53 protein-coding genes and 1 riboswitch (2 of these 54 only partly in view) are annotated in these 57,671 nt (G+C 47.8%); of the genes, 6 read left to right on the top strand and 47 right to left on the bottom strand.

Going from position 1 to position 57,671, the window contains the following annotated elements; translation table 11 throughout:
- From HP568_RS00980 to HP568_RS00990, 3 genes are all read right to left on the bottom strand, one after another.
- Positions 1-735: the 5' portion of a hypothetical protein gene (locus HP568_RS00980; protein WP_048035210.1), read on the bottom strand. The gene continues 84 nt to the left of window position 1, outside the view; only the first 735 of its 819 coding nucleotides appear in the window; it begins with the start codon at positions 733-735; the stop codon falls past the left edge of the window.
- The gene (locus HP568_RS00985; RefSeq protein ID WP_173628069.1) at positions 711-1,172 is read right to left on the bottom strand and encodes a hypothetical protein; all 462 of its coding nucleotides are present in this window, start codon (positions 1,170-1,172) and stop codon (positions 711-713) included. The genes HP568_RS00980 and HP568_RS00985 overlap by 25 nt, the downstream gene beginning before the upstream one ends.
- Positions 1,173-1,269: 97 nt before the next feature.
- Positions 1,270-1,482 (bottom strand): hypothetical protein, encoded by a 213-nt coding sequence (locus HP568_RS00990; protein WP_235617572.1) that lies wholly within the window; start codon positions 1,480-1,482, stop codon positions 1,270-1,272.
- 525 nt (positions 1,483-2,007) lie between these two features.
- Here HP568_RS00990 and HP568_RS00995 point away from each other — a divergent pair.
- Positions 2,008-2,961, top strand: coding sequence for a hypothetical protein (locus HP568_RS00995; RefSeq protein WP_173628070.1), 954 nt, complete (start codon positions 2,008-2,010; stop codon positions 2,959-2,961).
- 280 nt (positions 2,962-3,241) lie between these two features.
- Here HP568_RS00995 and HP568_RS01000 read toward each other — a convergent pair whose 3' ends face one another.
- From HP568_RS01000 to eutL, 24 genes are all read right to left on the bottom strand, one after another.
- Positions 3,242-3,745 carry an SMI1/KNR4 family protein gene (locus tag HP568_RS01000; protein WP_172139349.1) on the bottom strand — a complete coding sequence of 168 codons (504 nt, stop codon included), beginning with the start codon at positions 3,743-3,745 and terminating at the stop codon, positions 3,242-3,244.
- A gap of 901 nt (positions 3,746-4,646) precedes the next feature.
- On the bottom strand, positions 4,647-5,150 hold the full coding sequence (locus tag HP568_RS01005) for an SMI1/KNR4 family protein (RefSeq protein WP_173628071.1): 504 nt from the start codon (positions 5,148-5,150) through the stop codon (positions 4,647-4,649).
- A 62-nt stretch (positions 5,151-5,212) separates the two neighbouring features.
- Entirely contained in the window at positions 5,213-6,331 is a 1,119-nt protein-coding gene (locus HP568_RS01010; RefSeq protein ID WP_173628072.1) for an HNH endonuclease, read from the bottom strand.
- Between the two features lie 41 nt (positions 6,332-6,372).
- The gene (locus HP568_RS30125) at positions 6,373-6,705 is read right to left on the bottom strand and encodes an aspartyl-phosphate phosphatase Spo0E family protein (RefSeq protein WP_173628073.1); all 333 of its coding nucleotides are present in this window, start codon (positions 6,703-6,705) and stop codon (positions 6,373-6,375) included.
- A gap of 256 nt (positions 6,706-6,961) precedes the next feature.
- Entirely contained in the window at positions 6,962-8,293 is a 1,332-nt protein-coding gene (locus HP568_RS01020) for a helix-turn-helix domain-containing protein (RefSeq protein WP_254550987.1), read from the bottom strand.
- Between the two features lie 191 nt (positions 8,294-8,484).
- Complete coding sequence (locus HP568_RS01025) at positions 8,485-9,846, bottom strand: helix-turn-helix domain-containing protein (RefSeq protein ID WP_173628075.1); 1,362 nt, start codon at positions 9,844-9,846, stop codon at positions 8,485-8,487.
- A 169-nt stretch (positions 9,847-10,015) separates the two neighbouring features.
- Positions 10,016-10,192, bottom strand: a complete 177-nt coding sequence (locus tag HP568_RS29590; RefSeq protein WP_254550988.1) for an aspartyl-phosphate phosphatase Spo0E family protein — start codon at positions 10,190-10,192, stop codon at positions 10,016-10,018.
- 459 nt (positions 10,193-10,651) lie between these two features.
- Positions 10,652-12,046, bottom strand: a complete 1,395-nt coding sequence (locus HP568_RS01035) for a helix-turn-helix domain-containing protein (RefSeq protein WP_173628077.1) — start codon at positions 12,044-12,046, stop codon at positions 10,652-10,654.
- Between the two features lie 195 nt (positions 12,047-12,241).
- On the bottom strand, positions 12,242-13,159 hold the full coding sequence (locus HP568_RS01040) for an acetamidase/formamidase family protein (protein ID WP_173628130.1): 918 nt from the start codon (positions 13,157-13,159) through the stop codon (positions 12,242-12,244).
- Between the two features lie 164 nt (positions 13,160-13,323).
- Positions 13,324-14,265, bottom strand: a complete 942-nt coding sequence (mdh, locus tag HP568_RS01045) for a malate dehydrogenase (protein WP_015893779.1) — start codon at positions 14,263-14,265, stop codon at positions 13,324-13,326.
- Between the two features lie 30 nt (positions 14,266-14,295).
- Positions 14,296-15,231 carry an ethanolamine ammonia-lyase subunit EutC gene (gene eutC / locus HP568_RS01050; protein ID WP_048035218.1) on the bottom strand — a complete coding sequence of 312 codons (936 nt, stop codon included), beginning with the start codon at positions 15,229-15,231 and terminating at the stop codon, positions 14,296-14,298.
- Positions 15,232-15,251: 20 nt separating this feature from the next.
- The gene (locus tag HP568_RS01055) at positions 15,252-16,613 is read right to left on the bottom strand and encodes an ethanolamine ammonia-lyase subunit EutB (protein WP_048035219.1); all 1,362 of its coding nucleotides are present in this window, start codon (positions 16,611-16,613) and stop codon (positions 15,252-15,254) included.
- 20 nt (positions 16,614-16,633) lie between these two features.
- The gene (locus tag HP568_RS01060) at positions 16,634-18,094 is read right to left on the bottom strand and encodes an ethanolamine ammonia-lyase reactivating factor EutA (RefSeq protein WP_173628078.1); all 1,461 of its coding nucleotides are present in this window, start codon (positions 18,092-18,094) and stop codon (positions 16,634-16,636) included.
- A gap of 142 nt (positions 18,095-18,236) precedes the next feature.
- On the bottom strand, positions 18,237-18,833 hold the full coding sequence (locus HP568_RS01065; protein ID WP_429780242.1) for an ANTAR domain-containing response regulator: 597 nt from the start codon (positions 18,831-18,833) through the stop codon (positions 18,237-18,239).
- A complete protein-coding gene (locus HP568_RS01070; RefSeq protein WP_048035221.1) occupies positions 18,799-20,259 on the bottom strand; it encodes a sensor histidine kinase in 1,461 nt (486 codons plus the stop codon). The genes HP568_RS01065 and HP568_RS01070 overlap by 35 nt, the downstream gene beginning before the upstream one ends.
- Before the next feature lie 93 nt (positions 20,260-20,352).
- Entirely contained in the window at positions 20,353-20,796 is a 444-nt protein-coding gene (locus HP568_RS01075) for a EutP/PduV family microcompartment system protein (RefSeq protein ID WP_173628079.1), read from the bottom strand.
- A complete protein-coding gene (eutS, locus tag HP568_RS01080; protein ID WP_007720097.1) occupies positions 20,793-21,134 on the bottom strand; it encodes an ethanolamine utilization microcompartment protein EutS in 342 nt (113 codons plus the stop codon). Before eutS ends, HP568_RS01075 begins: the two co-directional genes overlap by 4 nt.
- A 2-nt stretch (positions 21,135-21,136) precedes the next feature.
- Positions 21,137-21,424, bottom strand: a complete 288-nt coding sequence (locus tag HP568_RS01085; RefSeq protein WP_007720099.1) for a EutN/CcmL family microcompartment protein — start codon at positions 21,422-21,424, stop codon at positions 21,137-21,139.
- Positions 21,425-21,428: 4 nt separating this feature from the next.
- Positions 21,429-22,253, bottom strand: coding sequence for a hypothetical protein (locus HP568_RS01090; protein WP_048035223.1), 825 nt, complete (start codon positions 22,251-22,253; stop codon positions 21,429-21,431).
- A gap of 15 nt (positions 22,254-22,268) precedes the next feature.
- Positions 22,269-23,045 (bottom strand): phosphate propanoyltransferase, encoded by a 777-nt coding sequence (pduL, locus tag HP568_RS01095; RefSeq protein ID WP_048035224.1) that lies wholly within the window; start codon positions 23,043-23,045, stop codon positions 22,269-22,271.
- 9 nt (positions 23,046-23,054) lie between these two features.
- Entirely contained in the window at positions 23,055-23,342 is a 288-nt protein-coding gene (gene eutM / locus HP568_RS01100; protein ID WP_047069988.1) for an ethanolamine utilization microcompartment protein EutM, read from the bottom strand.
- 49 nt (positions 23,343-23,391) lie between these two features.
- Positions 23,392-24,885, bottom strand: a complete 1,494-nt coding sequence (locus HP568_RS01105) for an acetaldehyde dehydrogenase (acetylating) (protein WP_048035225.1) — start codon at positions 24,883-24,885, stop codon at positions 23,392-23,394.
- A complete protein-coding gene (locus HP568_RS30100; protein ID WP_056489228.1) occupies positions 24,885-25,370 on the bottom strand; it encodes a BMC domain-containing protein in 486 nt (161 codons plus the stop codon). The genes HP568_RS01105 and HP568_RS30100 overlap by 1 nt, the downstream gene beginning before the upstream one ends.
- 35 nt (positions 25,371-25,405) lie before the next feature.
- Positions 25,406-26,056, bottom strand: coding sequence for an ethanolamine utilization microcompartment protein EutL (gene eutL / locus HP568_RS01115; protein ID WP_048035227.1), 651 nt, complete (start codon positions 26,054-26,056; stop codon positions 25,406-25,408).
- A gap of 334 nt (positions 26,057-26,390) precedes the next feature.
- On the opposite strand from eutL, the gene HP568_RS01120 reads away from it, so the two are divergent.
- The 3 genes from HP568_RS01120 (at position 26,391) to HP568_RS01130 (ending at position 29,496) form a co-directional block, all read left to right on the top strand.
- Entirely contained in the window at positions 26,391-27,065 is a 675-nt protein-coding gene (locus tag HP568_RS01120) for a hypothetical protein (RefSeq protein WP_173628080.1), read from the top strand.
- 207 nt (positions 27,066-27,272) lie between these two features.
- Complete coding sequence (locus HP568_RS01125; RefSeq protein ID WP_048035229.1) at positions 27,273-27,950, top strand: response regulator transcription factor; 678 nt, start codon at positions 27,273-27,275, stop codon at positions 27,948-27,950.
- Positions 27,940-29,496 carry a HAMP domain-containing sensor histidine kinase gene (locus HP568_RS01130; protein WP_173628081.1) on the top strand — a complete coding sequence of 519 codons (1,557 nt, stop codon included), beginning with the start codon at positions 27,940-27,942 and terminating at the stop codon, positions 29,494-29,496. The genes HP568_RS01125 and HP568_RS01130 overlap by 11 nt, the downstream gene beginning before the upstream one ends.
- 46 nt (positions 29,497-29,542) lie before the next feature.
- Here the strand turns inward: HP568_RS01130 and HP568_RS01135 are convergent, their stop codons facing one another.
- Positions 29,543-30,439, bottom strand: a complete 897-nt coding sequence (locus HP568_RS01135) for a LysR family transcriptional regulator (protein WP_048035231.1) — start codon at positions 30,437-30,439, stop codon at positions 29,543-29,545.
- 128 nt (positions 30,440-30,567) lie between these two features.
- On the opposite strand from HP568_RS01135, the gene HP568_RS01140 reads away from it, so the two are divergent.
- Together HP568_RS01140 and HP568_RS01145 are read left to right on the top strand one after the other, a co-directional pair.
- Entirely contained in the window at positions 30,568-31,635 is a 1,068-nt protein-coding gene (locus HP568_RS01140; RefSeq protein ID WP_173628082.1) for a YeiH family protein, read from the top strand.
- Positions 31,636-31,771: 136 nt separating this feature from the next.
- Positions 31,772-33,448 carry a sulfatase family protein gene (locus HP568_RS01145; protein WP_173628083.1) on the top strand — a complete coding sequence of 559 codons (1,677 nt, stop codon included), beginning with the start codon at positions 31,772-31,774 and terminating at the stop codon, positions 33,446-33,448.
- Positions 33,449-33,514: 66 nt separating this feature from the next.
- Here the strand turns inward: HP568_RS01145 and HP568_RS01150 are convergent, their stop codons facing one another.
- The 19 genes from HP568_RS01150 to HP568_RS01240 all read right to left on the bottom strand — a co-directional run.
- Entirely contained in the window at positions 33,515-33,772 is a 258-nt protein-coding gene (locus HP568_RS01150) for an HPr family phosphocarrier protein (RefSeq protein ID WP_015893797.1), read from the bottom strand.
- Positions 33,773-33,790: 18 nt separating this feature from the next.
- A complete protein-coding gene (gene ptsP, locus HP568_RS01155; protein WP_173628084.1) occupies positions 33,791-35,512 on the bottom strand; it encodes a phosphoenolpyruvate--protein phosphotransferase in 1,722 nt (573 codons plus the stop codon).
- Positions 35,513-35,529: 17 nt separating this feature from the next.
- A complete protein-coding gene (locus HP568_RS01160) occupies positions 35,530-36,690 on the bottom strand; it encodes a mannitol-1-phosphate 5-dehydrogenase (protein WP_173628085.1) in 1,161 nt (386 codons plus the stop codon).
- Between the two features lie 6 nt (positions 36,691-36,696).
- Complete coding sequence (locus HP568_RS01165; RefSeq protein WP_173603978.1) at positions 36,697-37,131, bottom strand: PTS mannitol transporter subunit IIA; 435 nt, start codon at positions 37,129-37,131, stop codon at positions 36,697-36,699.
- Positions 37,128-39,233 (bottom strand): BglG family transcription antiterminator, encoded by a 2,106-nt coding sequence (locus HP568_RS01170; protein ID WP_173628086.1) that lies wholly within the window; start codon positions 39,231-39,233, stop codon positions 37,128-37,130. Before HP568_RS01170 ends, HP568_RS01165 begins: the two co-directional genes overlap by 4 nt.
- 63 nt (positions 39,234-39,296) lie before the next feature.
- Positions 39,297-40,727, bottom strand: a complete 1,431-nt coding sequence (locus tag HP568_RS01175; RefSeq protein WP_048035238.1) for a PTS mannitol transporter subunit IIBC — start codon at positions 40,725-40,727, stop codon at positions 39,297-39,299.
- Between the two features lie 333 nt (positions 40,728-41,060).
- A complete protein-coding gene (gene cshA, locus HP568_RS01180; protein ID WP_048035239.1) occupies positions 41,061-42,602 on the bottom strand; it encodes a degradosome RNA helicase CshA in 1,542 nt (513 codons plus the stop codon).
- A gap of 253 nt (positions 42,603-42,855) precedes the next feature.
- The gene (locus HP568_RS01185; protein ID WP_048035240.1) at positions 42,856-43,713 is read right to left on the bottom strand and encodes a transporter substrate-binding domain-containing protein; all 858 of its coding nucleotides are present in this window, start codon (positions 43,711-43,713) and stop codon (positions 42,856-42,858) included.
- 116 nt (positions 43,714-43,829) lie between these two features.
- Positions 43,830-45,803, bottom strand: coding sequence for a methyl-accepting chemotaxis protein (locus tag HP568_RS01190; RefSeq protein WP_173628087.1), 1,974 nt, complete (start codon positions 45,801-45,803; stop codon positions 43,830-43,832).
- Positions 45,804-45,874: 71 nt separating this feature from the next.
- Positions 45,875-45,975, bottom strand: a riboswitch (cyclic di-GMP riboswitch).
- Positions 45,976-46,114: 139 nt separating this feature from the next.
- Positions 46,115-47,743 (bottom strand): formate--tetrahydrofolate ligase, encoded by a 1,629-nt coding sequence (locus HP568_RS01195; RefSeq protein ID WP_173628088.1) that lies wholly within the window; start codon positions 47,741-47,743, stop codon positions 46,115-46,117.
- 147 nt (positions 47,744-47,890) lie between these two features.
- Entirely contained in the window at positions 47,891-49,255 is a 1,365-nt protein-coding gene (locus tag HP568_RS01200) for an FAD-binding oxidoreductase (protein WP_173628089.1), read from the bottom strand.
- A gap of 16 nt (positions 49,256-49,271) precedes the next feature.
- Positions 49,272-50,546, bottom strand: a complete 1,275-nt coding sequence (locus tag HP568_RS01205) for a TRAP transporter large permease (RefSeq protein WP_048035244.1) — start codon at positions 50,544-50,546, stop codon at positions 49,272-49,274.
- A gap of 7 nt (positions 50,547-50,553) precedes the next feature.
- Complete coding sequence (locus HP568_RS01210) at positions 50,554-51,021, bottom strand: TRAP transporter small permease (protein WP_048035245.1); 468 nt, start codon at positions 51,019-51,021, stop codon at positions 50,554-50,556.
- Between the two features lie 64 nt (positions 51,022-51,085).
- The gene (locus tag HP568_RS01215; protein WP_173628090.1) at positions 51,086-52,135 is read right to left on the bottom strand and encodes a TRAP transporter substrate-binding protein; all 1,050 of its coding nucleotides are present in this window, start codon (positions 52,133-52,135) and stop codon (positions 51,086-51,088) included.
- Positions 52,136-52,197: 62 nt separating this feature from the next.
- Entirely contained in the window at positions 52,198-52,968 is a 771-nt protein-coding gene (locus HP568_RS01220; RefSeq protein ID WP_048035247.1) for an SDR family oxidoreductase, read from the bottom strand.
- Positions 52,965-54,389, bottom strand: coding sequence for an aldehyde dehydrogenase family protein (locus HP568_RS01225; protein ID WP_173628091.1), 1,425 nt, complete (start codon positions 54,387-54,389; stop codon positions 52,965-52,967). The genes HP568_RS01220 and HP568_RS01225 overlap by 4 nt, the downstream gene beginning before the upstream one ends.
- A 20-nt stretch (positions 54,390-54,409) precedes the next feature.
- Positions 54,410-55,486 carry a tartrate dehydrogenase gene (locus HP568_RS01230; protein WP_048035249.1) on the bottom strand — a complete coding sequence of 359 codons (1,077 nt, stop codon included), beginning with the start codon at positions 55,484-55,486 and terminating at the stop codon, positions 54,410-54,412.
- A gap of 218 nt (positions 55,487-55,704) precedes the next feature.
- The gene (locus HP568_RS01235) at positions 55,705-57,438 is read right to left on the bottom strand and encodes a sigma-54-dependent Fis family transcriptional regulator (RefSeq protein WP_173628131.1); all 1,734 of its coding nucleotides are present in this window, start codon (positions 57,436-57,438) and stop codon (positions 55,705-55,707) included.
- A 105-nt stretch (positions 57,439-57,543) separates the two neighbouring features.
- On the bottom strand, positions 57,544-57,671 hold the 3' portion of the coding sequence (locus HP568_RS01240; protein ID WP_048035252.1) for a hypothetical protein. Its footprint extends 262 nt past the window's final position; only the last 128 of its 390 coding nucleotides appear in the window; its start codon lies off the right edge, out of view; the stop codon is at positions 57,544-57,546.

Genomic DNA, 57,671 nt, shown 5'->3' on the forward strand with positions numbered 1-57,671 from the left:
ATAAAGATCACCATGCTGATCTATTGTCTCTGGAGAAACTTGTGAAACCAGAGAGTTCTCGCTATTAATTTTAATCTTTCCTTGAACGGACCCTACTATGTTATAGACGTCATCGTCATCTTCTGTTAAGAAAACAAAATATGTATTTCCTTGTTTCATAGGAATACTTCCTGCAATCCCTACCGCTATTATTCCAGGATCACCAAGATCATCATTCCCTGATTGAGATCCTGGCTTTCCTGAGAAATATTTGGCCACCTCTCTTTCATCGAATTCCCCTCCAGTTTCCAGTACAGATACTGTATCATCTATCTCTACATCACCTTTATAGACTTTCGTTAATCTTAATTCAGAGACTGTATACACATCTAGTCTTTCATAATTAGGGTTATTTTTTTGAGAAATAACTTCAGTTTCGGCAATGATATCTGCATTTTCCGCGAGACCCTTCACGCTATGAAAGGTCTCCCTAAACGATACTTCACCCGAAACAATTTTATAATCTGTATCACTGGAATAAAGAAAACTCTGTTTTTTCAAGTCACCTATATAGTAAACAGCAAGTCCTGCAATTGTTATAAAACCAATAGTAGCTAGTGCAATTTTTTTCGTAGATTTAAAATTTTTAATGCTAATCGTTAATGCTCCCCTTTCAACCAAATGATAAATCAGTAGTAGAGGTACATGGCTAACTTTAAGCAACTTCGATATTATTTTTCCAAATTGTATTCCCATGAACCATTGTCATACTTGATTTTGAAAGACAAGGTTTCCCCATCTTGTCTATTGAACGCGAAATAGCCTTCTTTTAATGCCTCATCCAAAAGAATAGTCGGAATGGAATCGCCAGGTTTAGCGTACTTTTGCATAATTTCGTCCTGAATGCTAATAAACGGACCAGCTACATCCTCTTCATATTTTTCTCTCATTGTTTCTATGAGGTTCGTACTTTTTGTAAATTCATTGAATACCCATTTCTTGCCGTTCTCATCAGTTATAGTAGCCATATTTTCCAGTTTTTGATCTTTCACTTCGATTCCCATAGCATGAATTGCCTTCATGTGATTACCTTTTATATACGATTCTATGTCTTCACTCGCGTATAAACTACTACCTACGAAGACAACGCCGACTAAAAAAAGACCAGAAAGAATTACATTTCTTTTTTTCATACTGTTACCTCCTACGTGTTTTTATTCAGGCCAATTGGCTTCGGAAACTCGTTCAGAGATTGCTGTTGTACTATCTTGTATTTTCAATTACTACTTTCTATTGATCATTTTCTTTAACAACTGGAAGAGTTATATCTTCCGAAACATGTTCGTTCGAATAATGAAACGCAACACTCATTTTTTCATCTTCAATCTTTTCTACCGATACGGAATCCATATCTATATCCATCTTTTGAGTACCAAAACTTTCGTACACTTTCTGTTTGTCTTTATTATTATCAAAGCGCTCATCAATTGTATATTCAACCATAGTTGGAGCGTAAGTGTTGGAAGTTCAAATACCGCCAGTTACCACAACAGCCCCAAGCAGTAGGATTGCAGCAACTTTAGTAGACTTTTTCTGCTCTTACCTCCCAACCAACCAATGTGTTTATCTATATATAATTACATATTTTACCATAACGATAAATGGTACTAAAGAACCACTGACACCGAAAGCCATTTACACCGCTTATCATTGTAAATCCGCGTTTGGCTGGATGTACCCTATGCCCAGCAAGCTAAGAACCTGCATTTTGGAATCAAGTGATGAACTCTCTTACTTTCATGAATAGTCGATTTGCATACATAGGGTGAGGTATTCCGATTTCTTCTTTCGTGAAAAGTAATTTCCTTCGCTTGCTGGGCATGGGGTCTGCTCACGATGCAAAAAAATAAGATATGAACCGAACCTTTTTCCGCTAAAGAGGCAATATAGTGTGTAAGCTGCTTATTCAGAGAACAATTTGAACAATTCGATTCACATTATTTAGAACAAAAAAGGAGCGAAGTAATTATGAAAAAACGATTAATTGGTGGAATCGTTGCGACTGCGATTTTGATTCCAGTTGCAGCATTTGCGGCTTCTGCCGCGATTGACATGCCTACAAGAACACCGATGACTACTGAACAAGTCAAGGTGGATGAGGTTGGCAAATCAACGCTTGAGAAGCTGTATCTCGCATATCCTGAAACAAAATCGTTTGAGATTATCGATGCAAGCAACGTTCAAGGTGATGTATCCAAAGGGAAAAATGTAATCAACGTGAAGCAAACAAGCATCGTACTACAGGAAAAAGGAGGAACCGGCAAAAAGATTACCCTCCATACAAACGGTAGTACGGGTGAGATTGAACACGTGATTCAAGAGAATTGGGGGCCTAAGGAGAAGTCACTCATTACTTTAACCGATCAGGAAATCAAGGCGAAGGTAAATGATCTTATTGATAAAATGTATGGCAACGTCGAACAATACAAGGTTGCTATAGAGCAAATGGAGAATCCAAACCAAAAAACATGGATGTTGAATTACACCAATGAGATGTTCGAAGAACCGGTCTTTCAGGTTTTTGTTCAGGACAATACCATTAGTCTTACTAAGATCGTAGGTATTCCTACAGCTTCTGATACACCTTCAAACATTAAAGTAGAGGGCCTATTCTCTTTAAATGGTAAGCCTGATTATACGGCTGATAACTTTTTAAACGATGAAAAACTGTTTGCTTTACTAAAAATCAGCCCGACAGATTTAAAACAAGAATTAGCACAAGGTAAAACTGTTGTGGAGATTGCAGCATCTAAAAATGTCTCGAAACAACAAGTGATTGATGTGATTGCAGAAACACAGGCTAGAGGACAACTTCAAGGTGATGGAGTACCGATCACCGAGCAATCACTGAAACAAATGATGAAAGCAATTGAACCAAAAGTATTGCCAGTCATTGAACACAAAACGGAAACGAAATGGTAGAAAAAACGAGTCAACTGGGTTACACCAGTAAAAGAGAAGAGGCGGGAGAACCGTCTCTTTTTTTATGGACTAATTTTTCAGACAGGTGGTTCTTAGCTTGATGGGCATGTGGCTCGCTTGCTTTCCGATTGATGCAAGCTGTTAAAAAACGGCAGCGATCCTTTAATTAAGTGATGGTCGTTGAAACAAAACGATTATAATCATCCTATCGAGGTTCGCATTCTACGGAAAACATTGGGACATTCTTCATAAAAACATACACGATTTCTCGGGTTTGTTCCTATTCTTCGTAAGGTGGAATCCAGAATTCCTTCCCCTCATGCTCGATGAGCTTATCCAACCATTCTGTAAATGTCAGGTCAATGTCGATGGGATTATCAGGGTCCATCGATTCGATCCATGTGAGGTAGCCGTTTCCGCTGTCTAGTCGGTCTTGATCTACGCATATACAGCCTAAAGAGTGACTGCTCCATGCGATAGGATAGTAAGGGTGATCGATGCTGTATCCTTTCCAGTATTCAATAACATTGTGAGGGTCTAATATTGTGAACAGACTGCTGCCAAATTCAAAATCTCGAAATAATACGGCTCTGCTGTACTGACATAAGTAGGTCACATAATCCTCTGGTAGCTCAAACGACTTTAGCTTCTTTATCTCAGCGTCAGAGTCAGTGGACATTTGAAAAACAAACTCAAACTCTCCACCGATAATATGCAAATCCCCGTTCAATTGTTCTCTTCTTCCCTTGATCTTGTTTAAAATGCGGTCAAAAGAATTACTCAGGCAACTCACATCCTCCAATAAAAGTAATGGACTGCCACCTGAATGAAAGTCCATTTTTATGTTTATTTCCGGTGATTTCTCCATTAGTCCGTTATACTAGGCCCGCGAATGCAGCGACTTTACAGTTCGTCAGGTACCAACCCTGTTAAATTCTAGAGTAGTAGTTCCGCACCTATCGACACATTGAAGGAAGTAAAAAATATCCTGACTAACTAACGAGTTAGGCGAAATAAATGCCGATTTCGTCGAATCCGCAGTCACACATAGAATTGATCAAGCCGCCCGCTGACCTGATGCCCAAGACGAAGGAGTTAATCAGGCAGAAAAATACTATTTAGAAGATACTTTCGAGTGTGGGGAATTTGTTCACACTTTCGTTTGATCAAAGTATGGTGCATAAGGAGCTAAAATAAAAAGTACAAAATCAATGCGACCACATACAATTGCCATACTTTAATTTTGAATTTTATACATACCTTTCAATACGCCCGATAAGTATTCACAACATTTAAGTAATAGCCAAAATACTCCCATACCAACGACTATGGCGAAATCGAGCGGGCTGAGTCTGCTCTCGATGAAGTTATACACTTTCGTGATGTGAAGGAAAAGCACAAAGACGAGGAATGAATAGTATTGCATTGAAACCTCCCCATGTAATTATAGGGAGCACCTAAACCCCCGATTTCCATTGTAATATCAATTATCATCTCTTCCTTCTTCCTGTCCACTTCGTAATGATCTTGTTGTTGAGATAGACTTTAGGGTGCTAATTGGGAGAGAAGCAATGAGGTGTTCAACTTCATTTCTAAGTTGAGCAATATTCTAGCCTGAATAATTTTCTTGTTGAAAATAAAGATCACTTTTATCTTCTTCGCTATTCAAATTTCTCGCGTGCATTTCATTCTTCGTAAGCTGGAATCCAGAATTCCTTTCCCTCATGTTCGATGAGCTTATCCAGCCACTCTGTGAAGGTTAGGTCAATATCGATAGTATCATCTGGAATTATTGATCCAACCCATGTAAGATAACCGTTTCCGCTGTGGATTCTGTCTTGATCCACGCATATGCAGCCTGTAGAGTGGCTACTCCATGCGATCGGATAATAAGGATGGTCAATGCTATACGATTTCCAGTATTTAATGACATGTTGAGGACTCAATATATCGTAGCCCCCGCCATACTCTATATGCTGGAATAAGACGGCGCTGTCAAATTGACCTAAAAAACTGACGTAATCACCTGGCAAATCAAACGTTTTTAGCTGTTCCTCTATATTAGTGATAGAGTCGTTTGATTTGCAAAAAATGAACTCATGTTCTTCACTCGTAATATGCAAGTCTCCGTTTATTGTTTCTCTTCTTCCCCTGATCCTGTCTAAAATGCTGTCAAAAGGATTACTCACTCAGCTCACATCCTCCAATGAAAGTAATGGACTGCCACCTGAATGACAGTCCATTTTTATGTTTATTTCCGGTAATTTCTCCACCAGTCGGTTACTTCACTGTGATACATGATGTAATTATTATTATACTTATCTTTGAGAAGCGGGATTAAGTTGTCCACATCGTTTGTTCCCCAGTATTCTAATGGGATCATGTGATGGATTTCAACTTCATTCCATGAGAAATACTGTGGTGTGCCGTAGTGACTATTGTAATGTTTCTCGAATCTCGTTCTATAACCCGAGTCCCTCCCCCTTGTCTGGGATACCAAGTCAGCGGGTGGTTTGATCAATTCAATGTTGGACTGTGGATCGACGTAATCCGGATATATTTCTCCTAAATTGTTAGTCAGGATACTTTTTACTTCCTTCAATGTGTCGATAGGTGCGGAACTACCACTCTGGAATGTAACAGTGCCGGTAAAAGTACCTGACCACCAGTAAGTCTCTGCATTCGCTCGCACCCTATCCTGTGATAGACTGACGTAAGGGGGTCTCCAATATGGTTTATTCGTTCTTTCTACTCGATATTTCCCGTCCTTTGTTACTGAGCGAGTGATAGAGTGAGTAGCCGATACAGAGGACACGCTACCGATCACGGCGGATACTTTAATATTCGAGTATATATCACCCCCTGCCCAGTCGGCTGTCATAATGTGGTCAAAGAACACTCCAACAGGTCTAGGAAACACACTCATCGGATTAGCAGCCCTAACCTCACTCATGTCAGATTCATCAACCTCGTTAGCTCCATCGGCCTCGGCAGCTTCTTCATAAGTGAAGGCACCGAAGTCAAATTTAGAATCGTCTTCTTTTGCAACTGGTGATGCATTGGGGCTGAACACCTTTTGACGCTCTCCGATGACTTCATCCGCTGTGCTGCTCTCTATAATTGTTACGTTTTTGCTTTCAAGGATGCGTGGTTCATTGATGGCCTCCGCTAATTCCTCTAGTGTTACCCCCTCCGCCAGTTGTATGGGAAGGTTTTCGAAATCAACGACTTCTTCTGTCTCGGTAATTTCCTTTGTACTTTCAACGACTTTCTCTTTACTTTCAGCAGATGCTGGCGTCGAGACTGACTCAGGAGCAACTAACAATGAGAAAACGACAAAAGGCACTAATACTCTTTTGAATTTCTTCATAGCCTTGCCCACTCCTCTTTTCATGTTTCTACACTTTTGCGCTACTGATCTAAATCTGTAGAAATTAATTCATTATCTTGCATCATTTTTAATTGAACAACCAGAATGTACTGATCCAATTGCTGGCTAAATTCCACGACTTCATCATCCAAGAAATCATTCTTCTCTAAATACATTTGCACCAATTGTTCTCGCAATTGTTCCACAATGTTTTTCAAATGCTCAATAGAGTGATAGGTTACTCCTTCTCGATCTAGAGGTAACGTGATACATTTACTTATAGGAGCTTTAACTGCTCCTCCTGCGGGCGTTCCTTTTACCTGTCGAAGGGGTGGAACGCCCTTTTTAAATGCAATTGCTGCTATAAGTCTCACCCTACTTCCTTTACCACCGGATTATTCACTTGGTTTTAGTGGCACCCGTGGCTCCTCTTTTTAGAGATGTTCTTAGATTCCTATTGCTTCATAGATTATCTTCATCTCCACCCTCCTTCATTTTGAGATTTATTACATAATTAACCATAAATTGATATGCAGGTTTTTACCAACTGCAAAAAATAGAATAAAAAAAACATCCTGGCAGAGGATGTTTCATCAATCTACGGCATATTCACAATGACCTAACAGGATGCTAGCCACCTAACTCATTTTGGTTACCTATTCGCTTATTTATATTCCCTAACCATCCAAACAATGCTATGTAAGTAAGGGTTTCGTCGTGTCGATTCATCAAATCCGCTAGAGAAAGGCAATATATCGTTTCTTCAATTCCTCTCTCTATCCTTCCCTTACCGAACTCATAAATAGCCATCTGATATCGAAACCGAAGATGTCGATCCAATCCAATTGCTTCTGTAAATTGATCGAAACTAGCAATTTGGGAGGCAAAACGCTCTAAAATCTCATCCACGCAAAAATGGTAGGTGTTAGCGGATTTCATAATAGCATTTAAACCAGCAAGAACTTCATTGGTGGGAAGACTATCGAGATAGTCTGCATACTCTTCAATGATGCTAGTATTGCCAGACAACACCTCCAATGTGTAGGAGTTCGCCTTTGCCCATACCTTGAATCTTTCTACCTCTTTACGTCCGTCTTCATCAAGTAATTCAAACCATCCTAAATCAGCGTAAACTTGCACATACTTCTTCGCCTCTTCATACAGTCCTTGCATTTCCAGTGCAGAGCCTTTAAATAAATGACCTATTCCGTAATAATAGACAAGATGGCGCTCTGATTTCAGGGGTTCTCCTTTTTTGTTTCTTTTCACCCTGTCCAATTCATGTTTGTAAACATTTTCTGCGAGAAGCAGTAATTCGTCACTGTACTCCCCTGATTTGTTCCACTTTTGCAAAGCAAAACAAACCCGTGCTAATTGGAATAAGGCATCGAGTTGATAGTTTTCTGGAAGCCGATTTCTATACAAAGAAAACCTAATCACACTCTCCCAGTTTTCTTCCGCATTTGTCCCAATTACAGCACGAAATAACCGATACTGACTCATCACAAAGTGGTCAGAAAAGCTATCTTTCTCATTCTCAATTACATATTCATAAAAGGGCACCGATTCCTTCAGTTGCCCTTTCTCATATAGCTGCTCTGCAAGGGTAAACAGAATTGAGATATTTTTTGGATTCTCCAGTAATATGGACACAGCAGCCTCTATGCAATCCTTTCTCCCAATCTCCACGCATCGAGCCAAATACGGTATTAACCGTGGGCGCGAAATTCTCTGCTCTGATAAACATTCTTCCGTATACAGTTCATATAACCAACCTGGATCGTGGCCAAATATATTAGCTAGTACGTCCAACTGACCAATGGTAATGGCACGCGGTGGATTTCCATTTAGTATCTCACTCAAGCTCCCGGGGTTAATGCCTGTTAATTCACCCAGCTTGCTTAATGTGTAGCCATGCTTTCTCCGGCATTTTTCAATTTCTGACCGCAGTGACCGATGCATTGTCTCTTGCAGCCTCCCATAAAGGATCATACTTTCGTTATTTTCCTTTTTTTACAGTTTTGGTTATTTTCCTAAAATTCACTACTTTTCCTTCCTATCAATTCGTCATCCAGCTCGGAACTTTGACTCAGAATTGTTGGCTTACAGCTAAAACCTTCTACAATATATTTACAAGAAACTTTGACTAGATACTAGTCACCTAACTCGTTTTGGTTACCTATTCGCTTATTCAAATTCCCTAACCATCCAAACAATGCTATGTATGTAAGAGCTTCGTCATGTCGATTCATCAAATCTGCTAGGGAAAGGTAATATATACTTTCTTCAATCCCTCTCTCAATCCGCCCCTTACCAAACTCATAAATGGCTGTCTGATACCGAAACTGGAGGTGTCGATCTAAGCCTATTGCTTCTGTAAATTGATCGAAACTAGCAATTTGCGAAGAAAAGCGATCCAGTATCCCATCTACACAAAAATGGTAGGTATTTGCTGATTTCATAATAGAAATCATACCAGCAAGTATTTCATTGGTGGGCAGACTTTCAAGGTAGTCTACATACTCTTTTATGACGTTCGCATTCCCAGATAATACCTCCAATGTATAGGAGTTCGCCTTTGCCCATACTTTGAATCTTTCTATCTCTTTACGTCCGTCTTCATCAAGTAATTCAAACCATCCTAAATCAGCGTAAACTTGCACATACTGCTTCGCCTTTTCATACAGTCCTTGCATTTCCAGTGTAACGCTTTTATATAAATGTCCCATCCCGTAATAATAGACAAGATGACGTTCCGTTTTCAGAGATTCGCCTATTTTGTTTCTTTTCATCCTGTCCAATTCATGCCTGTAAACAGTGTCTGCCAGAAGCCTTAATTCGTCTGCGTACTGCTCTGATCTTTCCCACTTTTGCAAAGCGAAACAGATCTTCGCCAATTGGAATAAGGCGTCGAGTTGGTAGTTTTCAGGAAGCCGGTTTCGATAAGGAGAAAACCGAATGACATTCTCCCAATTTTCTTCTGCATTTGTCCCAAGTACAGCACGAAATAACCGATACTGACTCATTACAAAGTGGTCAGAATAGCTATCTTTTTCATTCTCAATGACATATTCATAAAAGGGCACTGACTCTTTCAGTTGCCCTTTCTCATATAGTTGCTCTGCAAGGGCAAACAGAATTGAGATGTTTTTCGGATTTTCTAACAATATGGAAACAACAGTCTCTATGCAATCCTTTCTCCCAACCTCCACGCATCGAACCAAATACGGTATTAATCGTGGGCGCGAGATTCTCTGCTCTGACAAACATTCTTCCGGGTATAATTCATATAACCAACCCTGCTCACGTCCAAATACCTTGGTGAACGCATCTAATTGCCCTATGGTCATAGCCCGCGGCGGATTTCCATTAAGAATCTCACTCAAGCTACCAGGGTTAATGCCTGTTAATTCACTTAGCTTGCTTAATGTATAACCGTGCTTTCTCCGGCATTTTTCAATTTCTGACCGCAGCGACCGATGCATTGTCCCTTGCAGCCCCCCATAAAGAATCATCTCTAGGACCCGTCCTCCATTTTACTATTTTTTAAATATATACTACTTGGCCTTCCTATCAATTCGTAATCCAGTTCGAAACTGATTCAAATATGTCAAGAGTCGGCAATTACCTAGATAGATAATAGTTTAATGGAGGGTTTTGGGGGCCTTGAGGTGTTCGAAGGACTTACTTTTCCGTTTTCAATCTGTTTTGTGCAATGACAATATATTTATCCAATTGTTGGCTCACAGCCAAAACTTTATCATGTGAGAGACCGTACTTTCCCGCCAACTCCATCATTTCCCGTCGTAGCTGTTCGATTCTATTATCCAACTCTAAGTGGCAACCGATTTCCTTTACCATGCCCCGGATCGTACACTTACTTTTAGGGGCTGCTGCTTTTCCTCTTTTGGGGGAGTTTCCAGGGTGAAAAGAAACATCCCTATCTAAAATATTTGCGATAGCAGTAATATCCAACGCCCCCTCTCTTTTACAATTTATTACATATAATTACTATACAGGGATGTGCAGAAATTCACCGATTAAGAAAAATTGAATAGAAAAAAAACATCCCATCAAAGGGATGTTTTTCGGTTACGATCTATTTAACTGACTATCCATGGATGTCAATTCTTTAGCCCTCTGTTCCATGGTCGTACATAATTATACTGATATTATGGGGCTTTTCTGTGTATGGAAAACCAGTAAATAAAGCTAGAACCATAATCAGTGATAGAAAGAAACTTTTCATAGATGTAACCTCCTTAGTTTTGTATAAATCTGCCAAAAAACAGCATATAACAAGGTTACAGGTATTACTATCTAATTCTTTTTAGAATGTAGGTTCTCCTTTTTTCTACCCGTTACAACGTTTTGATATCGTTCCACTTGTATTGGCGATGCATGTTGCCGGTACTCTTCAAATAAAGCTATGCATTTAAGAGCATCTTCAAAGCGATTTATCAAACTGGCTAAAGAAAGACAGCATATCGTTTCTTCAATCCCTTTCTCTAGTCGCCCTTTACCAAATTCATAAATGGCTGCCTGATACCGAAATCGAAGATGCCTGTCCAAACGAATTGCGTCGGTATATTGACTAAAATTGGCGATGTGCATTGAGAAGCGCTCTAATATCTCATCCACACAAAAATTGTAAATATTAGCTGATTTTATAATGGAAATTAAACCAGGAAGTATTTCATTTGGGGGAAGACTCTCAAGATAATCGGCGTACTCCTCAATGGTGTTGGTATTACCAGCCAATACCTCTAATGTGTATAAGTTAGCCTTTGCCCAAATCCGGAACCGCTCTACCTCTTGATGTCCAACTTCATCCAGCAGCTCAAACCATCCTAAATCAGCATAAATTTGTACATACGACTTGGCTTGTGCATACATTCCTTGCATTTCCAATGTTGCGCCTTTATATAAATGTCCCATGGCGTAATAATACACAAGAGGACGTTCTGTCTCAGGCAGTTCACTTTTTTTATCTCTTTTCAATCTGTCCAACTCATGTATGTAAATCGTTTCCGCAAGATACCGTAGTTCATCAGCGAACTGTTCTGATTTCTTCCATTTCTGCAAAGCATAAGAAACCCGCGCTAACTGAAATAGGGCATCCAACTGATAGTTCTCAGGAAGCCTATTCCGATAAGGGGAAAACCGAATAACTGCCTCCCCATTTTCTTCTGAATTGGTTCCGAGTGCAGCCCGAAACAATCGATACTGACTCATTACGAATTGGTCAGAATGTCCATCCTTCTCGCTATCCACGACAGCCTGATAAAAAGGTACAGACTCTTTTTGTTTCCCGCTTTCATATAGCTGTTCCGCCACTAAAAAGAGGGTCGAAATATTTTTAGGGTTGTCCAACAATTTAGGAACAACCTCTTCTATGCAATCCTGCCGCCCAACCTCCGCGCATCGAATCAAATAAGGTATCAACCGAGGGCGCGATATTCTCCCCTCTGATATGCATTCTTCCGTATACAATTCGTACAACCAACCCGGCTCGCGACCAAATACCGCAGCGAGCGCATCTAACTGACCAATGGTCATAGCCCGCGGTGGATTTCCGTTCAGAATCTCGCTCAAACTCCCATGGTTGATGCCCGTTAATTCACCTAATTTACTCAAGGTATAGCCGCACTCTCTACGGTGTCTTTCAATTTCTGACCGCAGCGACCAGTGCATTGTCCCTTGCAGCCCCCCCATAAAGAATCAACCCCTACTTTTTCCTTAATTTTACAATAAAATATATTTTTTTGAAAGATTTTTCTTTACAATCCTTAACATTTCTGTAATCTATTTCGTCACTCTTCGCACAATTCCTCCAATGTCTCACAGGTGTTTGCACTTCGTGACAATTACACCTAGGGCTATCCGTCCCCTCTTAATCGATTGAGCGGGCTAAGATTTTCGAACAGGTAAATATGCTTTTGGAATTTTACAGACGACACTATAAGCGGGATTGAACACGTTGGCCACCTCATATTCAACGACTTGGCCGAGCAGCAGGCTTGCTTCATTTACCGAGAGCCCATAGTCTTCGACTAGCAAGGAGAGCATTTCAGTAGTTGCGTGCTGAAGCGCTTGTTCGAGCGGTCTGGCGTTGCCGATGCAAGACAAGTGAGTGTCGGACTCCACCCTAGGCCATTTTATCGTCTTGCCCTTATGCACACGGACGGAAAAACGGACGTCTAACGATATTTCTATACCCGTGCCGACAATTTCGCCGCATCCCTGTGTCGCATGTCCATCGCCAAGATGAAAAAGCGCGCCTTCCGCAAACACTGGAAAGTAGACAGAGACACCGGCAACTAACGCTTTGTAGTCCATATTACCGCCGTAATTGCCGCTTGTCGCCGTTGATATGACCTGATCTCGGGAAGGGGCTACCCCGAAACAGCCAAGAAACGGACGAATCGGCAGGTTCAGGTATTCTAAACCGGGTGTCGGCTTCTCTAACCGCGCTATACCCTGCTCAGCATCCACCTGCCAGCGGACTATTTCCAGAGTGGGCAATGTTGTAGCTGTCAGCGGATCGACTACGTTAGGCGCAAGCACATTGGCTGTCCATCCCCAGTCCCGGTTTGGCGTCATCGATATCAGCTTAACCTCCAACACATCACCGGGTTGCGCGCCTTCCACGTAGAAGGGACCCGTCATCGGATTTCCTCTGGGGGCAACACTTTCTCCCATGTGATCCCATCCTCTTGCATCGATGGTAGAGGTGATAACCGTGTCGCCGTCGTTTATAACCAGCGCTGCTTCATAAGAGCCGAAATTGTTGTAATACAGTTGCGGTTGAAACGTATGTATGGCCATTTCATTCACTGCCTTTCCTGGAATGTTTACCGTTAAATATCCGAATATTTAATCTATTATAATTCTCAGTATGGCGGATAAAATCCTTTTGCCAGCTACTCTATCCACATTGTAAAAAAAGCTCCGCCAAGATATCTGGCGAAGCTTTCATTTTCATACTGTGCTTATGGCATAGCTACTTTCATAACCGCACGAACGGAATCTGCGGATTTATCCAATGCTGCTTTCTCAGCAGCAGTCAGATCCAGCTCGATGACTTGCTCGATACCATTTCCACCCAAGAGAGTTGGTACGCCCAGATAGATATCGTTGTAGCCATACTCGCCTTGGAGCAAAGCGATGGATGGCAGGATGCGCTTCTGGTCTTTCAAAATCGCTTCTGCCATTTCTACCAGCGCTGCCGCAGGTGCATAGTAAGCGGAACCGTTGCCCAAGAGAGCTACGATTTCGCCGCCGCCTTTGCGTGTACGCTCGACGATGGCATCCAGACGATCTTGTGGGATCAATTTTTCGAGTGGGATGCCGCCAGCGTAGGAGTAACGCAAGAGTGGCACCATGTCGTCACCGTGACCGCCCAATACGAAGCCTGTTACGTCATTTACGGATACATTCAGTTCCATCGCTACGAACGTACGGAAGCGAGCTGTATCGAGTACGCCGGATTGACCGATTACGCGGTGTTTCGGGAAGCCGGATGTTTTGTAGAATGTATAGGTCATCGCATCTACCGGGTTGGACAGGATGAGTACGATGGAGTTTGGTGCATATGTTTTCACTTGCTCAGCAACCGAGCGCATGATAGCTGCATTCGTTGCTACCAAGTCGTCGCGGGACATACCTGGCTTGCGAGCAATACCTGCTGTGATGATTACGATATCGGAGCCTTCGATGTCTTTGTAGTCGGAAGTACCTGTGATGCTAGCATCGAAGCCGAGAACGGGAGAAGCCTCCATCATGTCGAGTGCTTTACCCTTCGTTGGGTTTTCCAGTTGCGGGATATCCACCAATACGATGTCAGCCAGCTCTTTTTGCGCCATGATGAACGCAGTTGTCGCTCCAGTAAAACCACTACCGATTACGGCTACTTTTTTTCTGCGGAATGTCATGTAGAATCCTCCTCGTCGTCATTGGTTCTATTACAAGACTAGTTTTACACCACTTGCTTTTTGCTCCAACATTTTGGAGAGGATTGTCCCGATGTGGGCCCCCGCCTCAACCGGAGATGTACCTTGACGATGAATATTCGAGATCACTGTACGCTCTGATTCTACCATACCTTTGCGTGGACGGTAGCACATGTACGCACTCATGGAATGTGCCGTAACCAATCCTGGACGTTCTCCGATCAAAAGCACCAATACTTCTGGCTCCAAAATCTCACCGACGTGATCCATGCTGGCTACGCGTCCGCCCTTGATAAAAAACGGAGTGCCGCAGGTCAGGCCGTAGCTTTTCAGAGAGTCCATCAGGGATGGAAGTACGTCTTTCAGGTTTGCATCCACCGCAGCAGCACTCAAGCCGTCAGAAACGACGATTTGTACCTGCGGCTTCTTTTGGCCGCGCTCTTGCAGCAAGCGTACGCCGTCCTCGGTGAGGACACGCCCCATATCCGGACGCTTCAAATAGTTTTCGGTGTTGTCATACTGTGTTTCCACTGTGAACAAGGAGAACTGATCGAGCACCGCTTGACTGACTTCACCGTATACAGCATCCACAGCCGCAGCATGGTCGCGACGCAATTCGAGCATGGTTTTGGTCAAAGGTCTCACACCTGTACGCCAAACCCCGATGCGCGCTGGCGTGCTGGACAGCAGTTCATCCAAGCCTTCCTTGTACTTCGGATTCGGTACATGTGTGGTTCTCTCTGGTTCGGCTGATGGAGCAGGCTGCTCGTTCACTACAGGAGCTTGCGCCGTCGTCGCATTCGCTACTGGCTCTGCCTTTGGCTCCGATCTCAGTTGGATCAAGCCTGTCTCTGCTTTTGGTGACGGAGCTTGTTCGCTAACCTCACCCAGCTTCTTTTGCAGCTCTGCTACTACTTTATCTACCAAGAAATCTAATTGTTGTTCCATCCGTCTTTCACCTCCTGATCTTACATGAAGATTGTCGGATCGCCTGCTTTTGCAGTCAGCCTTCCGTTTTCCATGATGCCCATTTTCTCCAGCCATTTTTCAAAATCAGGAGCAGGTCGCAGTCCCATCACTTCACGGAATGCCGCAATATCATGGAAGCTCGTCGATTGATAGTTGAGCATGACATCGTCTGCCATGGCTACGCCGATCACGAAGTTAACGCCTGCCGACGAGAGCAAAATCCCGAGATTGTCCATATCGTTCTGATCGACCTTCATGTGGTTCGTGTAGCATACGTCACAGCCCATCGGCAAACCGTGCATTTTGCCCATGTAATGGTCTTCCAGTCCAGCACGGATAACTTGACGGCTGTCGTACAAATACTCAGGTCCAATGAAGCCAACTACCGTGTTTACGATAAACGGATTGTACTTGCGAGCAAGTCCGTAGCAGCGCGCTTCCATTGTTACCTGGTCCATGCCGTGATGCGCCTCAGCAGACAGCTCAGAGCCTTGGCCTGTCTCGAAATACCAGAAGTTCGGCCCGTAGGAAGTGCCTTCTTTACGCATCAGCTCATCTGCTTCATCCAGCAGTGCTACATCAATACCAAATGCCTTGTTTCCTTTTTCACTACCCGCCAAACTTTGGAAGATCAAGTCTGCTGGTGCCCCATTTCGGATGGCACGCATTTGCGTAGATACGTGAGCCAATACGCAGTTTTGCGTTGGGATATCAAACTTGGTCATCACGTCTTTGGTCATGTTCAAAATATCCTTCACGCTGTCCGCTGTATCGATAACCGGGTTGATCCCGATTACCGCATCGCCGATACCGTAGCTCAATCCTTCGTACAGAGACGCTTTGATGCCTTGTACGTTATCGGATGGATGGTTCGGCTGTACACGAGAAGCCAATACACCTTTATGACCGATTGCCGTGTTGGCATGCGTCACAACTTTGATCTTGGACGCAGCCGTGATCAAGTCCAGGTTGCTCATGAGCTTGGCAGTCGCTGCGATCATCTCACTGGACAAGCCGCGGCTGATTCGCTTGAGTTCATTGTCGCCTGCTTGATGGCTCAAAATGTACTCGCGCAGTTCAGCTACACTCCAGTTTTTGATTTCGCTGTAAATCTTTTCGTTGATGCCTTCTTCGATCACACGCGATACTTCGTCTTCTTCTGCCGGAACCATCGGATTGTTGCGGATATCCGCCAATGTCAGATCAGCCAACACTTGCTTGGCAGCTACACGTTCCCGAGAATCAGCAGCGGCGATACCAGCCAACTGGTCGCCTGATTTATCTTCATTAGCCTTCGCGAAAACCTCTTTCAAATCGCGAAATTGATAGGTCTGTCCAAGCACAGTCGTTTTCGTGTTCATCACGTCCACCCCTTCTTACGTTACGGCCTTTCATCAAACGCCAGCGTTTTGACGACGACGGGAATAATCGTTCCCGAGATCGGCTCACCGAGATCGATGTAATCGCCGTATTCCACACGCACCTGATCGATGCAAATGATTTCCGGTGCCCCTTTGCAACGCAGCGCCAAGGCCTGCCCGAGCGCTTTCGCCATATCTGTTTCACAGATCACGACCATGGTTTGACTCTCGGGGAAGGTTGCCCGGTATTGCTCTGACAGCTCCTGGGACAGTGTCTGCAACAGAGCGTATGAGCAGTACCCGATGCCGGAGATCGCGAGTGCGAAAGGAATCCCTGTCGTTTTTTCAAACAGACGCTCACCCAGTTGGTAGATCGAAGCCACTTCCTGTCGCAGTCGTGTGGCATCTGCCAATTGTTCCTCGGTAAGCTCCAGCTTGAGAATCGGTATATTTTTGATCGGCAACAGCTCCGGCTTGATATGCACGGTTGAACCACTAATCTCCGTACTCTGCATCCCCGCGCCAATTACCGTTGCCCGTACCGTTTGATCCGGGTCTAGCCACTGTACCGGATACGTTCCTTTTTCGCGCTCCTGCTGGAGGACATATCCGAGCAGTGGGCCGAAATCACCGTATCGGCTCGCATCCGAAATATTTTGGACGGGAGGTCCGCTCATGAGTAGACCCACACCGCCTGAGACAGTCAATTCGCTAACAGGGATGGCATCGCGCAAATGCGGTCCCACTACGAGCAAGCCTGACACTTGGCGCTCTTTCCCCGTCAAATAATCGAGCATGCTGCGTCCCAACTGTTCGGCAACCTCTGTGAGCTGCGCGAATCCGATTTCCTGTCCGACTTGAATATGCAGTCCTTTTGCCGAAAGCCATTGTTGAATGTTCGGCGACACGTATTGAACGACACCCTGCGGACTGAGACGGATCAGCCTTCCTCCGACGTGGAATGTAACCGTCGCAATCGCTCGGCCACGCTGGAAGTAGGCTGCATTCGCTGTTCCTCCGCCAATATCGACATTGACGATCACACCCTGCATGGCTTGCGAGCGTTTTTCCGCACCCGCACCCTTACCCGCCAGCACGCCTTCGAGGTCAGCACCTGCTGTCGCTACCACGAAATCCCCGGAGCGTTCAGCCAGCAGATGAACGATATGCTGTGCGTTCTTTTTGCTCGCTGTTTCTCCGGTAATGATGACCGCCCCGGACTTGATTTGAGACAAGCTGATCTGTGCCTTGTCGTACTCGGCTGCAAGAATCGCTCCGATTCCGTCAGCGTCGATTTCATCAAACCCGATGAGCGGTGTGGAATGTACTTCACTCGCATACAGCAATTGTCGCTCCACGATCTGATAACGAGGCAGCGAAAACGTGCTAGACATGCGACCCAATCGCAATCGGCTTACGATCATTTTGGTCGTGCTTGTTCCCACATCGATCCCGACGCTTTGGATCCATTGTTCGTCCATATGAACCTCCTTGAACCATTGGCGTGTCAGACGGGCCTTACGAAAAAACGCTTGAACAGCCGGTTCCTTGCTCCCGGTCTGATTCAAGCGCCTTTGCTCTCTTCGTATCTACTTGTCACTGCTTTTTATGATAATGTCCGTACTAGCCTTGCGTAAAAATGGCCTGCTCGCCCGACAGAATTTCCTCTGCCAGCTTCACAAGCGGCATGCGCCGTTGCATGCTTACTTGCTGCATCCATTTGTAAGCCGCATCCTCTTCCAAGGATAGGGCACTCATCAGCTTTCCTTTTGCCTTTTCCACTGCCTTGCGATCCTCAATCTTTTGCTTCAGATCATTTATATCCTTCTTCAGGGAAACGACTTTTTCCTTTTGACTGAGTGCGATTTCTACTGCGGGAATCAAGTCATCCTCCGACACCGGCTTCACCAAGTAAGCCGTCACACCCGCTTTTCTGGCATCCTGGACGAGTTCCTTTTGGCTATAAGCCGTTAAAAGAAGAATGGAACTGTCTGAAAAGGAACGAATGATACTACTTGCCTTGATACCGTTCAAGACAGGCATTTTCACATCCATGATGATCAGATCGGGCTTGTGACGATGGGCCTGTTCGACTGCCTCTTCTCCGTTTTTCGCCTCGGCAACCACTAAATACCCTTCATTTTCGAGCATCTCGCGCAAATCCATGCGAATAATCGGCTCGTCATCAACCACCATAATCTTCGGCTGTGTCATCTTCATCCTCCTTTTGGATCGGATAGAGTATGGTAACCTCTGTTCCGTTCCCAGTGTTGCGGAAATGCATCGTGCCTTCGAGGTCTTCCCTGACCAGCGTATCGACAATTTTCAGGCCGAGATGGCCCTTTTTGTGGATTTGCTCCATGTCCTCGATGCCTACTCCGTCGTCTGTCACAGACAAACTAACGAAGTCCTCCTTGGCGACGAGTGCAATAGAGATTTTCCCTTCTTGCAGCTCATGAAAACCATGAATCATGCAATTTTGAATCAGCTCGGTGACAATCAAGGCAAACGATGTTGCTTTGTTGGACGGCAGATACACCGATTCACCCGTCACCACGACGTGTATAGCTTGCTCAGAACGCCTCATGGAAGAGACGATAATTTTCGATATTTTGGTTAAAATCTCTTTGAAGTCAATCTGCTCCAGACCATCCTGTGCCAAGTATTCGTGAATAATGGCGATGCTGTTGATGCGATTGATGCTTTCCCGGTATACCTTTTCAATCTCGTTGGACTGCGAACGTCGCATTTGCAGGCGTAGCAGGCTAGAGATGGTTTGCAAATTGTTTTTGACCCGGTGGTGAATCTCTTTGATCACCGCGGATTTGATCATTAATTGCTTTTCTTTTTCCCGAATGTCCGATATGTCTCGCAGGAGAATGAATCCCCCAATGATGTCTTGCTTGCGGACGGACGAAACCGCTTTCATCATGATAAAATGCTTGCCTTTTGACAGCTCCTCCTGAATATAACCCCCGTTGCGTACAAAATTCTCCGGGGTAACTCTCCAGGAAAAAATACGTTCGATGCTCTCACCTTTTTCCGGCCGTTCAAAGCCAATCAAGGAGAGAAGCTTGTGGGCACGGCCATTGGCGTACGTGATAACCCCACTCTGATCAAACAAAATCATGCCCTCGTGCAACAGCGACGAAATGGGCAGATCAGGCACAGCGAACTGGATGAGCGTCTCACTTAAATGCTCCGTTGTTTCCTTGAGCATTTCGACGTTCTTTTCCTGTTCCACCTGTTTGGATATATCTTGTTCCGTTATCAAGGTCCCGATTGTTTTTCCAGCCGCATTCGTGATGGGTACGACACTTTGTCGCATCACGACCTGCTCCTGTGAAACCCCGCGTGAACCGATGACGGGCTTGCCTGTAGTCAGACAATACATAACGGCCGGCTCATTAATTGCCGTCGCCAAATGCCCTACGACCGATCCACTGTACATAGAGCGTGCCGTACTCGGTGCAGCTTGTGCGACTACCATCGCAGCGCTCCGATCTACCGTCGGACAATCGATAAACATGTCCGCTTGAGACAGATCAGCAAAAATCTGAAGCTTGGAAGCCAGATCCTCCACAATCCGAATGTCGTCATCACTCAACGTCGTGGACGCTTTGCACACTTCTCGTATTGATTGCATGTGAACCTCTTTTCACCTGCTAGGAGTTGATATGACCTCATTTTCTCACAGACACGCTACGGCGGAAAGGGGTGTAATACTGGTTAATCTCGCTTACTCGTTTACAATTTCTTGCAAATACGCTCGCAATTCTGATACTCCCTCACTTGTGAGCGAGGAGGTCGGGAAAATTTTTGCATTGCCGAGCGATTGACGCAGGAATTGTTCTGCCCTCTCTACATTTGCATCAGGATGATCCATTTTGGTAATGACCCCGATGCACGATTGCGGAAACCCTTGTGAAAAGCCAGGAGGGAAGTAATTGCGCTCCCTTGTTGCATCCTGCACCATCACAATGATCTTCGCCTCAAGAGAGGTGGCCATAAGCGTGCGGTAAAACATCGGGTTTTCGCTGTACTCACCCGGAGTGTCAATCGCCCAGTCCCGATATTCGAGCGCTTGCGTCTTCCGGGCAGGCTGTTCGTCATTGAACAGCGCCCGCACCAGAGAAGACTTTCCTGCTTCAATTGCACCGATAATCATTACACGGCCGGTCATGATTTCGTCACCAACGCCGGTGTAAACCGCAGTTTTTCGCTCAGCACCTGATTGACCGCCTCGACTGCCATCTCAACAGCGGATACATCTCCTACGACAATCAGTGAACCTGTAAAACGATCGAGAAACCCAAGCTCGACGCCAGCAGCCTTTGTCGCAATATCCGCGGCAATAATGGCTGTTTCGGTAGGCGTCAAAGTCAAGATGCCGATTGCACCGGCCTCATTGATACCTAGCTTGGTATAGAGCATTGGGTCAGGGTTTGCGATTACATGAGCCAACGTGACCTGTTTCCCTGGTACGAATTCCTGGATGACTCGTGAACGTTCCTGTTCCATTCCTATTCCTCTCTTCCTGCGGCACCCGGCACCTCAAACGAATCTACGATGCCTACGATGATCGCATCGATCGGCACACTGGTGCCGGAGAAAAGGATTCGGGCAGGCGTCCCACGAGAGACGATAACCTGCTCCCCGATTCCCGCACCGATCCTGTCCGCTGCGATAACGGTTTGTCCGCCTTCTTCGCCACGCCAATCAATCGGCTGAACCACCATGAGCTTGAGATTTTCCATTCCTGCTTCTTTTTGCGTGGCCCAGACGCTGCCGATCACTTTTCCCAAAAACATGCGATCACCCTTTTCCTAAATAGCTGACCGTAATGCCGCGTTCTCTCATGCTGTCATAAGCAAGCGGAGAAACAATTGCACCTTTTTTCACGATCAAAGTCGTATCGCGAAGCTCAGGTTGAGATCTGATCCAATCCGCTGTCAACAGCTTCCCGGAAAAGACGGCTTCTTGCTCATCCAAAGGAGTCAATGTTGGTTGTTCTGTCTTGGTAGTCTCCACTTTTTGCAACTGAGACTTCAGCTTGGAAACCACGCGATCAGCCAGACGGCGCTGCTCCGCAAACTCCACCCCCAGCTCTTTCATGCTCTCAACGTGACGGTTGAACAGCTTTTCATAAGCAGGTGTCAGTGTCAATGTTTGCAGGGTACGACGGTCTGCGCGCTTGATTCCTGGCACATCGGAACCAGCGATGACGAATTTGCCTGTCACCAACGCGGAAAAGACGATTTCCGCTTTGATTGTTCCTTTTAGACCGGAAGCAATTCTCGCTGCATTATCCAAATCGATTTCAGGAATCACGATACCGACATAATCTTTCGGCACTTCCAACGGGGCAGGAGCGTACTCATCTGCGGTAAGAATTTTGCCTGCTCCCCCACATTCGATCTTGTGCATGCCCAACCAAGAAGAGGTTTCTCCGTCCAGGAAGAGAATGTCATGGCAGATCCCGTGGTTTTTCAGTTGGATAAAATGATCCTGAAACGCCTCATGAGCCTGGCTGTCGCAAAAAACGTACAGGACACGAGGCGCTGTGCTGCTTTGCTTTTCTGTATTCATCGATTGCAAAATTTCTTTTGTAATCGACGCCACCATTTCTCTGATGTCCATCAAGCTCAACCTCCGTTAGCCGGAGTAAAATTGCCCGTTCTTGCCGATCACTTTTACCCGGTCGCCCGTTTTCAAATTAGCGGCATTTCCTTCATCCGTATCAACGTGGAAATCAAGTGCAAACTGCGGATGTACACGAACGACTACATCTGGATAGATGATAGGACGATCGCTTTGCGTTGCCAGGATCAGCGTATCGCCATCCTTCACTTGATATTGCTCGGCATCTGCTGGGGACATATGAACGTGGCTCTTCGCTACGATTACGCCTTTGTCCATCACAACAGTCCCTTTTGCCGTTACAAGTACCATACCTGGTGTTCCTTCAATATCTCCAGACATACGCACAGGTGCATGAACACCTACTGCAAAGCCGTCTGTTCTGGAAATTTCCACTTGTGTCGCGCCACGAGCTGGTCCCAAAACGCGAACCCCATGGATGCTGCCTTTTGGTCCCACGATGGTGACTGTTTCTTGGCAAGCAAACTGGCCCGGTTGCGACAAATCACGCATTGGCGTCAATTGATGTCCGGCTCCGAAAAGCTTCTCGACATCTGCTTGCGACAAATGAATGTGACGGTTCGATACGCCCAAAGGAATTTCTCGCACTGCCTCGGCAGCTTGATTGGTGGAAGGCTGCTGGTTCTGATCAACTTGTTTCACTTGAATCCCTCTTCCTTTCAAGAAATCTGCCGCTGCTGGTGTTATTTTATCCCCTTTCTCAACGAGAAAGGGGTTTGGGATACCTGACTTATGCATCGCTCTCAAGGATGCTTCTGTAATCACTGCCATCGGGATTTATTACCCTTCGAGTTTAGGCAGGATCAATTCAATGTCTCCATGAGGGCGTGGGATTACGTGTACAGATACGAGCTCTCCTACTTTTTCAGCAGCAGCGGCACCTGCGTCTGTGGAAGCTTTTACTGCACCTACGTCACCACGTACCATAACAGTTACGAGACCGCCACCTACGTGTACTTTACCAATCAGTTTTACGTTTGCTGCTTTTACCATTGCGTCAGCAGCTTCAACTGCTCCGATCAAACCTTTTGTTTCTACCATTCCCAATGCGGACATTTCTCCAGCCATTTTTGTATCCTCCTTAATTATATCTCCAAGATTTTAGTGTTTTACGACATTAAGACGTCATTTCTGTTAACACGGATTTGATGATGTTCTTGATCTCATCACGGCTCAAGCCAACGTTCATGGAAGAGACAGCCTGTAGGACAGCTTCTTCCGCTTGTGTCGCAGGAGCTTGTGGTGCTGGCGTTGATTGTGGCATTTCTTTGATACCAAATGCAACACGCTTGATGTTGAACATGTGCTTCGCACCGATGTTATCGGAAGTGATGTTGCCCCCTAAAGAACCGCATCCAAGTGTGAACGCTGGTTGTACGCCAGTCGTTGCACCAATTCCTCCGAAGGTCGTACCCGTATTTACCGGAATTCTGGATGCTGGCATTGCTTGACCATACGCTGCGATGACATTGTCATCCTGGGCGTGAATACCCGCTGTATGTCCAAGACCACCATGCTCCAGCAATTCGCGGCAACGAGCAAACGCTTCGCTGTCGCCTTGAACAGTGTAGAGGGCAAGAACCGGAGCCAGTTTTTCAACGGACATCGGGTATGCTTTACCTACATTGTTCTCCTCCGCAACCAGGACACGCGTATCAGCCGGGATAGTAATACCCGCCATTTGAGCGATCACATGCGGGGAGCGGCCAACGATCTTCGCGTTCAACGAGCCGTTAATCGTGACGATGGCAGCTACCTTTTCCTTTTCTTGCTCGTTCAGGAAGTAGGCACCTTCACGCTTCAGGGCAGCAATCAATTGGTGTTTAGTGGATTCCTCCACTACCAATGCTTGCTCAGAAGCGCAGATCGTACCATAGTCAAACGTTTTGCTCTGCACGATGCGCTTGGCAGCAGCAGCAAAATCCGCACTGTGGTGGATGTAGACCGGAACGTTACCAGGTCCCACACCATAAGCAGGCTTGCCGGAGCTGTATGCCGCACGTACCATCGGTGTTCCGCCAGTCGCGAGAATCAAATTGGTCAGCTTATGCTTCATCAATTCGTTTGTCGCTGGAAGCGTAGGCTTGGTAACGCAATGGATCAAGCCTTCTGGTGCTCCAGCCGCTACTGCCGCCTGTGCCATCAGTCGCGCTGCTTCCAGCGTGCACTTGGCTGCTGACGGATGCGGGCTGAAGACAATCGCATTTCTCGCCTTGAGGGAGACCATCGATTTATAGATAACCGTGGACGTCGGATTGGTGGAAGGCACGATACCAGCTACGATACCGAATGGCTGCGCCACTTCCCATACCTTGTTCTCTTCGTCCTTACGGATGATGCCAACCGTTTTAACATCTTTCACAGATGCGTACACATCTTGAGCAGCAAACAGGTTTTTCATCCGTTTGTCCGGGATGTTACCAAAGCCTGTTTCTTCTACAGCCATTGCTGCCAGTCGATCTGCATGCTCCACACCCGCTTTGGACATGGCTTCGATGATTCTGTCGACTTGTTCTTGGCTGTAAGTAGCGAACTTGGCCTGTGCTTCCTTCGCTTGTGCGAGGTAGGTACGCACTTCCTGTATGGAATACAGATCAGCGTCGAGTGTCATTAGGCTTTGTCACCTCCGCCTTGTTTCTCTTCCAACAGACGAATGAGATCTTCTTTCTTCGCCATGTTGATTTCGTTCGTTGTCAGCGGGAAGTCCGCATACGAACGCGCCATTTTGCGCAGATCATTGATAGACTGATCTTGCAATTTGGTCGCTGGCACTTGGGCCGGCTCTGCCTTACCCTCTTCTTTTGCTTCCGGTTTCAGCAGGTTTTTAAGCATTTTGGGTACATTTTCGTCAGGACGCGGAATAACGTGTGAGTGCAGCAATGTTCCGACACGTCTCGCAGCTTCAGCACCAGCATCTACTGCTGACTGTACGGAGGAGACATCTCCGATTACATACACGGTAACGATCCCTGCGTCCGCGCCTTCATAAGAGACGACTTTGACGTCAGCCGCTTTGGCAGCAGCGTCTGCGGCAGCAATGAGAGCAGGCAAGCCCAATGTCTCGATCATGCCGAGTGAATATGACGTAGCGCGCATTTACATTACCTCCCCTTCAAGAGGGAATATCCCTATTATCGTTTGACAGGCTGTTGGGCGACACTTCTTACGGCATCGGCAAAAGCATCGGCGGCTGCCGTGCATGCCGACTGGCTGCCAGTGAGTAGCGCTCCCCCAAAGTTCGTTTCTGTCGGTGGACCAAAAAATTGAACCATTTGTACATCTGCAGCCTTGAGAGCGGCATCAATACCATACATGGCCTCCAGCGGTGGAGCGATCAAGTAGGCAAGCGGTTCACCTTCTCTGATACCCGCCAGTTGGGACAAATAGCTGCCCGTCCGCGACACAACATGGGCGTAATACGCATGCGTCCCTTCATCATTCAAAGAGTAAAAGCATGCTCCGCTCTCCATAAATGCAACGGCTGCATCCAGTCCGCTCTGCACCTCCGATGGCGTCGCGCCTCCGATCATCCCGATGAACTCGCCGGACAACGGTCCAGACGCATGGCCTGAGCCTGCATAAAACGACTTGGCATACACAACTTCTACCGCTGCCTTTTTGGTCGCTTCATCAATGGCCGTGTACCCCACATCGTCAATCGTGGAGGTCAAAAGACCCAGACTGCGGATATGGGAAGGCAGGTTCAGCTTCTCCGCAAATTGAGGATCGACATTGGGAATCAGTCGGATCGCAAGCGGCGTCGCTCGAATTGGTTTTTCCATGCGTGTCACTCCTTTCAAGACAACTTCCCTTTTCAAAAGCAAAAAAAGGTGCCTAAACACGAAAAAATAAGATCCGTGTTCAAGGGCACCTTTGCCTTTTGATTATTCACTTGTGGGTAGAAGATTTCACGCGATTTACGTGCTCTTTTACCTGTCTCTAATGTAGAACAAGGTAGGGAAAAATGCAAGCGTTTTCGGCATTCCGTCACTTTTCCATATTCCGGTCATATTACGGACACACGCCCCCATTATCTTTAGGTTGTAGCCGAGACGGGCAAGCCCATCAAACAAGGCTCACCACTCATTTACAGAACTCCCAAGGAGGAATTTTACAATGAAAAAGAAAATGGTAATGGCAGTAATGGCTCTGGCAGTATCCGCAATGGCAGGCTCCGCGTTTGCGGCAAATGAACCAGCGAAAACGACTGGTTCTTCTGCTCCACTGAAAATGATGAACACAGATGGTACAAATGCTCTTCTAAAACCGATTTTTAGTCTGGAGCAAATGGCAAAGGAAAAGGGTATCTCTGTGGAAGAGTTGATCAAGCAGCTTGAAAAGGAAGGCAAACTGACGAAAGGAGCAGCTATTAACACGAAAGACGGCGACCTGACAACTAGCTTCTCCTTCATAAAATTCGATGCCAACAGCGATAACATTAAGACAATCGACCTCGATGAAATGGCAAAAGAAAAAGGCATCTCCGTAGAAGACTTGATCGAGCAGCTTAAAGAAGAAGGCACGCTGGCAATGATTGCTTCCACGACAACTATCAATCTGGAAGAAGTAGCAAAAGAAAAAGGCATCTCTGTGGAAGAGTTGATCAAGCAGCTTGAAAAAGAAGGCACGATCGCCACTGGTGAAGCAGCTTCCTTTACTCACCCTTCAATCAGTTTGGAGGAAATGGCAAAAGAAATAGGCATCTCCGTGGAAGAGTTGATCAAACAGCTCGAAAAAGAAGGCAAGATCACAAAAGGTACAACAGTCTCAATACCTGCCATCAAAAAATAAGGGTTGCCTTTCAAGCACACAAAAAAAACCTCTAGCAGGAAACTGCCAGAGGTTTAGTTATGCCCTTCGCCATTCAACGGACACATAACTCCATTATGCTAAACAACGGAAACAAGAACTTTTTTACAAATGATGTAAGTCGAAATGATGTCCATCATTGCTATGATAAGCACAAATTGACTTGAGATAGATAGGAGGTGTTTCTTCGTGAAACGAATTCTACTCATCGAGGATGAAATGCCGATTGCCCGACTTGTTCAGGTCTACCTGGAACGGGCGGGCTATGAGGTAAAATGGAATGAGGGTGATCACGAGGCAATCCCGACTTTTTTCTCCTGGAAACCCGATCTTGTCCTGCTTGACCTGATGCTGCCCGATCATGACGGCTTGGATATACTCGACCAGATTCGCCAATACGGCAGTTGCCCTGTCATTATCATCACGGCGCGCGGTACCGTGCCAGACAAGCTCCAAGGGCTGGCACAAGGTGCAGATGACTATATTGCCAAGCCATTTGATCCAGAAGAAGTGTTGGCCCGTGTACAAGCTGTGCTCCGCCGTTCCTCTTATATCGCCGAAGCAGATACGATCAGACTCGGGACACTTTCCATAGATGTTACGGCCCAAAATGCCTTAATCGGGAAAGCACCCCTTTCCTTAATGCCACGGGATTGGCAACTACTTGTTTTCCTGGCGCGACATCCGAACCAATGCTTCAGCCGAGATCAGTTGTTGGATCAGGTGTGGGGAATGGATTTTGAAGGGGGCGATCGCTCTGTGGATACCGCAGTGAAGCGTTTGCGCAAAAGCTTGCTGCCGTGGCCGACTTCCGAAGGGGAAATCAGCACAATCAGAGGAATGGGGTATAGCCTGCGTGTTTACTAATCGATCTACTTCTACCAGAACTGCTGTACCGCTCTTGCGTTACTGGACGTGGCGCTATGCCTTGATATTATCTGTCATTCTTTTTGGTATTGGATTTTTTGGCATCTATTGGATTAACAAAGCAGCTACAGAACAACAGTTTCAAGTATTGGAAGCAAGAACAGAGTTGCTCGCTGATTCGTATACCAAGTTGTTGCTCGCCAAGGACACCTCGACTTCTTCTGTAAAGATAGAGGATTTGGCACAAACAACTGTTGGTATCTCCAATCAGGCTATCACTACTGTGACTGGCCCTACGTCTCCGGCTATTCCTGACACCGCAACACCCGCAGCCACTACCGCTATGATCGCATTTCGAGTCATGCCAACTGTCCCAATCGATCACGTGGTACAGATTTACGATGATGCGGGCAAGACGTTCAAGAAGGAAATGGTGAGTCAGACGACGACCGCTACCATTGCGCAGTTACCTACCCCTGCCCAACCGGTGGACAAAACGAAAGAAATACGGGAGGTTGTTGCCACAAAGGGAGCTACCTGGCTGCGCGTTGGTGTCCCTTACTATGAACACAATGCAGTCGCAGGCACCTATTACGTCAGCACGCCTCTTAACAATGATTTGGTTCACACCTATATCACGATCATGGTTTCTATCGGAATCATCACTTTGTGCGGTTGGGCAATCGTCTATGTGCTGTCTCGCTCGTTAACACAGCCCCTGCGGCAGTTGGCAATAGCGGCAGAGCAAATATCCAGCGGGAATTATACGCCTTCCTTGCCCAATTCCTCCAAAATCAAAGAGGCCGAAATCAGCCAGCTGGTCCATTCATTTGACGAAATGGCCAAACGACTTGGACAACTAGAGCGGATGCGCACCGACCTTTTGGCTGGTGTTTCCCATGAGCTGCGTACCCCTGTCACCTCGATCCGTGGGATGATTCAAGCTGTCAAAGACGGCGTCGTAAAAGGTGCAGATGCGGATGAATTCATGCAAATCAGCATGGACGAAGCCAAGCGACTCCAGACAATGGTCAATGACCTGCTCGATTTTTCCTCCATGGAAGCAGGTGAAGTTTTCGTCGAGAAGCATTCCATACAGATCGACAGCACATTGGATCAGATAGTCGCACAAGTACAAGCCTTGCCCTCATTTGCAGACATATCTGTGACAGTTAATCCGACTAGACAAGATACCGTGTGGTTCGGCGATGAATCACACGTCAAACAAATTTTACTCAATTTATTGGGGAACAGCGCTTCCGCAAATGCAACGCAAATCAACATCGGCGTCCATAATCAGGGTGACTTCCTCTCCATCGATATAACCGACAATGGAAAGGGAATTCCTGAGTCAGAGGTCCCCTTCATTTTCGAACGGTACTATCGCGGCGATAGCAAACGCAAAAAGAAGCATGGATTGGGGCTGGGCCTGACGATCTCCCGACTATTGGCAAAAGCACACGGGGGAAATGTCGAATTGGTTCGGACTTCTCCAGAAGGAACAACCTTTCGTCTGACACTCGCCCATCCTGACTCGTCCGCTTGAAATGAAAAAGAGGCAGCAGCACGTACCGATCATGCCGCTTCCTCTTTTACGTATGGGCACCCTCCGGCACATGTGTGCGGATAAGATCCATGAAGATGTCCAATGCTTTGGTATGAAACTCGTCTGATTTCGTGACGAGCGAAAAATCACGGGTAACCGGCGTCCCCGTTACCTTCAATGTACAGAGCGTGCCGAGCCTGCGTTCTTTGCGGATAGCCCAATAAGACAGTAAGCTGATTCCCAGACCAGCCTCCACTGACTCCTTGATCACCTGTGTGCTGCCGAACTCCATTCGCTTTTGCGGTGTGAATTGCAGTTGGCGAAACATTTTTTCAGCCGCTTCCCTCGTGCCTGACCCTTCTTCCCGCACAATCCACGTTTCCTTCATCAATTCGTCAATGCTGACCTCTGTTTGCCCGGCCAATCGATGCTCCGGAGAAGCAATCAAATACATGCGATCATCAGCAAACGGCTCCACGCACATTTTTTCGTCCACATACTCCCCCTCAACAATCCCGACGTCGAGTTGTCGCTTCGCCACGAGCTCAGCAATGACTGTGGAATTGTGAATCGTAATCGTGGGGGTAATCATTGGGTAATACTGACGGAGACGCGCAATGACATGAGGCAGCACATACTCTCCATATGTGTAGCTGGCGCCAATCGTCAAATCCCCGCTCGGTGTGTTCATCAAATCATCCACGAGGCTCTGCATCCGCGTGTACAAGCCCAAGATCTCCCGAGCGTGATGATAGACAATCTCCCCCGCTTTATTCAAGCGAACATATTTGTTGCTTCGCTCCAGGAGCTTTGTCCCTATCGTGCGCTCGAGCGCATGAATATACTGACTAACGGCAGGCTGCGTCATATGTAGCTCTTCTGCAGCTCGGGAAAAGTTCTGTCTGTCTGCAACGGTCACGAACACAAGCAAATGCTGATCCAACTGCCTTCACTCTCCTATCCACCACTAACCATTCATTTCACTTATGATGATCATCGCAATGATTTATTTTTCTTATTATAACAGTTGCCGTATGCTGAGTTTGTAAAACTTTTCGAGGAGTGATGGCAATGGCAACTCCGATCAAAAACAGCGTGCCATTGAATGAAAGCAATGCCAGCGTACAGCCCGCAAAAAATAACGAAAGCAAACCTACATCCTTCTCGCTGTGGATAGCTGGAATCGCTTTTACTTTTTTTATCGCCCTGACAGGCTACGGCTTAGCAAAAATACCTGGCTTTCAACAAGTTGGCCCCCTCGCCTGTTCGATCCTGATCGCGGTCGCATACCGGCATTTTCGTGGATATCCGGAAGCATTGCGATCAGGGATTCAATTTTCTGCCAAACGTTTACTACGTCTTGCTATCATTCTGTACGGCCTGAAGCTCAATATCGACGTCGTCTTGAATGAAGGTCTCGGGCTTCTCGTCTATGACGCTGGTGTCATTATTTTTTCCATCGCGGTTACGATGCTGATAGCTAAGTGGCTGAAAGCAGACTCTTCCCTCTCCCTCATGCTCGGAGTCGGTACAGGGGTCTGTGGAGCAGCGGCAATTGCTGCCGTCTCGCCTATCGTTGCTGCCAAGGATGAAGATACAGCCATCGGGGTAGGAATGATCGCACTCGTCGGAACCCTATTTGCTATTGCCTACACGATCCTGCGTCCGTTCCTACCCCTGTCCGCGGTCGAATACGGCATGTGGTCAGGAATTAGTCTGCACGAGATTGCGCATGTCGCGTTGGCTGCTGCACCCGCTGGTCAAGATGGGCTAGCGATTGCACTGCTGGCAAAATTGGGGCGTGTGCTGCTGTTGGTTCCGCTCTGTTTTATCCTGATGATTTGGATGAAACGCACCGGGAAATTACAAAGTGGCACCAAGATTGAATTCCCTTGGTTCCTGATCGGCTTCCTCGCCATGAGTGTATTTGGAAGCTACGTTCTCGGAACAACCATTCCTGTCTCAGAAGCGTTCCATAGTGGTGTCGCGAATATCACAACCTTCGTGCTCACCATGGCCATGGTCGGGCTCGGCCTGAACGTAAATCTGCGTGCACTGCGTACAAAAGCGGCGCGCCCACTGATTGCCATGAGTGTTACCTCCATTCTTTTGTCGGTACTCTCCTTTGTATTGGTATAAAAAGCTGTGGATAACCAAATATCCGAATTCAACTTCGCCGATTTCTTGATAATCGGCGATTTTTTTTGTGGATAAGGACAAACTTTATCCCCATATGTTGATAAAGATGTGTACATCTTTGCCGAGGGGGATCTATATGTCGAGAAAATGGTTGAGGAGACGACCGAACATCTTATTCATCATTGTGGACCAGGAACGATTCCCCCCTGTTTATGAAGAGCCTGCGATACGTGAATGGAGCGAGGATACACTCCACGCTCATGCTTTTTTACGAGAGCATGGGTTGGAATTCAAGCGTCATTACGTTGGCTCCACAGCCTGTTGCCCCAGCAGAGCTACCTTGTTCACCGGACAGTACCCCTCTTTGCACGGCGTCACCCAGACCAGCGGTGCCGCTAAACGCTCTGCCGACAGCGACATGTTCTGGCTTGATCGCAATACCGTCCCGACGATGGGAAATTATTTTCGTCAAGCGGGCTATCGGTGTTTCTATAAAGGCAAGTGGCATATATCCGATGCCGACATCTGGGTACCGGGCACCCACTTTCCTATCCCCAGCTATATCCCTGTAACGGGAGTTCCTGATCCAGATAAAGAGCGCTTATACTTGCTTGCTGATCGGCTGGACGGCTATGGCTTCTCCAGTTGGATCGGGCCTGAACCGCATGGAATAGCGCCGCATAACTCCGGTTCGTCCGCAGCCATCGGAGTAAATGGTCGTGATGTGGTATACAGCAGCGAAGTCATCGAGCTGCTCCATGCATTAGACCAGGAGAAAGGCTCCGTTGAAAGCTACCAGCCTTGGCTGATCGTGGCGTCTTTCGTCAATCCACATGATATTGCCATCTATGGGGATATCTCTGCGAGCACACCGTTTTTTCGCTTCCATGTGGATAAGTCTGTTCCCAGTGTTGCCCCACCCCCTACTCAGTACGAATCACTTGCGTCAAAACCACGCTGCCAAGCGAGTTATCGGGAGGTATATCCACAAGCGTTCCAGCCCATTTCGGACCAAGCCCATTATCGAAGACTGTACTATCAGCTCCAGAAAAACGCCGATCGGGAAGTGATGCGTGTTCTTGAAGCACTCGTCGCAAGCTCGTTTTATCCCGAAACACTGGTCGTGTTCACATCCGATCACGGCGAATTGTTGGGTGCCCACGGCAATCTGCATCAAAAATGGTACTGTACCTATGAAGAGGCAATTCATGTTCCTCTCCTTATCCACAACCCACTCCTTTTTCCACACGCAACCTCCACAGAGCTATTAACCAGTCATGTGGATATTCTTCCGACACTGCTCGGTATATCTGGAGTAGACACAGATAGGCTTAGTGAGGAGCTAACCTATACACATAGCGAGGTACAACCGCTTGTCGGTCGTGATCTTACTCCCCTCATCTTGTCTCACGATACGGAATCTATCTCTAGCGAGCCGATCTACTTCATGACAGATGACGATGTAACAAAAGGACAGCATCAAGTTAGCGTGCAACACCAGCCCTATGACTCTGTCATTCCTCCGAATCGGATAGAAACGGTCCTCGCCTACCTGTATTCCGCCGGGCAAAGCACTTTATGGAAATACTCCCGCTATTTTGCCGAGGATGTATACAACCCCACGCTGACTGATTACGAATTGTACAATCTCACGACCGATCCTTTGGAAACAAGGAATTTGGTAATCCCCCTCTACAAAACCACACACTCGGAGCGCAACCGCCTGAAAATGGAGCTGCTTTTAGAAGAACAACGAGCCCAAAAGCGACTGACACCCTTTTCTCCCCCTTTCGCACAACTACTTTCTACGTAAACTTTCCCGGAACAACAGAAAAAACCCCTCAAATCGAGGGGCTTTTCGTCTTTCCCTTTCTCTTCCCTATTCCTGTTCGGTCAATGCTTTTTCCAATGCTGCCATCGCTTCTTGTTCATCCACGCCATCCGTGATCAGGGTAATTTCTTCCCCTTTTCCAATCGCTGCTGCCATAATGCCCATGATGCTCTTGCCATTTACATTTTTCTCATTTTTGATGATTTTAATTTCGCTGGAAAAAGACGTGGCCACCTTCACAAAGTTCGCAGCAGGACGTGCATGCAGGCCGTGCGCCAATTGAACCACAATTTTTTTCTCTACCATTCTGATCTGCCTCCTTTTCTACACTCTCTCAAGCCATTCCTTCACGAACGCCTCTACTTGCGCAGAAGTGCTCATCTGTAAAATCGTATTAATCTGCTTCGCTGCGTCCTCCACACTCAAACGACTCAGTTGTTGGCGCGCAGGCAATATGCTCCCTGCACTCATACTAAATTCATCCAGACCCATTCCCAACAGAATCGGGATCGCGATTGGATCGCCCGCCATCTCCCCGCACATACCGACCCATTTATTCTGCGCGTGCCCTGCTTTTATGACGTTGTGCAGCAAGCGCAAAACGGCAGGATGATAAGGCTGGTAGAGATAAGCGACCTTCTCGTTCATACGGTCGGCTGCCATTGTGTATTGTATTAAATCATTGGTTCCAATGCTGAAAAAGTCAACCTCGCGTGCAAATTGATCGGCCATCAGTGCCGCAGCAGGGATCTCAATCATGATACCCACTTCAATCTGATCGGATACTGCCATTCCGCGATTTATCAAAGATTTTTTCTCTTCTTCCAAAATTGCTTTCGCCTGGCGGAACTCCTCCAGTGTCGCAATCATCGGAAACATGATTTTCAGATTGCCGTGTACACTTGCGCGCAATAGAGCACGCAACTGCGTACGAAACAGTTCTTGGTTGTCGAGACACAGCCGGATGGCGCGGTGTCCAAGAAACGGGTTCATTTCTTCTGGCAAAGCCAAGTAAGAGAGATGCTTGTCCCCGCCAATGTCCAAAGTACGAATAACCACCGGGCGGTCACCCATATGCTCTAGCACGTGCTTGTACGCGAGGTATTGTTCCTCTTCCGTCGGAAAATCATTGCGTCCCATGTATAGAAACTCCGTGCGGAACAGCCCGACACCTTCAGCACCATTGGCGATTGCCCCAGCAACATCTTCAGGACTTCCGATATTTGCGGCAAGCGCGACATGATGATTGTCCAACGTGACCGTTTTATCGTTCACAAGCTTCGCTAGTTCGGCTTTTTGCGCTTCGTAATCTGCCTGCTTGCGTTTGTAGACAGCGATTTCCTCTTCACTCGGGTCAATAATCGCGATCCCTTCATGCCCATCGAGAATGACGAGTGTCGCAGGCTGAACGGCACGAGTGATCCCTTGTGTTCCAACAACAGCAGGAATCTCCAGAGAACGTGCCATAATCGCAGAATGCGAGGTTCGTCCCCCAATGTCTGTAACGAAGCCTTTGACATAGCGGCGGTCTAATTGGGCCGTATCGGAAGGCGTCAAATCATCCGCTACAATGATCACTTCCTCTGTCAGCTCCCCGAGTCCTGCAAACGGTACCCCGAGCAAGTAAGAAAGTACACGTTTGGTAACGTCACGAATATCTGCTGCTCTCTCCCGCATGTATTCGTTGTCCATTTGCTCGAAAAGTCCGATGAATGCTTGTGCGACATCATTCAAGGCACTTTCAGCGTTTGTCTTTTCGTTTGAGATTTTATCTTTGACGGTATCGACCAGTTCCGGGTCTTCCAAGACGAGCAGGTGAGCTTTGAAAATGTCTGCATGATCCGTTCCCATCTCCCGCTCCACGCGCAGAACGATGTCCTCCAAATCATTTTTTGCTCGAGCCAACGCCTCTTGAAAGCGTTGGATTTCATTCGCCGGATCTTCAATCGCTACGGTATTGATCTGTAAGTCGGGCGTTGTCAGTAAAAACGCCTTGCCAATGGCTATACCTGTTGAAGCTTTTACACCTGTGATTTTTTGGGACATCGTAACACCAGCCTCTCTCAATGGCTACCTGACCATTCCTTCAATCTGCGTGCCTGTTCGCGCACGATCTCCTCAAGTGGATGACCTGCCGGAATGCCGGTACAATTGTGTAATGTATTTTCCCATCCAAACTCTTTCAGGCTTGCTTGTATCCGTGCGGACTCCGCATCCTCGGGATAGTCGAATGCCAGTGCCGCAGCAATTGCCAGACCTAAATACTCTGGATTCATTCCTTTTTCCATGCATTGTAGTGCTGGTCCTACCAAACGATCTTGCTGCGACAGCTTGCGGATCGGCGAACGCGCCACCCTGACAATATCGTCAGACAACAATGGGTTGGTGTATCTACCAAGGATTTTTTCTACATACTGCCCATGAACTTGCGGGTCAAATCCGTACTTGGCAGCAAGCAGTGCTCCTGTCTCCTGAAGAGCCCCGCGTGTCGCCTGAACGATCCGGTCGTCTCGCATCGCTTCATCAATCGTTTTCATCCCCAGCTGATACCCCAGGTACGCGATGACCGCATGACCTGTGTTGACGGTAAACAGCTTTCTTTCGATGTACGGCGCGAGATCCTCCACATAGGTAACGCCCTCAATGGACGGGACTTCTCCAACCATCTGCGACGAATCTACCACCCATTCAAAAAACGGTTCCACCATAACCAGAAGCTTGTCATCATGGTGCTGCAAAGGAACAATCCGATCTACGGCTGCATTGGGGAATCCGATCCATTGTGCTGCCTCGGCTTGAACCGATTCCGTCAGATGCCCATACACATGCTCCTTCAGCTTCTCGCTGCCGCCAATCATGTTTTCGCATGCAATCACATTGAGTGGCTTCGCATGAACAGAAAGTCTCCGGGTAATGCCGGCTGCGATGGCCCCTGCAATATGCGGAAGAATGTTGGGACCAACTGCCGTCGTAACCAAATCGGCAGTTGCGATCGCTTCAGCTACCGCCGCTACATCCTGACCATTTATCGCTCGAACTCCTTCCACGACCGACTCCGGTTTTCCTGTTGTTGCTAGTTGCACGCGATACATTTTTCGCTCATTCAGCTCATCGACCAAAGCCGCATTGACATCCACAAACGCAATTTCATAGCCAGCCTTTTGCAACAGTTGTCCAATAAAGCCTCGCCCAATATTACCTGCTCCAAAATGTACAGCTAGCATAGGGGATTACACCTCCTCGGAGAACATCGCAATGATTTCTTCCGCCGAAGCCGCGTTTACAATCCGTTTGACGTTTTCCTCCTCGGAGCAAAGAATCGCGATGTTCGAGAGCACCTCCAGATGTTCGTCTCCAACAGCAGCAATGCCCACCAGCAAATATGCTGTATTGCCTTCTCCGAAATCTACGCCCTCCGGAACCTGAATGATGGAGATCCCGGTGGATTGAATCTCTGCCTTGGATTCGTTCGTTCCATGCGGGATGGCTACGCCGCTTCCGATATATGTGGTCGCCAACTGCTCGCGCTCTTGCATTTTCTCTACATACGCCTCCGTTACGTGGCCAGCACGCACAAGCAATTGTCCAGCCAGTCTGATCGCCTCTTCTTTATTGGCTACCTTTGCATTCAACATGATTTTTTCTGCTGTCAGTATGTTTTTCATTTCGTACTCTCCATTCCTATCTTTTTGAGGCAAAACGCATACATTTTGCCCGCTATATAATCAGCCATTTGCTGTGTTTCTCCTGTTTTCAAAACCGCTTGCATTTCTTCTTCGATCAAAAGGGAGCTGATCTCGCTGAGTACTTCCAGCCCTTCCTTCGGCACTTCTTTTGGCCCTAACAAGAGCAGGAGCATATCAATGGATATCACTTCTTCATCCATCGAACGAAGAAGCACAGGCTCTCGTAATTGGTGAAACGTAAAAGACGCCCGATTCACTGCTTCATTTCTTCCGTGAAAAAGGGCCAAGGATGTTCCCGGAATCCCCAAACCACCGAGCTTTTCCCGCTCGATCAACTGCTTGACTACCGGTTCGACCTCCTCGATCGTTCCACGTTCTTTCAGCCTCTTGCTGATTTGTCTCAAAAGCTGGGCGATGTCCTGACCACGGTTATCCCATCTCATTCCCCACAGGCCGTCGTAAAGCTCATTGGCATACGCAGCGTAGTATTGCATGGCCCTTAGTTGTTCGATGGACTGCTGTCCTGCGGGAACCAACTGACTTTTCTCCTGATGGGATTGTTTCTGACTCGTCGTGTGTAATTGATATTTAATTTTTTGGATATCGTCTGGCGGAAGCAGCGGGCTGACCACGACATATTCCGCTGGATCGAGCGGCAATGGAAGGGTGGAAATGATTAAGTCATAATCCGTTGCCGGGACCTCTTCCAAATCAAACATGGACAGATTTTTCAGGCTGACGATCTCCGGTATTTCTTTTTTGATACGCGTTGCCAAAATCTTGGAGGAGCCGATCCCGCTGGAGCATACCACCAATGCCCGGTACCACTGCTGCTCATGGCGCGTTCTCTCCAATGCCGCACCAAGATGCATCACCAGGTACCCGATCTCTTCATCTGGAACCTGTAGCTCTGGCAAAACTATATGGACCGCTTCGCTTGTTACGGCAAACAGCTCTGGATAGTTTTGCTTGATCTGCTCGAGAATCGGATTGCGAATCTCCATCTTCCGCTGTAATCGGTACAACGCTGGCTCCAAATGCGTCAGCAGACCATGGAACAGCGAGGCGTCATTGCCAAGCGGAATGTCCAAGCGTTCTTCGCAGGCTTGAATGAAGCGTTTCGTAATAACTATGAGCTCCGTGTTTTCGGGCCATACCTGGTCATCCGGAGAATGCCGCAGCTTGGCTCCCCGCAAATGCATCGTAATATAGCCGATCTCATCCGCCGGGATTTCCATTTGGAAAATTTGCTTCAGCCGCTCCATGATATTGCTGGCTATTTCGTACTCGGGTGTTCCAATCAATTCATTGAGGGTATTCTCGTCAAAATGAATGCCTTCCCCTTTTTCAATCCGTTCCATGGCCAACGCCAAATGGGTGACTAATCCGAGATAGGCGCTGTCTGCCAAAGGATAGGGAAGCTCCTCGTCCAGATGGCTCAATGCATTCTCGACCTTGATCAGCTTTTCCCGGTCAATCAGGCCAAGCAGCCGTTCCGAAATCGAGTCGATGTCTCGCAATGCCTTGTTTTGAATATTTTCTTTGATAATCCCAATCAATTCATGATCATCCAGATGCTCGGCAATCAGTCTGCTGATCGCCCGCCGCTTGGACGACTCTGTGCCTTGCAGCTCTACGCCGTACCCTCTTTTGCGCAAGAGTGACAGATCGTAACGAGCAAGCATCGTCTCCAAATCATCCAGATCATGACTGATGGTCGCCGTCGTCACTTTCAAATCGATCGCCAGCGAAATCAGCTTGACTGGCTCTGATGCCTCCAAGAGTGCGCACAGGATGATTGCCTTTCGTTCCTGCACGGTGTATTCCTTCGTCATGTGATGCAGGACAGACATTCTGAGTGCACGCTTTTGCTCGTCAGTCCCGACCACTTCAAGCCCTGAACCTGTTTTTCTGACTAACTCCAGATCAAATTCATCAAACAAGGAAGCCAGCGTATCCAATTCCCTGTGAACGGTACGACCGCTTACGCCAATCTGTTCGGCGATCGAACCAACGGTAACTCCTTTTTGTTCCTTCAATAAAATCTCGATAATAGATCGCTGTCGAGAGGATACATGCATGTCTTCGTTCCCTCCTCAACGCCAAAGAGGGAAGACGCTAGCTCTCACTAGCGTTGATTCCCCTTACCCCAGGCGTTTGACCAACTTGTCATACTCGGGACTATTCAAGAAATTTTCAATGGAGATATGCTCCGCAGAAGGCGCTTTGACCTGCGCTCTTTCTGTTAAAGACTTGTGCGTAATAACGATATCAGCGTCACCTGGAATGTCGTTGATCGCCGTATTGATAACCGTAATCTCGGTCAGGCCCGCATCCTTGAACTTTTTGCGCAAGGACGCCGCTCCCATCGCACTGGAGCCCATTCCCGCATCGCAAGAGAAGACGACTTTTTTCACGTCAGCAGCAGCTACCTCATGCTTCACTGGTGCTTCTACCGCTTCTTGTGCCTGTGCTTTTTTGCCTTTCATCTCTTGCATTTTTTCTGTCGCTTTTTCCAGTTCATCCTCGTCTGTCTTCGCGCTCATTTTCAAGAGAGCAGATGCGATGAGGAAGGACACGACAGTCGCTGCCAACACACCAGCCAGTACCGGTAGCAATCCACCACGCGGAGCCATTGCAATCAAGGCGAAAATACTACCTGGAGACGGTGGCGCCACCAATCCTGCGCCAAGCAGCGTGAAGGTAAACACACCAGCCATCCCACCACCAATGGCCGCCAGAATCAGACGCGGATTCATCAGCACATACGGGAAGTAAATTTCGTGGATACCCCCGAAGAAGTGAATGATGACAGCACCCGGAGCCGATTGCTTGGCACTGCCTCTGCCAGCAAGCCAGTATGCCAATAAAATTCCCAGACCTGGTCCCGGATTAGATTCAAGCAGGAAGAAAATCGATTGCCCCATCTTCGCCGCTTCATCCAGACCGATCGGGCTCAAAATACCGTGGTTAATCGCATTGTTCAGGAACAGGATCTTCGCTGGCTCGATGAAAATGCTGGCAAGCGGCAGCAGTCCTGCACCTACAATGACTTCTACACCCGCTGCAAGCGCCTTGCTCAGGCCTACAACGACTGGCCCAATTGCTTGGAAAGCCAAAAGTGTCAGTAACCCGCCAACGATACCCGCGGAAAAGTTGTTCACCAGCATTTCAAAGCCGGAACGAATTTTTCCTTCGAACAACTGGTCCACTTTTTTGATGACCCAGCCGCCCAAAGGACCCATGATCATGGCTCCCAGGAACATCGGGATGTCTGCACCTACAACAACCCCCATCGTAGCAACGGCACCTACGACCCCGCCTCGAACATCATGGACCATTTTCCCGCCGGTATAACCGATCAGCAGTGGCAGTAAATACGTAATCATCGGTCCAACCAGTTTGGCCAAATTTTCGTTAGGCAGCCAACCTGTTGGGATAAATAAAGCGGTAATTAATCCCCAAGCGATGAAAGCACCGATGTTCGGCATGACCATCGCACTCAAGAACCGTCCAAACTTTTGTACCGAGACCCGTATTCCACCCGAAGCGTTTTTTGTTTCTACGCTCTCCATACTGAACCCTCCTTTACCCCTATTTATGAGATGTTGACATGATTGAAATGATAATGTGTACACCTCAAATATAAAGCGTTTTCATAGGGGGTAACAACAAAATCAAAGCGCGAATTTGTCTGACTCGTTGTTGCCAAAACTTAATTGCCCATAGAAAAAAGACCTCTGCTCAGTTGCAGAAGCCTTCTTACAAATTCTCCGATTCAACCTTGATCACTATGCACACTCCTAGTTTGTCACAGATCCCCCTAACTATTCGCAGGCAGGTCAACACAAAAAAAGACCGATGCGCACATGTGCACATCAGTCCTTGCTTGCATTACCGCTCGCTTCCTAGCTGCGTGGTGGACGAGATTCGCCACTGCGTGGACGGGAGTCACCGCTGCGTGGACGAGAGTCACCACTGCGCGGACGAGATTCGCCGCTACGTGGACGAGATTCACCGCCGCGAGGACGATATTCGCCATTGCGTGGGCGAGATGGACGCTTTCCACCAAAACCGGAACCAGAACCGAAGCCACCTTTTCCTTTTGGAGGCAGCTTTTTCTTCCCTACACGAAGAGGAGCCTCTTCTGTCAGGCGGACAGGTGTCGTATCCGGCTCTTTGGTCAACAGCTTGAGTGCTGCGGATACCAACGTTACGGAATCAACATCTTCCAGCAATTGTTCTGCCAATGTTTTGTAAGCAGACAGATCATCTCTTCCGGACGCTTCCAAGATTTTGTCTACCGTCATTTTTTGTTGACCTTCCAGAGCTTCTGCCATCGAAGGAACAGCATGACGCTCCATGCGACGCTTGGTCGTACGCTCAATCAGACGCAGATGGTCAATTTCACGGGAAGTAACAAATGTGATCGCGAGACCCGTTTTACCAGCACGTCCCGTTCTTCCGATACGGTGAACGTAGCTCTCGGAGTCTTGTGGAATGTCAAAGTTGAATACGTGCGTAACCCCGCTGATATCCAGACCGCGGGCTGCAACGTCAGTCGCTACCAATACTTCGATTGTACCTTCTTTGAACTTGCGCAGTACGCTGTCGCGTTTTGCCTGGTTCAGGTCTCCGTGGATACCTTCTGCTCCATAACCGCGCTTGGTCAGAGCTTCGGACAGCTCATCCACTCTGCGCTTGGTTCTACCGAATACGATAGCCAGCTCAGGCGAATGAATATCCAGCAAACGGCACAGAACATCGAATTTTTGTCTTTCTGCTACTTCCATATACTGCTGCTCGATGTTTGGTACGGTTACTTCTTTTGCTTTCACTTGAATAATGGTTGGTTCGCTCATGAACTGCTGAGCGATTTCCTGGATCGCTCTTGGCATCGTCGCCGAGAAGAGCAATGTTTGACGATTGGTAGGAACCTCTTTCAAGATTTCCTTGATATCGTCGATGAAGCCCATGTTCAGCATTTCATCCGCTTCGTCCAAGATCACCATCTCAATCGCATCGAGACGAATCGTTCTTCTTCTCATGTGATCCATGAAACGACCAGGTGTTGCTACGATGATTTGCGGGCGTTTTTTCAACGCCTTGATTTGACGCGTGATGTCTTGACCACCATAGATTGGCAGGGCAGAGATGTTTTTAAATTGGGCAATTTTATTAATCTCTTCCGCCACCTGAACAGCCAGCTCACGAGTAGGAGTCAGTACAACCCCTTGAATGTTGCCATTGGTTTCGTCCAAGCGCTCCACCAGTGGAATACCGAATGCAGCCGTTTTACCAGTACCTGTTTGTGCCTGACCGATCAGGTCACGACCTTGCAGTGCTACAGGAACTGTTTGATCCTGAATCGCTGTAGCCTCTTCGAAGCCCATGTTGCTCAACGCTCTAACAATGGAGTGGTGTAAGCCAAAATCATTAAAAGTCGCCAATGAATGTCAGTCTCCTTTATCAATACCTTCATCTATAAAATTCTCAAAAAAAAGGGCACTATTCCTTACGATCCGGAACATGCCCTTTTATCCCCGATTGTACGTAGCACCCTAAAGAACATAGCTGTAATCGTACCATGCAATGCCTGAAAAAGCAAACTGCTTATATACCTAAATTGCCTGATTTTGTGTGGCAACCGTTTGTAAAAAATAACAAAGCAGCCCAGAATCAGGCTGCTTGTCTGTTATTGAATTATTTTACCCATTTGTTGTACAGCTCATCAAACTTCCCTTGCAGTTTCATCTCGTCCATCCACAGATCCAGGTAGTTAGCGAAGATGCTGTCTCCACGGTGAATCATGTACGCTTTTTCACTCTTGGTGAACGGGTTGTCAGTCAGAGCGGCATACAGGCGGGAGTCTGCTTTGGAATATACAATCGCTTCCAGCGTATCCGTGATCATCACATCGTACTTACCGCTTGCTACCAGACCAGGAATGTCGAGGTTGTTTTGTTCAACAGTCACAGTTGCTTTTGTCAGGTGCTCACGAACGAATTTTTCGTTGGTGCCTCCTGGATTCACACCAATGCGCACCTCTGGCTTGTTGATATCTGCTACACTCTTGTACTTGTCCTTGTCTTCTGCACGGATGAGCGGAGCTTTACCGAACATAATATAAGGGTCGCTCATGTGAGCTTTTTTCTGGCGATCTGTGTTGCGCGTTACGCCTCCGACAGCAATATCGAATTTATTTGCCAAAAGATCGTCCATCAACGTCGGCCATGATGTTTGGACAAAACGCGCCTCTACTCCCAAGCTTTTTGCGAATTCTTTCATCGCGTCGATATCGTAACCTTCGAATTGGTTCGTTTTTGGATTCAAATATGTAAACGGTTTGTAGTCACCTGGAGTACCTACGAGGATATAGCCTCTCGCAATGATTTCGTCCAAACGGGACTCAAACTTCTTCGCTTGCGGTTTTTTAGCAGCTTCAGCAGCTACGGTTTGGACAGGCTTAACCGCTGTTGCGGCAAAAGCACCTGTTCCTGATGTCATGAGCATAGTTGCAGCGAGTGTGCTCGCCAAGATTGTTTTTGTGAATTTTTTCATCTGGGTTCTCCTCCTGTTAAACGGTAATGAATTTAGTTATCAGACACAAACTCCATCATCCCCCAATGGCATCCCCCCTTTCAAAGAAGAGGACTTACAACCTGTTGAGCTGCCTCCTACACAGTAAACCTGCCGATTCCTTGCTGTAATTCTTCTGCCACTGCATTCAAACGCTCGACAGACTGGCCAATTTCCTGGATGGCTTGAAGCTGCTCTTCCGTTGCCTTTGCCACTGTTTGCGCGTCGAGTGAAGCATGTTTTGCAATGTTATGCATTTCATCTACAGAAGCACTCACCTGTTGGGAGCCTGCCGACATTTGTTCAGATGCTGCGGATACTTCCAAAATGTGCGCGGCAACGTTACGGGAAGACTCCAGAATATGCCCGAAGATTTCGCGAACCTCTTCGACCAGTTGAATACCATGCTGTGCGTTTTGGTTGCCCGCGGTCATGACCTCTACCGCGTGACGAGTATCCTGCTGGATTTCTCCGATCAGCATCGCGATTTTGGATGCGGATTCTTCGGATTGATTCGCCAGCTTTTTCACCTCTCCGGCAACGACAGCAAACCCACGTCCATGCTCGCCTGCACGGGCTGCCTCAATCGAAGCGTTCAAAGCAAGCAAATTGATTTGCGAGGTCAACTGACTGATCGTATCGAGAATGCCTTCGATTTCTTTGGAGCGATTGTTGAGCTGCTCGATGGCTACTGTCGCCTTCGATGTTCCCTCGCCAATGCTTCCCATCTGGAGCACTGCTTGCTCTACCACAGCAGTACCTTGCTCTGCCTGCTCTGTTGCTACCTGGGCAGCCTCTGAAACATGTGCAGACGTCTCCGCGATTTTCACGATGCCTGCTGCCATGTCATTCATAGACAACGCGACATCCTGCGAGCTGGTGGCCTGCGCCTCTGCTCCCTCAGAAATCTGTGCGATAGACATGCCGATTTGGTTGATGTTTTCCGTCGCTTGTTTAATGCCTTCGGATACTTCCTGACTAAAACGCTGTACTTGATCAGACGACAGAGATACGTCTTCGATCAAATTTTTCAAGTGCGATACCGTCTGGTTAAAGTCACGTGACAGAATGGCAATCTCGTCTTTTCCGTCAACCGTTACGGTCTCTTTCAAGTTCCCCTGCGCCACTACATTTACTGCGCGATTCAGACGCTCAATTGGTTTCACCATGCGTACAGCCAAGAAATAAACGAGGACAACCCCAATTGCCAACACGATGAGGGAAATCACCAGCAATCGAACTGACAGTTGATCAACAGGCGCATGCAGCTCTGCTACAGGTGCAGTGATGTATATGCCCCAGTTCAAACTGGTAGGAGCATAGGAAGCAAATCGCTCTGTATTCTCGTCTATATATTGGGCGATTCCATGATTCCCTTGCTTGATTTCTTCAAAGGCAGTCTGAAGCTCAAGAATACCCGTGTCGAGAATCGATTCCTTCAGAATGTACTCGCTATTCGGATGATAAATAAATGTTCCTGTTTTGCTTACTAAAAAGGCGTAGCCAAATTCACCGAACTTCTCCTCGGACACCTTTTTCTGAATTTCATTGATAGGAATCGTAGAGCCGATATAACCGTATTGACGATTGTCCTTCATCAATGGAACGACAAGGGTCACGATGTTATTCCCTGTCCGCTTCGAAATAACTGGCTCGGAGACAACAACCTTTCCTTCCCCTTTACTCGCTTCCTTAATATGCGGACGATCCGAGATGTCGGTCACTTCTCCCATGAAATTGATCACTTTCTTACCGCTTAAGTCATGCGAAAAGAAGAACGTCTCAAACTGGGGGTTTTTCTTTTGGGCTGCTTGAATGAGTTTCAGGTCGTATTCGACATTTTGATCTGCCGACATCAATCCTCCCATCGCTCTTACAATCTCAATTTTTTCTTGAAAGAAACCATCGATACGAATCGAGAGATTGCTAGCTGACAACTCAGCTTCTTTGTCCAGACTGTCTGCCAAAAGATTGGAAGCACTCCAATAACTGGCACCGCAAACCGTACCCAAACTAATAACCAACAGCAGGCACAAAACGATAATTAGCTTATTCTTCAAACTATTTTTCATACCGAATCCCTCTCCCTTCTCTTTTTTCAACAAAAAAAAGACTGCCCACCGACAGCCCATTATGACTACGGTATGGCAACCCGGCTGTCCTAGCTGCGAAAGTCATTTGACTTTCGTCCTTAGACCCGTGGCTTTGCGTCCCTGCCTTTCAGCAGGTTTGCCTTTGTCATTCCTTGTTGTTTTTTCAATTTAAGTCCACTTTTTTTTCAATCTCACCTTTCTTTTCCCATAACTTTCCGCCAATAAACCTCAAAAACACAAAAAAGCTGACAACCTTTTACAGTTGTCAGCTTTTTGTCAAACTTTTTTGATTAGCTTAATCCGATCACTTGCCCATCCTCGTCTACATATAACGATTCCGCGGCCGGCTTTTTCGGGAGGCCTGGCATCGTAACCAAGCTTCCGGTCAGTGCGACGATAAAACCAGCTCCTGCTGATATGCGCACTTCACTCACTTGAATCGTGAAGTCAACAGGTGCTCCCAGCAAATCAGCGCGATCCGTAAAGGAGTAAGGTGTTTTCGCCATGCACACAGGCAGATGGGACATGCCCATTTCTTCTACCTTTTGCATCGTTTTCAATGCAAGGGGCGAAAAGACAACCCCTGATCCACGGTATACTTCTTTCACGACAGTCTCAATCTTGTCTTTAATGCTGAGGTCTTCTTCATACAAGAATCGGAAGGAGGAAGGCCGCTCTGCTGCACGGGTCACTTTTTCAGCCAGCTCGACACCGCCAGCTCCTCCTTCTGCCCACACTTTAGAAAGGGCTGCCTCAGCTCCAGCCGCTTGGCATAACGCAATTACGGCATCGACCTCTGCCTGGGTATCTGTCGCAAAATGATTGATCGCCACCACTGCTGGCACACCGAACTTTTGCAGGTTTTCCAGATGGCGCTTGACGTTTTCGAAGCCTTTTTCCAGAGCAGACAAGTTCTCCACTGCGAGGTCAGGTACTTTTACCCCGCCGTTGTATTTCAACGAACGGACCGTAATGACCACGACAGCAGCCGATGGAGTCAGGCCTGCTTTTCTGCACTTGATGTCAAAAAACTTCTCTGCTCCCAGATCCGCACCAAAGCCCGCCTCTGTTACGACGTAATCTGCCAGCTTCAAGGCCATCTTAGTTCCGATCACGCTGCTGCACCCATGCGCGATATTGGCAAAAGGTCCGCCGTGAATGATGACAGGAGTTCCTTCGATTGTCTGTACGAGATTAGGCTTGATAGCTTCCTTCAAGAGAACGCACATGGCATCAACCGTGTTGATTTCTTCTGCCCGTACAGGCTGATCATGGAAATCATAGCCAATAATGATATGGTTCAACCGCTCGCGCAAGTCTGCCAGATTCTCACTCAAGCATAAAATCGCCATGATTTCCGATGCGGTCGTAATCATGAAGCCATCCTCACGCGTCATTCCATTGCCGTCACCCAGACCAACCACGATGTTACGCAGTGCTCGGTCGTTCATGTCCATAGCCCGTTTCCAGACGATTTTCTTTGGATTGAGCCCGCGCGGATTGCCATGGAAAATATGATTGTCGATCATCGCCGCCAACAAGTTATGTGCAGCTGTAATCGCATGAATGTCCCCTGTAAAATGCAGGTTAATTTCATCAGCCGGGAGAATTTGTGCTTGGCCGCTTCCGGTAGCGCCTCCTTTGATCCCCATGCAAGGGCCCAAGGACGGCTCGCGAAGCGCTGCAATTGTTTTCTTCCCGAGATAATTTAATGCTTGTGACAGACCAATTGTCGTGAGCGTCTTGCCTGCTCCCGCCGGGTTAGGGTTCATCGCTGTAACAAGAATCAGTTTGCCATCAGGGCGATTCTTCACTTGCTCCCATAGCTCATCTGATAGTTTGGCCTTATACTTTCCGTATAGCTCCAAATGCTGTTCTTCGATACCTGCAATCTTGGCAATTTCAACAATGGACTTCATACTTGCCTCCCTGCCACACCAGAATGTAATGCACCAGTTACCAATCTTCTACATTCTGCATCAGCATCCTTTCTCCTTTCCTCTTCGACACATTACGCAAAAGAAAAAGCCCACATTCCGACAAATGTTCAGAATGCAGGCTCTCTGTTACTTCCCGAAAATTTTTCCCGGATTCAAAATGCCATTCGGGTCCAGCACATGCTTCATGGCTTGCATGACGTCCAGTGCTTCTCCGTGCTCCTTGCGCTGATATTTGATTTTCCCTACACCCACACCATGCTCTCCGGTGCAGGTTCCTCCCCGACTCAATGCGTATTCCACCAGATGGGCATTTACTTCCTCGGCACGCGCCACTTCTTCGGGGTCATTCAGGTCGATCATCAGGATAGCGTGATAGTTCCCATCCCCGACATGCCCTGCAATCGCTCCATCCAGTCCAGCGCGGTCAATGGCTTGCCGCGCGTCCACAACAGCTCCTGCCAGCTCGGAAATTGGCAAGCAAACATCTGTCACCATCAGCTTTTTCCCGGGGGATTTGTGCAGGAAGGCATACGCCAGGTTATGACGAGCGTCCCAGAGCTGCGTCCGCGCCTTCGAATCTGTCTCAAAAAGGAACTGCGTGCAGCCATGTCCAGCGGCGATGTTCTGCGCAAAGTCGATATCATACGCAAGCCCTTGTTCACTACCGTGGAACTCGATAAACAGCGTTGGTGCTTCCGGGTAGCTCGTTTCTTTGTACAGATTCACTTGTTGGATAGAGCGTTCATCAACCAGCTCGATTCGCGCTACTTGAATACCCGCTCCGAGAATATCCACGACGGTATCGACGGCATCCTGCACAGAAGGGAAGCTGGCACGTGCCGCCGTTGTCGCCTCAGGGATGCCGTAAACACGCAAGGTCAGCTCCGTGAATACACCAAGCGTTCCCTCCGACCCGACAAATAGCCCGGTAAGATGGTAGCCTGAGGAGGATTTGGCTGTCATACTCCCTGTACGGATGATACGTCCATCCGCCGTCACCACTTCCAGATCGCGAACCTGATCACGCATCACGCCATAGCGGACAGAGGTCGTTCCACTGGCATTTGTAGCAGCCATCCCACCCAAAGTCGCGTCCGCTCCCGGATCGACGGAAAAAAACAATCCGTGCTTTTTCAATTCTTTATTGAGCTGGGTGCGCGTCACACCAGGCTGAACTCTCACGAGAAAATCCTTCGGTCGCACCTCCAGCACTTGGTTCATCTGGGAAAAATCCATGCTAATTCCGCCCGCATAAGGAATTGCATGGCCTTCCAGACTGGTCCCCATGCCAAACGGCGTTACCGCAATGCGCTTTTCGTTGGCCAGCTTCATGATTTGACTGACTTCCTCTGCCGTCTGCGGAAACACCACCACATCCGGAAGATGCGGAGTATGATACGATTCATCATGACTGTGGTGCTCCAGTATAGTGGGGTTGGTCGATACTCGTTCTTCCCCCAGCAATCCCACTAACGCCTGCTTGTAATCCACGTTGGTTCCCCCTCCGTTACTTGCTCAAGTTGACAAGGAATAAGCTGATTTCAGGAATGTAGGTGATGAGCAGCAAGTCGACGATCATGATGACCAAAAACGGGATCACCGCTCGCTCAATCTCCGTATTCTGGAGCTTCGCAATATTTCCTGCTACCAACAAATTGATCCCAACCGGTGGAGTCAGCATACCGATCGCGGAGTTGACGACCATGATCACCCCGAATAGCACCGGATCGATGCCCAGAGAATTCGTGATCGGCAGCAGGATCGGCGTCAGGAGAATGATCGTAACCGCCGTTTCCATAAACGTCCCCAAAATGAGCAGCAAGATGTTAATAATGAGCAACGTAATGATCGTGCTGTCGGTAATCCCCAGCATGAATTGCGCAATTTCCTGCGGGATGTTTTCCCTCGTCATCAGGTAACCAAATGCATTGGCGGTCGCGATAATAAGCATAATGACTGCTGTCATGCTGGCAGAGCCTGCGAATATTTCCCCCAGGTCCTTCCACTTGATCTCCCGGTAGACGAAAAGCCCGACAACCAGGCCGTAAATTACGGCTACCACTGCCGCTTCTGTCGGAGTAAAGATGGCTCCGTATATACCACCAAGAATAATGATCGGCATGAGAATCGCCAAAATGGCGTCCTTGAATGCCTCCCATATCTCTTTGGGTGTATGCTTCTCTCCGCCACCCCAGCCGTTTTTCTTACTAATCCAATACGAGTACAGAATCAGTGAGATCGCTACGAGAATACCCGGTCCAATCCCGGCAATAAACAAGTCGCTAATCGAGGCACTCGCTGCTACCCCGTACAAAACCATCGGCACGCTCGGAGGAATCATGACACCGATCGTTCCCCCTGTTGCATGCAAGGCCGCTGAAAACCGGATATTATACCCTTTTTTGACCATGTGAGGGATCAAAATTCCCCCTACGGCTGCCGTTGTTGCAGCAGAAGAACCCGATATCGCTGCAAAAAAAGTACAACCCATAACCGCCACGATTGCCAATCCTCCAGGCAGGTTCCCGACAATCGTATTCGCAAAACGAATCAGCCTAGCCGAGATTCCGCCTGTTTCCATCAGCTTTCCTGCCAGAAGAAAGAACGGGATCGCCATCAGCGGGAAGGAGTCTGTCCCGTTGAACATTTTTTGAATGACAACCAGTAGAGGGATGTTTCCCTCCAGCATAAACACGACAACGACAGATAACCCCAGTGCCACCCCAATCGGTACGTTTAAGATCAGGAGCACCAACAGTGTTACAAACAAAATCGTACCCACAATCTGGTCACTCCTTCCCGGTTATGTCTTTCCATGTCACATGGATCACGTTCATGATGAGTAAGGCACCGCTGATCGGAATCACCATGTATACATAGCCCATGGGAACGAGCAGAGTGGGTGAGGTTTGTGTCATACTTCTCGCAGATAACAAGTAGCCTTGCTGAACCATGACGAGAAAGAAAACCAGGCTACACAAAGCGGCAATAACCAGCACCACCTTGTTCATACGAGGGGACAAGTACTTTTGAATGTATTCCGTACCGATGTGTGCTTTGATCGACATCGCGTAAGCTGATCCCAGAAATGTGATCCAGATTAGCAAATACCGAGCCAATTCCTCCGTCCATGCCAAGGGCTGGTCGAGCAAAAAACGGAAAAGCACCTGCAAGAAGACAGCGATCACCATAATAGCCAGAAGGGCAATGATGAAAAAACGAAGGATGCTGTTTATTTTGGAAACAAGGTTGCCCACACACAATCTCCTTTCGCAGGAAAAAGGGGAGAAAAGCCAGAGTGGCTCGTCTCCCTTCTGCCGTTTATTTTGTATTTACAATTTGATCCACCAGCTCTTTGCCAAACTGCCCGGAAAATTTGTCATAGACAGGCTTCATCGCATCCCGGAAAGCTTGCTTATCCACGTCCTCGGTAATGACTACACCTTTTGCTTTAATAGTGGAAATGGCCTCTTCTTCCATCTTGATCATCAACTCGCGCTCGTACTGACCCGCTTTCTTGGCTTCCTCGGCAAGAAGTTGCTGAACATCTGCCGGGAGCTTATCCCATACAGGTTTGCTGAACAAGATCATCGCCGCTGAATAAACATGCCCGGTCAAGGCCATTTGTGTTTGCTTGGATTCATACAGCTTGTAGGTCTGTGCGACAATCGCCGGATTTTCCTGGGCATCGACCACTCCTTGTTGCAGCGCCGTCAGGGCCTCAGTCCAAGCCATTGGGGTCGGCTTCGCTCCCAAAGCTTCGAATGCTGCCAGATGGATCGGGTTTTCCTGCGTGCGTATCTTCAACCCTGCCACATCCTCCGGCTTCTTGATTACCTTCGAGCCGTTCGTAATGTGGCGGAAGCCGTTTTCAGCCCAAGCCAGACCAACCAGATTGGCGTTTTCCAAATCCTTGAGGATGTCCTGCCCGACTTGTCCGTCGAGTACCTTGTATGCCTGCTCACGGCTGTCAAACAAGAACGGGAGATCCAGCACGCCCAGCTTTGGATGGAAGTTCATCACGGGCGCAGTCGAGGTAATCGACATATCCGCCGTTCCAAAGGTCAGCGCCTCTGTCAATTCACGTTCCGCTCCTAGCTGGCTCAGTGGATACACCTCGATTTTCACTTTTCCGTTCGAGCGCTTGTCGACATCCTCGGCCATTTTTTTCAATGCCAAATGGTATGGATGATCCTCCGTCAGTGAATGCCCTGCTTTGAATACATAGCTTTGTCCGTCACTTTTCGGTGCTTCAGACCCCCCGGCTTGTCCCGCAGGCGGGGCAGTCTGTTGACCGCCTCCGCACCCAGCCAGAAATAAAGACACAGACATGATGCTCGCTAGCACGAAGCTCCCCTTCTTCCGAAACATGCGATAGTACCCCCTGTTGATTCTTTTGTTTTTTAAATAATATGAAAATTTAGTTCATTTTACTAGATCCCTCTTCCACCGTCTACATTCATGACCTCGCCCGTGACAATTTTGGATAGATCAGAAGCCAAATAAAGGGCCGCCTGCGCGATATCCTCCGGCTGAATCAACATGCCCAATGGTACACTGCTGATGAAAATATCTTTTTTCCCGGCCTCTACTTCCGCTTCATCTCCATTGATAAACTTACCCAGCATCGGTGTCTCTGCCGGCCCTGGATTGATGACATTGACCCTGATTTGAAAAGGAGCGAGCTCAATCGCCAGTGCCTTGCTCAACATGATAGCGGCCCCCTTGGACGCGCAGTACGCATTCAACCCCGGACGAGCGCGAATCCCGGCAATCGAAGCGATGTTGATGATGCTGCCTTTGCCCTTCTCCTTCATGTGAGGCACCGCATGCCTTGTCGTCAAAAAGATCGACTTCGTGTTCACAGACATGATCCGATCCCACTGCTCTAAGGTCAGCTCCTCAATAGGGGTAAACGCTTGGGGAACACCCGCGCAGTTGACCAGGACATCGATCGAGCCGTACACTTCGAGCGTTTCCTTTACGAGTGCAGCAACGCTCGTATCGTCTGCCACATCTGTTTGCACTGCATGACCTTTTCCTTGTGGCAGCTCTTGAGCGACCGCTACTGCCGCCTCCTTGTTCAAATCAGCCAGGATGACATTGGCTCCCTCGTCCGCAAAAAGCTTCGCAATAGCCTTGCCCATTCCTGACGCTGCCCCTGTTACCATCGCCGTTTTTCCTTGCAAAAGTTGCCCATTCATAGGTTGATCACCACCATTCGCTCTTCCGTCATCTCTTCGACTGCGTAACGCGGACCTTCCTTGCCCAGTCCGCTATTTTTGATTCCGCCGTATGGCATGACGTCATTGCGATAGGTCGATACGTCGTTGATCACCACGCCACCGTACTCCAGCACGCGTGCTGCTTTCATCGCAACGTTCAAATCACGGGTAAAAATCCCCGCCTGCAAGCCATACTCCGAATCGTTGGCTTGTGCAAACGCGTCATCAAGATCATTGTATGGAATGATCGTGACGACGGGCGCGAACACTTCCCGGCAAACCACCTTCATCTCTGGCCTTGTATCCACCAACACAGCGGGATAGAAGAGAGCTCCCTCCCGTTTGACAGGCAAGAGCGATCTGGCCCCTTGGCTAATTGCTTCCTGTACCCATTCCTCGGTACGACTCGCTTCTTTTTCACTGATCATCGGTCCGACATCCGTGTCCGGATCTTCCGGGTTCCCTACCTTCAACTGATTTACATGCGAGACATACAAGTCACTGAACGCTTGCATAACCGATTCATGCACGTAAATGCGCTGGACAGCAATGCACGCTTGACCGGCATTGTGAAAGCTGCGGGCGGCTGTTTGACGGGCTGCCAGCTCCAAATCTGCATCGAGGTGCACGATATTGGGAGAGTTGTTGCCCAGCTCCAGCGCAACAGGACGCATGCCACTTCGCTCCTTGATGCGGCGACCGACTTCTCCTGACCCGGTAAAGGTGTACATGGCGATGCGCTCTTCATCCAGCAGCCATTCCCCTACCTGACTGCCTGCCCCTGTCACGATATTTACATAGCCTTTTGGCAAGCCCGCTTCCTCCAGGATCTCCACCAGCAGAAAGGTTGCGATAGGCGTGACTGTAGCTGGCTTAACCACCAGCGTATTTCCTGCGGCTAGCGCTGGTGCGATCTTGTGCGTGCTGAGCAGCAAGGGATAGTTAAAAGGCGTAATAGCACCGATTACTCCCTTTGGCACCCGAATGGTAAAGCCCAGACGGTTTTCCGAGCCTTCTGTTGCTTGCAGCGGAATCATTTCCCCGTGAATTTTCTTGGCTTCCTCTGCCGACAAGCGCAGTGTATTGATCGTCCGATCCAGCTCATTTATCGCGTCCTTGCGCGTTTTGCCCACTTCGCGAATCAAGGATCGCTCCATCACGTCCCGACGCTCCTCCATTAGCTCAGAGGCTTTCAGCAAGATTTTGTATCGTTGAAAAGGAGTTAATTTGTCCGCCTTAAACGTCTCCCACGAAGCTTCCACCGCTTCTGTTACATGCTGTTGCTCTGCCTTGGCAATACGTGCAATGCACTCGCCTGTGTACTTGTGAAGGACGGGAATATAGCTCTCCGTTTTTACCCATTCTCCACCGATGTACAAATCATACGATCTCGCCTCCATGTCCTCTTCCTCCCTTATATTTATCTCGTTGTTTGATAGATGTGGCGAACGATTTCGTCTCCCAATTCTATTGTTGTCGCCGTCCCCCCAAGATCAGGAGTGAGCACCTTGCCATCTTGCAACACGTTTTCGATGGCGTTCATGATGACAGCACTGAGCTCTGGCAGATCGAGATGATCCATCATCATGGCGATGCTCCATACTTGTGCGATCGGATTGGCGATACCTTTCCCCGCGATATCTGGCGCAGAGCCGTGAATGGGCTCAAACATGGATGGATACTTGCGCTCCGGATTGATGTTCGCAGAAGGGGCCAAACCCAAACCACCGACGATCGCCGCTCCGAGATCGGTCAAAATGTCTCCAAACAGGTTGCTCGCGACAACGACGTCAAACGTTTCTGGTCGCGTGATGAAATAGGCAGCGAGTGCGTCGATATGATACAGATTGGTCTGGATACCTGGGTATTCCTGACTGACTTCCTTGACGATCTCATCCCAGAAAGGCATGGAATGGTTGATGCCGTTGGACTTCGTCGCTGCGGTCACGCTCTTTTTCGAACGCTTTTCCGCCAGTGCGTAAGCGTATTTGAGGATGCGCTCTGTGCCGTACCGGGTAAATACATTGTTTTGCACCGCCATTTCGTACGGTGTACCCTGGTGCATGCGCCCGCCCATATTGGAGTATTCACCCTCTGTATTCTCCCGCACCACGACGAAATCGAGATCGGCATGCCCCTTATAGCGAAGGGGACTTTCCAGACCTTTGAGCAGCTTGACCGGGCGAAGGTTCACATACTGCTGGAATGCACGGCGAATCGGCAAGATCAACTCCCACACAGAGACATGGTCCGGAACCTCTGGCGCACCAATTGCACCAAGCAGAATCAAATCATAGTTTTTTAAAATAGGGAGTCCATTCTCCGGCATCATTTTGCCGTGTTGGAGATAGTAGCTACAGTTCCAATCCATGACATCACGAGCAAACCGAATGCCGCCGTGACTCTCTTCAATGGCTCCCAACACTTTCAGGCCTTCTTCCATGACCTCGGGACCGATTCCGTCTCCTGGAATTACTGCAATGGAATAGTGAAGCAACAGTCTCCCTCCTAAAAATCTAAATTTTTCGACTTTATGAAACACTATTCACTTGCATGATTAATGCCAAGCTCCGTATCATACCCCTGAGTGGATAAAAGTCTGCCATCCATTCCTCTCCATGCCTCACTCGTCTGGTGATATTGCAAAACAACGCAACAAAATGTTGCAACACGCATTGCAACATTTGTTCACGACAGCTATACCGTTTCATCCATTTATGACTCTTCCTGATGGATCGCTGCCCCAATCTGGTATTCTTCTATTTTGCGATACAAGGTATTGCGTCCGATTTGCAGCATTTTGGCCGCCCTGCTGACATTACCGCCACTTTTTTCGAGTGCCATTTTGATCGCTTTTCTCTCTGTTTCACGCAACGAAGGAATGGCATGATCCGAAGACTCAGGCGTATCGGCTTCCATCAATCCCTCTAGCTGAATGTGATCGCAATCAATGGTGTCCCCCTCTGCCAAGAACACAGCTTGAATCAGCACGCCTTGCAGTTCCCGGATATTCCCCGGCCATGAATAAGCACACAGCTTGTCCTGTGCCTCAGTGGTTAGCATGTACGGTTGTTCTGTGTCGATCTGCTGCAATAGATGCTCCGCCACCTGGATGATATCACTGCGCTTTTTCAATGACGGCAAATGAATGGAGACCCCTTTGAGCCGGTAGTACAGGTCAGCCCGAAAACGTCCCGCTTTGATCTCCTCTGACAGGTTTCGATGCGTAGCAGCAATGATCCGCGCATAAATGGGGCGGGATTGATTGCTCCCCACCGGAGTGACGACCTTTTCCTGCAAAACGCGCAGAAGTGCCGCTTGCGCACGCAAAGACATATCCCCGATCTCATCCAAAAAGATCGTGCCTTTTTTCGCCGCTTCAAACTTTCCGATTCTTCCTTCCCGATGTGCCCCTGTGAATGACCCGCTTTCATATCCAAATAATTCGCTCTCAATCAAATTTTCTGGAATTGAACTGCAGTTCACTGCGATAAAAGGCTCATGCGCGCGCGGACCTGTCTCGTGGACCATTTGAGCAAACAGCTCTTTTCCCGTACCGCTTTCCCCCAAAATGATCACAGGAAAATCTACCTGCGCTGCCTTTTGTCCGAGCATCTTTGCCTGCAAGAAGAGCGGGCATGAACCAGCTAAACGCGGAAACGGCTTCAGCTTTTCTTTGGGTGCCGCAGACCAAAAACGCGGGCGATGATCTTTCACATGACGACCAGCACGCTCTTGCTCCGCACTGACTCTTGTTCCCAAGGCTTCCTTTCCAAGCTGCTGCTGCGCGACCTCATTTAGGCCCACGATACGCTCGTCCCGATCCAAGCCGACGAGTGCCAGCTTTCCTCGACTATCTCCTGGGCGTGATAAAGTTGGTAAGGCAATCACGCGCTCCGCATCTGCTAACAAAAAGCGGTTTTGCAGAGCCTCTGCGATCATGCAAGCAATGGTTAGGGCAAACGGATGGGAATATTCTTTACGCGTACTAATGTCAATGATGCCCAACAGCTCACCCGCAGGTGAAAAAATAGGTGCCGCTGAGCATGTAAGAAAGCGATTTTCCAAGAAGTAGTGTTGCTCTCCCTGTACCTGAATCGGCTGCTGTGCGATCAGTGCTGTCCCAATCGCATTGGTTCCTTTATAGTCTTCTGTCCAGTTCGCTCCGATTTGTAACTGTACTTTTTGTGCCTGGTTGGCGAAGACCGGGTCCCCGATCGTTTGAATAATATTTCCTTCCCGGTCAGACAAGAGTGCGATGTGCTCTGTCGATAACAAAAAGGGAGCAAGCTTGTTAAAAAGCGGGAGACTTTCACGAATCAGAGGGTGATTATCCTGAATGATTTCTTTGATTCGTCGGGCAGAAATGATTTGATCATTGGCCTTCTCCGTAACCTTGAGGTTCGATTCCTGACAGCGCTTCCAAGATTGCTGAACAATCGTCGACAACACGATTCCCTCCCCCAAAAATCATTCCTTCTCAGTATAGCATGAGAGTCTTTGCTATAGAAAAACCAGTCGAACCACGAGCACATTTGTCCGACTGGTTGCTATTTATCTGAACTTCCGCGAATAGAAAAATTCCGTAATCGGCGCCACAATGAACGTCAAACCGACGACGACTGCCAACGGAATGTTTTGAATGTCATTGAGTGCAGTAACCCCTTCCGACAGAAACAGGA

This window comes from Brevibacillus sp. MS2.2, from assembly GCF_013284345.1.
Classification (GTDB): domain Bacteria; phylum Bacillota; class Bacilli; order Brevibacillales; family Brevibacillaceae; genus Brevibacillus; species Brevibacillus brevis_C.

Coding starts and splice junctions, on each gene's coding strand:
- HP568_RS01175 (WP_048035238.1), bottom strand. CDS start 40,727: ATGGAGAGCGTAGAAACAAAAAACGCTTCGGGTGGAATACGGGTCTCG.
- HP568_RS01055 (WP_048035219.1), bottom strand. CDS start 16,613: ATGAACACGAAAACGACTGTGCTTGGACAGACCTATCAATTTCGCGAT.
- HP568_RS01040 (WP_173628130.1), bottom strand. CDS start 13,159: ATGGCCATACATACGTTTCAACCGCAACTGTATTACAACAATTTCGGC.
- ptsP (WP_173628084.1), bottom strand. CDS start 35,512: ATGTCCCAAAAAATCACAGGTGTAAAAGCTTCAACAGGTATAGCCATT.
- HP568_RS01025 (WP_173628075.1), bottom strand. CDS start 9,846: ATGATTCTTTATGGGGGGCTGCAAGGGACAATGCATCGGTCGCTGCGG.
- eutC (WP_048035218.1), bottom strand. CDS start 15,231: ATGGAACAACAATTAGATTTCTTGGTAGATAAAGTAGTAGCAGAGCTG.
- HP568_RS01150 (WP_015893797.1), bottom strand. CDS start 33,772: ATGGTAGAGAAAAAAATTGTGGTTCAATTGGCGCACGGCCTGCATGCA.
- HP568_RS29590 (WP_254550988.1), bottom strand. CDS start 10,192: ATGGTAAAGGAAATCGGTTGCCACTTAGAGTTGGATAATAGAATCGAA.
- HP568_RS01160 (WP_173628085.1), bottom strand. CDS start 36,690: ATGCTAGCTGTACATTTTGGAGCAGGTAATATTGGGCGAGGCTTTATT.
- eutL (WP_048035227.1), bottom strand. CDS start 26,056: ATGGAAAAACCAATTCGAGCGACGCCGCTTGCGATCCGACTGATTCCC.
- HP568_RS01070 (WP_048035221.1), bottom strand. CDS start 20,259: ATGCAATCAATACGAGAAGTGTGCAAAGCGTCCACGACGTTGAGTGAT.
- HP568_RS01075 (WP_173628079.1), bottom strand. CDS start 20,796: ATGACCGGCCGTGTAATGATTATCGGTGCAATTGAAGCAGGAAAGTCT.
- HP568_RS01085 (WP_007720099.1), bottom strand. CDS start 21,424: ATGTTTTTGGGAAAAGTGATCGGCAGCGTCTGGGCCACGCAAAAAGAA.
- HP568_RS01105 (WP_048035225.1), bottom strand. CDS start 24,885: ATGACACTCGACGCTGATCTGTATTCCATACAGGAAGTGCGTACCTAC.
- eutS (WP_007720097.1), bottom strand. CDS start 21,134: ATGGAACAGGAACGTTCACGAGTCATCCAGGAATTCGTACCAGGGAAA.
- HP568_RS01195 (WP_173628088.1), bottom strand. CDS start 47,743: ATGAAGTCCATTGTTGAAATTGCCAAGATTGCAGGTATCGAAGAACAG.
- HP568_RS30100 (WP_056489228.1), bottom strand. CDS start 25,370: ATGCGCGCTACGTCATATTCACTCGGCATGATCGAGACATTGGGCTTG.
- eutM (WP_047069988.1), bottom strand. CDS start 23,342: ATGGCTGGAGAAATGTCCGCATTGGGAATGGTAGAAACAAAAGGTTTG.
- HP568_RS01140 (WP_173628082.1), top strand. CDS start 30,568: ATGGCAACTCCGATCAAAAACAGCGTGCCATTGAATGAAAGCAATGCC.
- HP568_RS01185 (WP_048035240.1), bottom strand. CDS start 43,713: ATGAAAAAATTCACAAAAACAATCTTGGCGAGCACACTCGCTGCAACT.
- HP568_RS00995 (WP_173628070.1), top strand. CDS start 2,008: ATGAAAAAACGATTAATTGGTGGAATCGTTGCGACTGCGATTTTGATT.
- HP568_RS01190 (WP_173628087.1), bottom strand. CDS start 45,803: ATGAAAAATAGTTTGAAGAATAAGCTAATTATCGTTTTGTGCCTGCTG.
- mdh (WP_015893779.1), bottom strand. CDS start 14,265: ATGACATTCCGCAGAAAAAAAGTAGCCGTAATCGGTAGTGGTTTTACT.
- HP568_RS01020 (WP_254550987.1), bottom strand. CDS start 8,293: ATGCATCGGTCACTGCGGTCAGAAATTGAAAAATGCCGGAGAAAGCAT.
- HP568_RS01165 (WP_173603978.1), bottom strand. CDS start 37,131: ATGAAAAACATACTGACAGCAGAAAAAATCATGTTGAATGCAAAGGTA.
- HP568_RS01090 (WP_048035223.1), bottom strand. CDS start 22,253: ATGGACATCAGAGAAATGGTGGCGTCGATTACAAAAGAAATTTTGCAA.
- HP568_RS01120 (WP_173628080.1), top strand. CDS start 26,391: ATGAAAAAGAAAATGGTAATGGCAGTAATGGCTCTGGCAGTATCCGCA.
- HP568_RS01035 (WP_173628077.1), bottom strand. CDS start 12,046: ATGGGGGGGCTGCAAGGGACAATGCACTGGTCGCTGCGGTCAGAAATT.
- HP568_RS01060 (WP_173628078.1), bottom strand. CDS start 18,094: ATGGACGAACAATGGATCCAAAGCGTCGGGATCGATGTGGGAACAAGC.
- HP568_RS01145 (WP_173628083.1), top strand. CDS start 31,772: ATGTCGAGAAAATGGTTGAGGAGACGACCGAACATCTTATTCATCATT.
- HP568_RS01225 (WP_173628091.1), bottom strand. CDS start 54,389: ATGGAGGCGAGATCGTATGATTTGTACATCGGTGGAGAATGGGTAAAA.
- pduL (WP_048035224.1), bottom strand. CDS start 23,045: ATGGCAGTGATTACAGAAGCATCCTTGAGAGCGATGCATAAGTCAGGT.
- HP568_RS01010 (WP_173628072.1), bottom strand. CDS start 6,331: ATGAAGAAATTCAAAAGAGTATTAGTGCCTTTTGTCGTTTTCTCATTG.
- HP568_RS01215 (WP_173628090.1), bottom strand. CDS start 52,135: ATGTTTCGGAAGAAGGGGAGCTTCGTGCTAGCGAGCATCATGTCTGTG.
- HP568_RS01170 (WP_173628086.1), bottom strand. CDS start 39,233: ATGCATGTATCCTCTCGACAGCGATCTATTATCGAGATTTTATTGAAG.
- HP568_RS01065 (WP_429780242.1), bottom strand. CDS start 18,833: ATGAAGATGACACAGCCGAAGATTATGGTGGTTGATGACGAGCCGATT.
- HP568_RS00990 (WP_235617572.1), bottom strand. CDS start 1,482: ATGGTTGAATATACAATTGATGAGCGCTTTGATAATAATAAAGACAAA.
- HP568_RS01220 (WP_048035247.1), bottom strand. CDS start 52,968: ATGAATGGGCAACTTTTGCAAGGAAAAACGGCGATGGTAACAGGGGCA.
- HP568_RS00985 (WP_173628069.1), bottom strand. CDS start 1,172: ATGAAAAAAAGAAATGTAATTCTTTCTGGTCTTTTTTTAGTCGGCGTT.